Annotated in this window: 51 protein-coding genes (1 of these 51 cut by a window edge); 25 read left to right on the top strand and 26 right to left on the bottom strand. The window is 65.3% G+C overall.

Annotated features, from left to right (window positions below; translation table 11 throughout):
* From IB256_RS06130 to sdhC, 5 genes are all read right to left on the bottom strand, one after another.
* A protein-coding gene (locus tag IB256_RS06130) for a 2-oxoglutarate dehydrogenase E1 component (RefSeq protein ID WP_081516699.1) crosses the window boundary here: on the bottom strand, positions 1-2776 show its 5' portion. The gene continues 56 nt to the left of window position 1, outside the view; the window shows 2776 of its 2832 coding nt (coding positions 1-2776); it begins with the start codon at positions 2774-2776; its stop codon lies off the left edge, out of view.
* Positions 2777-3026: 250 nt separating this feature from the next.
* On the bottom strand, positions 3027-3734 hold the full coding sequence (locus IB256_RS06125; RefSeq protein WP_045208028.1) for a succinate dehydrogenase iron-sulfur subunit: 708 nt from the start codon (positions 3732-3734) through the stop codon (positions 3027-3029).
* An 11-nt stretch (positions 3735-3745) separates the two neighbouring features.
* Positions 3746-5518 carry a succinate dehydrogenase flavoprotein subunit gene (gene sdhA, locus IB256_RS06120; protein ID WP_045208031.1) on the bottom strand — a complete coding sequence of 591 codons (1773 nt, stop codon included), beginning with the start codon at positions 5516-5518 and terminating at the stop codon, positions 3746-3748.
* Positions 5519-5521: 3 nt separating this feature from the next.
* A complete protein-coding gene (gene sdhD / locus IB256_RS06115; protein ID WP_081517058.1) occupies positions 5522-5890 on the bottom strand; it encodes a succinate dehydrogenase, hydrophobic membrane anchor protein in 369 nt (122 codons plus the stop codon).
* The gene (sdhC, locus tag IB256_RS06110; RefSeq protein ID WP_167523168.1) at positions 5884-6270 is read right to left on the bottom strand and encodes a succinate dehydrogenase, cytochrome b556 subunit; all 387 of its coding nucleotides are present in this window, start codon (positions 6268-6270) and stop codon (positions 5884-5886) included. Before sdhC ends, sdhD begins: the two co-directional genes overlap by 7 nt.
* A gap of 354 nt (positions 6271-6624) precedes the next feature.
* Between sdhC and gltA the strand changes: the two genes are divergently transcribed.
* A complete protein-coding gene (gltA, locus tag IB256_RS06105) occupies positions 6625-7908 on the top strand; it encodes a citrate synthase (protein ID WP_045208034.1) in 1284 nt (427 codons plus the stop codon).
* 161 nt (positions 7909-8069) lie between these two features.
* On the opposite strand, the gene IB256_RS06100 is transcribed toward gltA, so the two are convergent.
* From IB256_RS06100 to IB256_RS06090, 3 genes are all read right to left on the bottom strand, one after another.
* Entirely contained in the window at positions 8070-8675 is a 606-nt protein-coding gene (locus IB256_RS06100; protein ID WP_138216627.1) for an START domain-containing protein, read from the bottom strand.
* 124 nt (positions 8676-8799) lie between these two features.
* Complete coding sequence (locus IB256_RS06095; RefSeq protein ID WP_138216628.1) at positions 8800-9054, bottom strand: YkgJ family cysteine cluster protein; 255 nt, start codon at positions 9052-9054, stop codon at positions 8800-8802.
* A 21-nt stretch (positions 9055-9075) separates the two neighbouring features.
* The gene (locus IB256_RS06090; protein ID WP_192401679.1) at positions 9076-11325 is read right to left on the bottom strand and encodes an alpha-glucosidase; all 2250 of its coding nucleotides are present in this window, start codon (positions 11323-11325) and stop codon (positions 9076-9078) included.
* 71 nt (positions 11326-11396) lie between these two features.
* On the opposite strand from IB256_RS06090, the gene IB256_RS06085 reads away from it, so the two are divergent.
* Positions 11397-11738 carry a DMT family protein gene (locus tag IB256_RS06085; RefSeq protein WP_045208042.1) on the top strand — a complete coding sequence of 114 codons (342 nt, stop codon included), beginning with the start codon at positions 11397-11399 and terminating at the stop codon, positions 11736-11738.
* A gap of 65 nt (positions 11739-11803) precedes the next feature.
* Here the strand turns inward: IB256_RS06085 and IB256_RS06080 are convergent, their stop codons facing one another.
* Entirely contained in the window at positions 11804-12682 is an 879-nt protein-coding gene (locus tag IB256_RS06080) for an NAD(P)-dependent oxidoreductase (RefSeq protein ID WP_081516696.1), read from the bottom strand.
* Positions 12683-12785: 103 nt separating this feature from the next.
* Between IB256_RS06080 and IB256_RS06075 the strand changes: the two genes are divergently transcribed.
* A complete protein-coding gene (locus IB256_RS06075; protein ID WP_045208048.1) occupies positions 12786-13337 on the top strand; it encodes an exonuclease domain-containing protein in 552 nt (183 codons plus the stop codon).
* Positions 13338-13470: 133 nt separating this feature from the next.
* The gene (locus IB256_RS06070; RefSeq protein WP_024765480.1) at positions 13471-13752 is read left to right on the top strand and encodes a pyrimidine/purine nucleoside phosphorylase; all 282 of its coding nucleotides are present in this window, start codon (positions 13471-13473) and stop codon (positions 13750-13752) included.
* Positions 13753-13819: 67 nt separating this feature from the next.
* On the opposite strand, the gene IB256_RS06065 is transcribed toward IB256_RS06070, so the two are convergent.
* Together IB256_RS06065 and IB256_RS06060 are read right to left on the bottom strand one after the other, a co-directional pair.
* Positions 13820-14737 carry a CobW family GTP-binding protein gene (locus tag IB256_RS06065; RefSeq protein WP_192401677.1) on the bottom strand — a complete coding sequence of 306 codons (918 nt, stop codon included), beginning with the start codon at positions 14735-14737 and terminating at the stop codon, positions 13820-13822.
* Entirely contained in the window at positions 14734-16482 is a 1749-nt protein-coding gene (locus IB256_RS06060; protein ID WP_192295128.1) for an amidohydrolase, read from the bottom strand. The genes IB256_RS06065 and IB256_RS06060 overlap by 4 nt, the downstream gene beginning before the upstream one ends.
* 112 nt (positions 16483-16594) lie before the next feature.
* Here IB256_RS06060 and IB256_RS06055 point away from each other — a divergent pair, with 112 nt between their 5' ends.
* A complete protein-coding gene (locus IB256_RS06055; RefSeq protein WP_192295127.1) occupies positions 16595-17641 on the top strand; it encodes a helix-turn-helix transcriptional regulator in 1047 nt (348 codons plus the stop codon).
* A 57-nt stretch (positions 17642-17698) separates the two neighbouring features.
* Here the strand turns inward: IB256_RS06055 and IB256_RS06050 are convergent, their stop codons facing one another.
* Positions 17699-18115: a VOC family protein gene (locus IB256_RS06050; RefSeq protein ID WP_192295126.1), complete on the bottom strand. Its 417-nt coding sequence runs from the start codon at positions 18113-18115 to the stop codon at positions 17699-17701.
* A 17-nt stretch (positions 18116-18132) separates the two neighbouring features.
* A complete protein-coding gene (locus IB256_RS06045; protein ID WP_045208059.1) occupies positions 18133-18558 on the bottom strand; it encodes a YciI family protein in 426 nt (141 codons plus the stop codon).
* A gap of 324 nt (positions 18559-18882) precedes the next feature.
* Between IB256_RS06045 and IB256_RS06040 the strand changes: the two genes are divergently transcribed.
* The 14 genes from IB256_RS06040 (at position 18883) to IB256_RS05975 (ending at position 32856) form a co-directional block, all read left to right on the top strand.
* A complete protein-coding gene (locus IB256_RS06040; RefSeq protein ID WP_045208063.1) occupies positions 18883-19350 on the top strand; it encodes a YbaK/EbsC family protein in 468 nt (155 codons plus the stop codon).
* 255 nt (positions 19351-19605) lie between these two features.
* Positions 19606-20829 carry an SfnB family sulfur acquisition oxidoreductase gene (locus IB256_RS06035; RefSeq protein WP_192295125.1) on the top strand — a complete coding sequence of 408 codons (1224 nt, stop codon included), beginning with the start codon at positions 19606-19608 and terminating at the stop codon, positions 20827-20829.
* A gap of 9 nt (positions 20830-20838) precedes the next feature.
* Positions 20839-22212, top strand: coding sequence for an LLM class flavin-dependent oxidoreductase (locus IB256_RS06030; RefSeq protein ID WP_192295124.1), 1374 nt, complete (start codon positions 20839-20841; stop codon positions 22210-22212).
* On the top strand, positions 22212-22877 hold the full coding sequence (locus tag IB256_RS06025; RefSeq protein WP_192295123.1) for a methionine ABC transporter permease: 666 nt from the start codon (positions 22212-22214) through the stop codon (positions 22875-22877). Before IB256_RS06030 ends, IB256_RS06025 begins: the two co-directional genes overlap by 1 nt.
* A 127-nt stretch (positions 22878-23004) precedes the next feature.
* A complete protein-coding gene (locus IB256_RS06020; protein ID WP_192295122.1) occupies positions 23005-23775 on the top strand; it encodes a MetQ/NlpA family ABC transporter substrate-binding protein in 771 nt (256 codons plus the stop codon).
* A 233-nt stretch (positions 23776-24008) separates the two neighbouring features.
* Entirely contained in the window at positions 24009-25244 is a 1236-nt protein-coding gene (locus tag IB256_RS06015; protein WP_192401675.1) for an SfnB family sulfur acquisition oxidoreductase, read from the top strand.
* Between the two features lie 9 nt (positions 25245-25253).
* Positions 25254-26468, top strand: coding sequence for an SfnB family sulfur acquisition oxidoreductase (locus tag IB256_RS06010; protein ID WP_192401673.1), 1215 nt, complete (start codon positions 25254-25256; stop codon positions 26466-26468).
* A complete protein-coding gene (locus IB256_RS06005; protein WP_192401670.1) occupies positions 26465-27862 on the top strand; it encodes an LLM class flavin-dependent oxidoreductase in 1398 nt (465 codons plus the stop codon). Before IB256_RS06010 ends, IB256_RS06005 begins: the two co-directional genes overlap by 4 nt.
* Before the next feature lie 22 nt (positions 27863-27884).
* Complete coding sequence (locus IB256_RS06000; protein WP_192401668.1) at positions 27885-28682, top strand: MetQ/NlpA family ABC transporter substrate-binding protein; 798 nt, start codon at positions 27885-27887, stop codon at positions 28680-28682.
* Positions 28683-28922: 240 nt separating this feature from the next.
* Positions 28923-29984 carry a methionine ABC transporter ATP-binding protein gene (locus tag IB256_RS05995; protein ID WP_192401666.1) on the top strand — a complete coding sequence of 354 codons (1062 nt, stop codon included), beginning with the start codon at positions 28923-28925 and terminating at the stop codon, positions 29982-29984.
* Complete coding sequence (locus tag IB256_RS05990; protein WP_151186659.1) at positions 29977-30621, top strand: methionine ABC transporter permease; 645 nt, start codon at positions 29977-29979, stop codon at positions 30619-30621. The genes IB256_RS05995 and IB256_RS05990 overlap by 8 nt, the downstream gene beginning before the upstream one ends.
* Positions 30622-30756: 135 nt before the next feature.
* Positions 30757-31266, top strand: a complete 510-nt coding sequence (locus tag IB256_RS05985; RefSeq protein ID WP_225601663.1) for a hypothetical protein — start codon at positions 30757-30759, stop codon at positions 31264-31266.
* Between the two features lie 38 nt (positions 31267-31304).
* Positions 31305-31655 carry a VOC family protein gene (locus tag IB256_RS05980; protein WP_192401655.1) on the top strand — a complete coding sequence of 117 codons (351 nt, stop codon included), beginning with the start codon at positions 31305-31307 and terminating at the stop codon, positions 31653-31655.
* A gap of 259 nt (positions 31656-31914) precedes the next feature.
* Positions 31915-32856, top strand: a complete 942-nt coding sequence (locus IB256_RS05975; protein WP_192295113.1) for a hypothetical protein — start codon at positions 31915-31917, stop codon at positions 32854-32856.
* A 45-nt stretch (positions 32857-32901) separates the two neighbouring features.
* Here the strand turns inward: IB256_RS05975 and IB256_RS05970 are convergent, their stop codons facing one another.
* Positions 32902-33723, bottom strand: coding sequence for an alpha/beta fold hydrolase (locus tag IB256_RS05970; protein ID WP_192295112.1), 822 nt, complete (start codon positions 33721-33723; stop codon positions 32902-32904).
* 139 nt (positions 33724-33862) lie between these two features.
* Entirely contained in the window at positions 33863-34762 is a 900-nt protein-coding gene (locus tag IB256_RS05965; RefSeq protein WP_192295111.1) for a LysR family transcriptional regulator, read from the bottom strand.
* A 116-nt stretch (positions 34763-34878) separates the two neighbouring features.
* On the opposite strand from IB256_RS05965, the gene IB256_RS05960 reads away from it, so the two are divergent.
* Together IB256_RS05960 and IB256_RS05955 are read left to right on the top strand one after the other, a co-directional pair.
* Complete coding sequence (locus IB256_RS05960) at positions 34879-35871, top strand: aldo/keto reductase (RefSeq protein ID WP_192401653.1); 993 nt, start codon at positions 34879-34881, stop codon at positions 35869-35871.
* A 67-nt stretch (positions 35872-35938) separates the two neighbouring features.
* A complete protein-coding gene (locus IB256_RS05955) occupies positions 35939-36406 on the top strand; it encodes a thermonuclease family protein (protein ID WP_192295109.1) in 468 nt (155 codons plus the stop codon).
* 12 nt (positions 36407-36418) lie between these two features.
* Here the strand turns inward: IB256_RS05955 and IB256_RS05950 are convergent, their stop codons facing one another.
* A complete protein-coding gene (locus IB256_RS05950; RefSeq protein ID WP_192295108.1) occupies positions 36419-37225 on the bottom strand; it encodes a substrate-binding periplasmic protein in 807 nt (268 codons plus the stop codon).
* 36 nt (positions 37226-37261) lie between these two features.
* Here IB256_RS05950 and IB256_RS05945 point away from each other — a divergent pair, with 36 nt between their 5' ends.
* Together IB256_RS05945 and IB256_RS05940 are read left to right on the top strand one after the other, a co-directional pair.
* Entirely contained in the window at positions 37262-37465 is a 204-nt protein-coding gene (locus IB256_RS05945) for a hypothetical protein (protein ID WP_192401651.1), read from the top strand.
* A 21-nt stretch (positions 37466-37486) separates the two neighbouring features.
* Entirely contained in the window at positions 37487-37906 is a 420-nt protein-coding gene (locus IB256_RS05940) for a nuclear transport factor 2 family protein (protein WP_225601677.1), read from the top strand.
* Positions 37907-37937: 31 nt separating this feature from the next.
* Here the strand turns inward: IB256_RS05940 and mgtA are convergent, their stop codons facing one another.
* From mgtA to IB256_RS05920, 4 genes are all read right to left on the bottom strand, one after another.
* Positions 37938-40655: a magnesium-translocating P-type ATPase gene (gene mgtA, locus IB256_RS05935; RefSeq protein ID WP_192401647.1), complete on the bottom strand. Its 2718-nt coding sequence runs from the start codon at positions 40653-40655 to the stop codon at positions 37938-37940.
* A gap of 112 nt (positions 40656-40767) precedes the next feature.
* The gene (locus IB256_RS05930; RefSeq protein WP_192401645.1) at positions 40768-44433 is read right to left on the bottom strand and encodes a translocation/assembly module TamB domain-containing protein; all 3666 of its coding nucleotides are present in this window, start codon (positions 44431-44433) and stop codon (positions 40768-40770) included.
* A gap of 14 nt (positions 44434-44447) precedes the next feature.
* Positions 44448-46175, bottom strand: coding sequence for an autotransporter assembly complex family protein (locus IB256_RS05925; protein ID WP_405307900.1), 1728 nt, complete (start codon positions 46173-46175; stop codon positions 44448-44450).
* Between the two features lie 80 nt (positions 46176-46255).
* Entirely contained in the window at positions 46256-46903 is a 648-nt protein-coding gene (locus IB256_RS05920) for a GNAT family N-acetyltransferase (protein ID WP_081516669.1), read from the bottom strand.
* Positions 46904-47032: 129 nt separating this feature from the next.
* On the opposite strand from IB256_RS05920, the gene xthA reads away from it, so the two are divergent.
* Positions 47033-47845, top strand: coding sequence for an exodeoxyribonuclease III (gene xthA, locus IB256_RS05915; protein ID WP_192295104.1), 813 nt, complete (start codon positions 47033-47035; stop codon positions 47843-47845).
* A gap of 57 nt (positions 47846-47902) precedes the next feature.
* Here the strand turns inward: xthA and IB256_RS05910 are convergent, their stop codons facing one another.
* The 3 genes from IB256_RS05910 to IB256_RS05900 all read right to left on the bottom strand — a co-directional run bounded on the left by IB256_RS05910 (position 47903) and on the right by IB256_RS05900 (position 51693).
* Positions 47903-48709 (bottom strand): hypothetical protein, encoded by an 807-nt coding sequence (locus IB256_RS05910; RefSeq protein WP_192401643.1) that lies wholly within the window; start codon positions 48707-48709, stop codon positions 47903-47905.
* A gap of 243 nt (positions 48710-48952) precedes the next feature.
* Positions 48953-51319 (bottom strand): hypothetical protein, encoded by a 2367-nt coding sequence (locus IB256_RS05905; protein ID WP_192401641.1) that lies wholly within the window; start codon positions 51317-51319, stop codon positions 48953-48955.
* A gap of 146 nt (positions 51320-51465) precedes the next feature.
* On the bottom strand, positions 51466-51693 hold the full coding sequence (locus IB256_RS05900) for a hypothetical protein (protein WP_192295100.1): 228 nt from the start codon (positions 51691-51693) through the stop codon (positions 51466-51468).
* Positions 51694-51890: 197 nt separating this feature from the next.
* Here IB256_RS05900 and IB256_RS05895 point away from each other — a divergent pair, with 197 nt between their 5' ends.
* Entirely contained in the window at positions 51891-53273 is a 1383-nt protein-coding gene (locus IB256_RS05895) for a substrate-binding domain-containing protein (RefSeq protein WP_192295099.1), read from the top strand.
* A 102-nt stretch (positions 53274-53375) separates the two neighbouring features.
* On the opposite strand, the gene IB256_RS05890 is transcribed toward IB256_RS05895, so the two are convergent.
* The 3 genes from IB256_RS05890 to IB256_RS05880 all read right to left on the bottom strand — a co-directional run.
* Positions 53376-54338, bottom strand: a complete 963-nt coding sequence (locus tag IB256_RS05890) for a hypothetical protein (protein WP_192401639.1) — start codon at positions 54336-54338, stop codon at positions 53376-53378.
* Positions 54339-54456: 118 nt separating this feature from the next.
* Complete coding sequence (locus IB256_RS05885; RefSeq protein ID WP_192401637.1) at positions 54457-55275, bottom strand: OmpA family protein; 819 nt, start codon at positions 55273-55275, stop codon at positions 54457-54459.
* A 71-nt stretch (positions 55276-55346) separates the two neighbouring features.
* The coding region (locus tag IB256_RS05880; RefSeq protein ID WP_192401635.1) for a YadA family autotransporter adhesin at positions 55347-56767 on the bottom strand (1421 nt) is incomplete at its 5' end.

The raw sequence follows: 56767 nt of genomic DNA, 5'->3' as shown, positions 1-56767 counted from the left end.
CGTAGCCGCAAGCCGGAGCTGCCGAGCCTTCGCGGCCCGCGTATTCCAGGTTGAGACCTTTCTTGTGCGCGGCGATGACACGACGCATGTGGTGCTGCGAGCAGAACCAGGCGCCCTGGTTCATCGGCTCTTCCTGGCACCAGACGATGTGCTTGAGGTTCTTGTACTGCGACAGCACCTCGGTCAGATCGTCTTCCGGGAAGGGATACAGCTGCTCGATACGAACGATCGCGATGTTCTCGAGACCTTCGGCACGACGCTTCTCCAGCAGGTCGTAGTAGACCTTGCCGCTGCACAGCACGATGCGGTCGACTTTCTTCGGATCCAGGCTGTCGATCTCGTTGATCACAGTCTGGAACGAACCGTCGGCCAGATCTTCCAGGGTCGAGATGGCCAGCTTGTGACGCAGCAGCGACTTCGGAGTCATCACGATCAGCGGCTTGCGCAGCGGACGGATCACCTGACGACGCAGCATGTGGTAGACCTGAGCCGGAGTAGTCGGCACGCAGACCTGGATGTTCTGCTCGGCGCACAGCTGCAGGTAACGCTCCAGACGCGCGGAGGAGTGCTCCGGACCCTGGCCCTCGTAACCGTGCGGCAGCAGCATGGTCAGACCACACAGACGTTGCCACTTGGTTTCGCCGCTGGTGATGAACTGGTCGATCACGACCTGTGCACCGTTGGCGAAGTCACCGAACTGCGCTTCCCACACCACGAGTGCATCCGGGGTGGTGGTGGCGTAGCCGTATTCGAACGCCAGTACAGCTTCTTCCGAGAGGTAGGAGTCGTACAGGCTGACGCGCGGCTGGCCGTCGAACAGGTTGGCCAGCGGGATGTAGACCGAGTCGTCCTTCTGGTTGTGCAGCGCCGCGTGGCGGTGCGAGAAGGTGCCGCGGCCGACGTCCTGACCGGTCATGCGGACCGGGTGACCTTCGAACAGCAGGGTGGCGTAGGCCAGGTTCTCGGCGAAGCCCCAGTTGATCGGGAAGCCACCGGCAGCCATCTTGGCGCGGTCTTCGTAGATCTTCTGTACCTGACGCTGCATGACGAAGCCGTCCGGGGTTTCCAGCAGCTTGTTGGACAGGTCCTGCAGGGTCTTCAGGTCGCAACGGGTGTCGTGACGGGCGGTCCAGGCATGGCCGATGTACGGACGCCAGTCGACGAAGAGCTCCTTGTTGGGCTCCTTCACCAGGCTCTTCACCACGTGCAGGCCGTTGTCGAGAGCGTCGCGGTATTCGTCGACCTTCTCCTGGGCCTGCTCGGTGGTCTGCACGCCAGCGGCGATCAGCGCGTCGGCATACAGGTCACGGGTGGTGCGCTGCTTGGCGATCTGCTGATACATCATCGGCTGGGTGCCGCTCGGCTCGTCGGCCTCGTTGTGGCCGCGACGACGGTAGCAGACCAGGTCGATGACCACGTCACGCTTGAACTGCATGCGGTAATCGATGGCCAGCTGGGTCACGAACAGGACCGCTTCCGGATCGTCGCCATTCACATGGAAGATCGGCGCCTGGATCATCTTCGCCACGTCGGTCGCGTACTCGGTGGAACGAGCATCGTCCTGACGGCTGGTGGTGAAGCCGACCTGGTTGTTGATCACGATGTGGATGGTGCCGCCCGTCTTGTAAGCACGGGTCTGCGACATCTGGAAGGTTTCCATGACCACGCCCTGCCCCGCGAAGGCGGCATCGCCGTGGATGGAGATCGGCACGACCTTGTCGCCGCTGCCGTCTTTACGACGGTCCTGACGAGCGCGTACCGAGCCCTCGACCACCGGGGAAACGATTTCCAGGTGCGAGGGGTTGAACGCCAGGGCCAGGTGGACTTCGCCGCCGGTGGTCATGACGTTGGAGGAGAAGCCCTGGTGGTACTTCACGTCACCCGAGCCCAGTTCGACCAGTTTCTTGCCTTCGAACTCGTCGAAGAGGTCGCGCGGGTTCTTGCCCAGGGTGTTGACCAGGACGTTCAGACGGCCACGGTGGGCCATGCCGATGACGATTTCCTTGACGCCGTAGGAGCCGGAGCGCTGGATGATCTCGTCGATCATCGGGATCAGGCTCTCGCCGCCTTCCAGGCCGAAGCGCTTGGTGCCCGGGTACTTGGTGCCCAGGTACTTTTCCAGGCCTTCGGCAGCGGTCAGGCGCTCGAGCAGGTGGGAACGGGCGTCGGCGGAATACGTCGGACGGCCGCGCACGCTTTCAAGGCGCTGGGCGAACCAGTGGCGCTGCTCGGAATCGACGATGTGCATGAACTCGGCGCCGATGGTGCTGCAGTAGGTCTGCTTCAGCGCATCGATGATTTCACGCAGGGTCGCTTCTTCCTTGCCGATGTAGAGCTCACCGGTACGGAAAGTAGTGTCGAGGTCTGCAGCGGTGAGCCCGTAGTGTTCGAGCGACAGATCGGAGGGAGCGGTACGCACCCAGAGACCCAGCGGATCGAGCGATGCTGCCTGATGTCCACGCAGACGGTATGCCAGGATCAGACGCAGGACTTCAACCTGCTTTTTCTCGTGCTCGGTGCTTACGCTGCCAGCGGAAACAGGCGCAGCGCGGCGCTGGTTCTTGGCCAGGAGTACGAAATGATCACGGATAGAGGAATGCGAGACGTCGGGGGCAGGATTGCCGTCGGCGGGGAGCTTCTGGAAGTACGTGCGCCACTCTTCTGGCACAGCGTTCGGGTCGTGCAGGTAGAGCTCGTAGAGCTCTTCGACGTAGGCAGCGTTTCCACCGGATAGATGGGCACTGTTCCACATCCGCTGCATTACGCTTTCGTGCATGCTTGGTCACCCTCGGTAAGGGGACTCCACCTGTGGAATCTCTGGCGCGAAGTCATACACAGCGACTTCAAGCCACCGATCCCCGCAGATAGTCCGGGTACCAGCCCGGATGCCCCTGCTGGTCATATATACGTTTTCAAAACAGGACCCCCGCTTTGTGGGCTTGGGTCCTAGGGACTGTACCGCCGGAAAATGTTCCGGCGGCACAGGTGTCGCTCTTGCAATGATCTTTGGGCGCGAGGCCCTCGGATCAAGTGCCGCTCTGCAGCAGCATGTTACGGATGTGACCGATTGCCTTGGTGGGGTTCAGACCCTTCGGGCAGACGTTCACGCAGTTCATGATCCCGCGGCAGCGGAAGACGCTGAACGGGTCATCCAGGCTCGCCAGGCGCGCCTGAGTTTCGGTGTCACGGCTGTCGGCCAGGAAGCGATAGGCTTGCAGCAGTGCGGCGGGACCCAGGAACTTGTCGGGGTTCCACCAGAACGACGGGCAGGAGGTCGAGCAGCAGGCGCACAGGATGCACTCGTACAGACCGTCCAGCTTCTCGCGCTCTTCCGGGCTTTGCAGACGTTCGATGGCCGGCGCTGCATATTTGTTCTGCAGGAACGGCTTCACGCTCTCGTACTGCTTGTAGAAGATGCGCATGTCGACGACCAGGTCACGGATGACCGGCAGGCCGGGCAGCGGGCGAATGACCAGCTTGCCGCCCTTCAGGCCAACGGCCGACAGGGGGGTGATGCAGGCCAGGCCGTTCTTGCCATTCATGTTCATACCGTCGGAACCGCACACGCCTTCACGGCAGGAACGACGGTAGGAGAAGCCCTCGTCCTGTTCCTTGATCAGCGCCAGCACGTCCAGGACCATGATGTCCTTGCCGTCGGTATCGACCTGGAAGTCCTGCATGTAAGGTGCAGCGTCCTTCTCAGGGTTGTAGCGGTAAACACTCACTTGCAACATGGCGGGCACCCTTAGTAAGTACGAACCTTGGGTTCGAATGCCGGAACAGTTTTCGGCGCGAAGTTGACGGCACGCTTGGCTACACGCTTCTCACCCGGGAAGTACAGGGTGTGGCACAGCCAGTTCTCGTCATCGCGCTCCTCGAAGTCTTCACGGGCATGCGCGCCGCGGGACTCTTTGCGGGCTTCTGCCGCAATCGCAGTGGCTTCGGCCACTTCGAGGAGGTTCTGCAGTTCCAGCGCTTCGATACGCGCCGTGTTGAATGCCTGGCTCTTGTCGTTGATCTTGACCGCAGCGATACGCTCACGCAGATCAGCCAGCTGAGCGATACCTTTCTGCATGTATTCGCCGGTACGGAACACACCGAAGTAGTTCTGCATGCAGGATTGCAGCTCGCGCTTGAGCGGAGCGACTTCTTCGCCGCTGGTGCGCTCGTTCACGCCGTTCAGGCGCTTGAAAGCGGACTCCAGGTCGGACTCGGAAGCCTGGCGGTGCTCGATACCATCCTTGAGCGCCTTCTCCAGGTGCAGACCGGTGGCACGACCGAACACAACCAGGTCGAGCAGCGAGTTGCCGCCCAGGCGGTTGGCGCCGTGTACCGATACGCAAGCCACTTCGCCTACGGCGAACAGGCCTTCGATGATCTGCTCGTTGCCGTTGGCGTCCATGGTCAGGGCCTGGCCATGGATGTTGGTGGCAACGCCGCCCATCATGTAGTGGCAGGTCGGGATAACCGGGATCGGAGCGACAACCGGGTCAACGTGGGCGAAGGTCTTGGACAGTTCGCAGATGCCAGGCAGGCGGCTGTGCAGAACTTCTTCGCCGAGGTGGTCGAGCTTCAGCAGTACGTGGTCCTTGTTCGGGCCCACGCCGTTGCCGGCGATCACTTCTTTAACCATGGAGCGGGCAACCACGTCGCGGCCGGCCAGGTCTTTCGCGTTCGGAGCGTAACGCTCCATGAAACGCTCGCCATGGGCGTTGATCAGGTAGCCACCTTCACCGCGGCAACCTTCGGTGACCAGTACACCAGCGCCGGCGATGCCGGTCGGGTGGAACTGCCACATCTCGATGTCCTGCACCGGCACGCCAGCGCGCAGGGCCATACCGATGCCGTCACCGGTGTTGATCAGGGCGTTGGTGGTGGAGGCGTAGATACGGCCGGCACCGCCAGTGGCCAGGACCACGGCTTTGGAGCGGATATAAACGGTGTCGCCGGTTTCGATGTCGATGGCGATGACGCCAACCACATGACCGTCCTGGTTCTTCACCAGGTCAACCGCGTACCACTCATTAAGGAAGGAAGTACCGCTCTTCAGGTTGGCCTGATAGAGAGTGTGCAGCAGGGCGTGACCGGTACGGTCAGCCGCGGCGCAGGTACGGGCAGCCTGGCCACCCTTGCCGAAGTCCTTGGACTGGCCACCGAACGGACGCTGGTAGATGCGACCCTGCTCGGTACGGGAGAACGGCAGACCCATGTGTTCCAGTTCGAACACGGCTTCCGGGCCGACGGAGCACATGTATTCGATAGCGTCCTGGTCACCGATGTAGTCGGAGCCCTTGACGGTGTCGTACATGTGCCAGCGCCAATCGTCGTTCGGGTCGGCCGAAGCGATGGCGCAGGTGATGCCGCCCTGGGCGGATACGGTGTGCGAACGGGTCGGGAAGACCTTGGTCACCACGGCAGTCTTGTGACCGCCCTGGGCCAGTTGCAGCGCAGCGCGCATGCCGGCGCCGCCACCACCAACGATGATGGCGTCGAAGGAAAGAGTACGAATGCTAGCCATGGATCAGTTACCCCAGAGAATCTGCACACCCCAGACGAAGAATGCGAACATGGCCATGCCGCATACCGCCTGGACGAGGAAACGCACGACGGTCGCGGACTTGCCCAGCGCCATCGGAGTCAGGTAGTCGGTAGTGATGGTCCACATACCAACCCACGCGTGCACGCTCAGGGAAACCAGCGTCAACAGGCTGAAAATCTTCATCAGGCTGTGGGAGAACAGACCATGCCACTCGGTGTAGGTGATACCCGGGTGGGCGATCAGGAAGCCCAGCAGGAAGAGAACATAAGCCGCGAGAACGACCGCGGAGACGCGCTGGACCATCCAGTCATAGAGACCCGAACGCGACAAGTTAGTGACGTTAGTTACCATACCCATACCCCCGCCAGAACGATCAGCACCACTGCGACAGCGATGACGATTTTCGAACCACGCTTACCGCCTTCCAGCGTTTCGCCAATACCTGCGTCCATGACGAGGTGACGAATACCGGCTACCAGGTGGTACAGGAGCGCAGACAGCAGGCCCCAGATCACAAGCTTGACCAACGGATGGGTCAGACACGCCTTCACCTGCTCGAAGCTTTCTTCCGAAGCGAGGGAACGATCCAGTGCGAACAGCAGCACTGCGATGCCCACGAACAGAATGACGCCAGAGATGCGGTGGAGAATCGACGTGTAAGCAGTGATAGGGAGTTGGATGGTCCTTAGGTCTAGGTTTACGGGTCGTTTGCTATTCACGGCTTTTTTCACACTGAGAGCCCTTCTATGAATCAGGGCTAGTTGTCGGGAGGTGCACTTGTCAGGTACCCATCACCTTCGGGAGTGACAACCACCAATCAAGCGAGGCCGGACGGCCCTTGGCGGCTGGTCGCCGAGTATAGACAGTTAGGCTCCTAATGACAACGGAAAGACCTTCACCTAAGGACTAATTGCCGCACCCCCCGAAAAGGCGTAAACAGGCAAATTTTTCCGGCAAAACAGGGGCTTGGAGGAGCCAAACTTCTCCGATTGTGCAAATTGACATTCGGATTTATCTCTCTATAGTGGTGCGGGCCCTGCGTGGGGGGTCGTACAGATGATTTCAAGCATAAATAGGAGGCCATCATGGCTGACAAAAAAGCGCAGTTGATCATCGAGGGCGCTGCCCCCGTCGAACTGCCTGTCCTCTCCGGCACGCTGGGTCCCGATGTTGTCGACGTGCGGGGCCTGACCTCCACGGGTCACTTCACTTTCGACCCCGGCTTCATGTCCACCGCCTCCTGCGAGTCGAAGATCACCTACATCGATGGTGATAAAGGTGTACTGCTGCACCGCGGCTACCCGATCGAGCAACTCGCCGAGAAGTCCGACTACCTGGAAACCTGCTACCTGCTGCTCAACGGCGAACTGCCCACTGCCGAGCAGAAAGAGAAGTTCGTCGGCACCATCAAGAACCACACCATGGTTCATGAACAGCTGAAGACCTTCTTCAACGGTTTCCGCCGTGATGCGCACCCGATGGCCGTGATGTGCGGCGTGATCGGCGCCCTCTCCGCCTTCTATCACGACTCCCTGGACATCAATAATCCGAAGCACCGGGAAGTCTCGGCGCATCGTCTGATCGCAAAGATGCCGACCATTGCTGCCATGGTGTACAAGTACTCCAAGGGCGAGCCGATGATGTACCCGCGCAACGACCTGAACTATGCAGAAAACTTCCTGCATATGATGTTCAACACCCCTTGCGAGACCAAGCCGATCAGCCCCGTGCTGGCCAAGGCCATGGACCGCATCTTCATCCTGCACGCCGATCACGAGCAGAACGCTTCCACCTCCACCGTGCGCCTGGCGGGCTCCTCGGGCGCCAACCCGTTCGCCTGTATCGCCTCGGGCATCGCTGCCCTGTGGGGACCGGCTCACGGCGGTGCCAACGAAGCCGTTCTGCGCATGCTGGACGAGATCGGTGACGTGTCGAACATCGAGAAGTTCGTGGCCAAGGCCAAGGACAAGAACGATCCGTTCAAGCTGATGGGCTTCGGCCACCGCGTGTACAAGAACTTCGACCCGCGCGCCAAGGTCATGAAACAGACCTGCGACGAGGTTCTCCAGGAGCTGGGCATCAACGACCCGCAACTGGAACTGGCCATGAAGCTGGAAGAAATCGCCCGCCACGATCCCTACTTCGTGGAGCGCAACCTCTACCCGAACGTGGACTTCTACTCCGGCATCATCCTGAAGGCCATCGGCATTCCGACCAGCATGTTCACCGTGATCTTCGCCCTGGCACGTACCGTGGGCTGGATCTCGCACTGGCAGGAAATGCTCTCCGGTCCGTACAAGATCGGCCGTCCGCGTCAGCTGTACACCGGCGCCACCCAGCGCGACTTCGTGGACCTCAAGGCCCGCTAAGCGCTTCGGCGTACGAGGAAAGGCCGCCTTCGGGCGGCCTTTTTTATTGCCACGGGCAAGGTTTCGCCTTCCTGCAGGAGCGAGCCCCGCCGACGCGCCACGACAGGAACGAAAAAGCCGCCCGAAGGCGGCTTTTTCATGAAGGGGAACGTCAGCGTCTGTTACTTCTCGGCAGCGCTGCGCAGGCCCTTCAGGGTGTTCATCGGCGCATCGACCACGAAGCTGTTGGCCAGCCAGGACGGGATGCTGCCACCCGGCTCGGTCTGCACCTGGTAGGTCACTTCGGTCACGCCGGCGCCCTTGGGGACCAGCTTCCACTCGCCGATCAACTTCGGCACGCGGATTTCGCCCTTCTCTTCGGGGATATAGGTCGGTTCGGCTTTCAGATGACGGATCAGGCCGCCGTCGGCAGTCTTCTCGGTGGTCACATGGATCACCACGTCGCGGCCGGTCACCGGCCAGGGCATGTCGATCTTCGAGTAGGTCCAGGAATTGTCGCCTTCGGTTTTCAGCAGGCGCATTTCGGCGCAGGCGTGGATCCACTTGCAGGAACCGGCCACGTCTTCCTGCAGGGCGTTGATCTTGGCCACATCGGCCTTGATGTCGACGACGCCACGGTAGGCCTTGTACTTGGAGCCGGCCACAGGGCTGAGGAAGACCTTCACGCCGTCTTCTTCCTTCTCCAGCTTCCAGTCTTCCGCCAGGGCAGTGCCGGCAAAGCCCATCACGGCAGTGGCCAGCAGGGTCATACGCAATACACCACGCATCGTCTTACCTCTCTTTATTCTTGATCTTGTGGGGGCAGCAAACGCCGCCGCCCCGTCGCAATCCGCGGTCTTGAGCGGGTCGGGGCATCAGTATGGACCGCGAAAACGTGACTTCCAAGTCACATCAGGCAGCGGTAATGCGTTCCCACTCGGTGAGGATCTGCAGGGCCTGCTCGTTGCTGCTGCCGCAGGCGTCGGCGTCCGCCTCGAAGGCCGCACAGACCTTTGGACGCCGAGAGTCGCCGAATAGTTTGCACAGATTGCGCTCATCCAGTTGCACGCAGCGCACGCCAGCCGGCTTGCCGTCAGGCATGCCGGGGATGGGCGAGGAAATCGACGGCGCTATGCAGCAGGCGCCACAGCCGATACGGCATTGCATGGATGAACTCTCTACTCGACTTCAAGGATTGGAGCGCAGCAGCCTCTGCTCGCGCAGTGCCGCCACCAGATGCTCGCCCTCGGCGGAGCCAGCACGGTAGAACACCGCCGGCTCGCCAATGGGCGCGGGGACTTCGACAGAACCGCCAGAAGCCACCGCGAAGGTGCTGCCACTCCACAGATGCACCCAGCGGCCCTCGGGCAACGCCACGTTCAGACGCTGCACACCGGGCTCCAGTACCGGGGCCACCAGAAATTGGTCGCCGAGCATATAGCTCGTCGGCGTTTCCGCCAAGCTGGCCGGATCAGCGGGGAACTCCAGCCAGAGCGGGCGCACCAGCGGCCAGCCATGCTGCGCCGCCTCGTCCATCAGGCGCTGACGGTACGGCGCCAGCTCACGAAACACCGTGGCGAAGCGCTGCAACTGCGCCACAGTGGCCGGCGTGCTGTAGGCCTGCACGTTGTCGTCCGGGCGATTGCCCTCGTGGGTGCGCAGCAGGCTGGTGAAGGCGGAGAACTCCATCCAGCGCAGCAGCAGCTCCTCGCTTCGGTGGTAGTTCCTGATCGGGCTGCTGATGGTGGTGTAGCCCCCGGTATCGCTGTGGTTCAGGCTGAATCCGGATACACCGCCCGACAGCAGTCCCAGCAGCGCGCTGTGCAGACCGTCGTCGGCATCCCAGGTCACCAACTGGTCGCCCAGCCACATGCTGGTGGTCAGGCCGGGGCTGTGACTGTAAGCGGAGCGCATGAAGAACAGCAGGTCGCCGGCGCCCTCCTCGTCCACCAGTTGCCGGTTCAGCTTCGCCCACAGCTCCGGATAGCGATTGTGCAGAGCCGCAGCCGGCTCGCCGGATGCCAGCTTCGCCTCGTAAGGCAGCGCTTCGCCGAAGTCCGCCATCCAGCCGGAGAAGCCCGCGCCAAGCATTTCGTCGTGCATCACCCCGCGCAGCCAATCAGCCGCCTGCGGGTTGGTGAGATCAACCAGGCCGGCGCTGAAACTGGTGTTCTGCAACAGCAGCGGCTGCCCTTGTTGATCCAGGGTCAGATAGCCGTGTTCCAGCGCCTCGCGATAGAGGTTGCGGGTCGCCCCGCCCTTCTCCGCCGTATCCACCAGGAAGGGATTCACATAGGCCAGACTGCGAATGCCCTTGGCCCGCAGTTCAGTGTTGAACGCCAACCAGCCCGGATAGCGTTCGCCATCCAGCACCCAGTTCCACCACAGCTGCTTGCCGAAACTGGTGGTGCGCTGGCCGACCCAGTCCTGCACCCAGACGCCGGCCAGCGGCACCTTCGCCTGCTCGAATTGCCGGACGATGCCGCGCACACGCTCGGTGCCGCCCTGCAGCCCGAGGATCGCGCCCTGCTGGGTCCAGGCCGGCAACGGCGGCATGCGCCCGACCACCGAGGTGTGCGCCTCGATCAACGCCTTGGGGCTGCTGCCTTTATAGATGTGCGCCTGGAGCTTGCCAGCATGCACCTCCAGCGCCACGCGCTGCTCGTCGCGCAGGTCGAAGACCTGGTACTCCGACGCCTCGCTGAAGAAGCCATGCAGCCGTGAGGTGAGATAGAAAGGCACCGGCGCGTAGGTGGTCCACCAGTCGCCACCGGCGCGGGCACTGAGGTCCGCGGCCAGGGTGATCGGTTGCAGACCGCGCCCGACGCCCTGCTCCTGCACCAGGATCGGCAGGCGGCGCCCGCTCAGGTCGAAGCGGGTGAACTGCTCGCCGAAACCGTGGAACTGTTCGCCTGCCTCCCGCGCCCACGCCAGGTAAAGACGGTTCAACGCCGGATCATTCAGGCTCACGTCCATCACCACGCCGCGCTCGCCGTCGGCGCGCAACGAGAAGGTATAAGGAGCCTGCCGGCCATCGGCACAACTGAGCGTACCGGCGATCAGCAGCGTGTCCGCTTCAGCGCGCACGGAGTCCAACTGCTGCTGGCGACACAGCAGCTCGCGGTGTTCATGGACGAACATCGCGCCGCGATGCTCTTCGGCGTCCACACGACCGATACCCGCGGCCAGGAATCCGCCACGGGTCTGCCACAGCGTCTGCGCGGGATGTTCGCCCGCGCGCAGGGCGAAGGACGCACCGTCCCACTCCAGGCGATAGTCACCCAGCGACCAGTTCTGCCCGGCAGCCATGGCCGGAGCCACCGTCAGCTGCGCCCAGACCGGCCGCTGCTGCCACCACTGCCAACCTTTCCAGCCGCCGAACGCCAATACCCCCAGCACCAGCAGCGCCGCCGTTCCCCGCAATACGAACCTGATCAATATCCCGCCCCTTGGCTGTCGCGTCGCGCATCCACTAGGCTCAGGCGCAGTCCCCTTCTGGAGCCGCTGCCATGCCGGTCTGGCTGCAAACCGCGTTTCTTCTGTCACTCTCCAACCTGTTCATGACCTTCGCCTGGTACGGCCACCTGAAAACCCTGAGCAGCAAGCCGTGGATCATCGCGGCGCTGGTCAGCTGGGGCATCGCACTGTTCGAATATCTGCTGCAGGTGCCGGCCAACCGCATAGGCTACACGGTGATGTCGGTGGGGCAGCTGAAGATCATGCAGGAGGTCATCACGCTGGCGGTCTTCGTGCCGTTCAGCGTGTACTTCATGCAGCAGCCACTGAAGCTCGACTATCTATGGGCCGGCTTGTGCCTGCTGGGCGCGGTGTACTTTATCTTCCGCGCCTGAGGCGATCAGGAGCGGCGCACGACGATCTCTGCGACCGATGGCGCCACCTGAGGGGGAGAAACGGATCAGGCCTCGGGCGAGTCCTGAAGGCGGGTGATCAGGCTGGAAGTGTCCCAGCGCCCGCCGCCGGCGGCCTGCACCTCGGCGTAGAACTGGTCGACCAGCGCCGTCACCGGCAACTGCGCGCCGTTGCGGCGAGCCTCATCCAGGACGATACCCAGGTCCTTGCGCATCCAGTCCACCGCAAAGCCGAAGTCGAAGCGACCTTCCAGCATGCTCTGGTGGCGATTTTCCAGTTGCCAGGACTGCGCGGCGCCCTTACTGATCACTTCCATCGCCGCCATACCGTCGAGGCCGGCGCTCTGGGCGAAGTGCAGCGCCTCGGACAACCCCTGCAGCAGGCCGCCGACGCAGATCTGGTTGACCATCTTGGTCAACTGGCCGCTGCCCACCGGGCCCATGCGCCGCACCATGCGCGAATAGGTGGCGATCACCGGCTCGGCGCGGGCGTAGAGGTCAGCGTCGCCGCCGACCATCACCGTCAGCGCACCGTTCTCGGCGCCGGCCTGGCCACCGGAAACCGGCGCATCGAGGAAGCCCAGCTCGCGCTCGGCCGCCGCCACCGCCAGCTCGCGGGCCACTTCGGCCGAGGCGGTGGTGTGGTCCACCAGCACGGAGCCGGGCTGCATGCCGGCCAGCGCGCCATCCTCACCCAGCACCACACTGCGCAGGTCGTCATCGTTGCCCACGCAGCACATCACGAAGTCGGCCCACTGCGCGGCCTCGCGCGGGGTCTGCGCCGAGCTGCCGCCGAACTGCTTGACCCACTGGGCGGCGCGGCTCGCGGTGCGGTTGTAGACGCACACCTCGTGCCCTTCGCGCGCCAGATGCCCGGCCATGGGGTAACCCATCACGCCCAGGCCGATGAAAGCCACTTTCGCCATCGCAGTCCCCTTGTCCGATCAAGTCGCTCAGCCTAGCACAGCGGTTTGCCGGTCCCGCAAACGCCTTCCATACTCGATTCGAACCCAACCACGAGCACCGACTATGCCCCACTGGCTGGTGATCGACCTGGAAGCCACCACCGAGGAAGGCGGCTGGCCGGTCGAGGAAATGGAGATCATCGAGATCGGCGCGAGCCTGGTTGCCGAGGCCGACGGCCGCGAGCTGGACCATTTCCAGCGTTTCGTCCGCCCGCAGCGACGCCCGCTGCTGACGACCTTCTGTCGCGAACTCACCCACATCACCCAGGCCAACGTCGATGCCGCCGCCCCGCTGCGCGAGGTCTGGCCGCAGTTCGAGCGCTGGCTCGCCCAGCACAGCCCGCGCCTGGCCGGCTGGACCAGTTGGGGCGACTACGACCGCCACCAGCTGGAACTGGAATGGCGCCGCCAGCACCTGGACAGCCACCTGTCCCGCGTCCCTCACGTCAACCTCAAGCAGCGCTTCGCCCAGGCCCGTCAGCTCAAGCGCCAGGTCGGCCTGAACGCCGCGCTGCACCTGGCCGGCCTGCATTTCCAGGGTCAGCCGCACCGTGCCCTGGAAGACGCCCGCAATACCGCCCGCCTGCTGCCGCTGACCCTGCCCGTCGCCGGCTGAAACCGCCGATCCATCGTCGATTCAGCGCCGACCTTGCACTGACCGCACGGTCGCCTGCGCCGCTCTAGTGACGGGGCCTGCGGCCTTGGGCATACTGGCGGGCCCTTTTTCACCCCTCTAGCAGGAGAAGCCCATGTTCAAGGTCAACGAGTACTTCGACGGCACCGTCAAATCCATCGCCTTCGACATGACCGCAGGCCCCGCCACCATTGGCGTGATGGCTCCCGGCGAATACGAATTCGGCACCAGCCAGCTGGAGGTGATGCACGTCGTCGCCGGCGCGCTGACCGTCAAGCTGCCGGGCAGCGACAGCTGGGAAACCTTCGAAGGCGGCAGCAACTTCACCGTGCCGGCCAACAGCAAGTTCCAGCTGAAAGTCGCCCAGGACACCGCCTACCTCTGCGAATACCGCTGAGTTCGGCGCGTCGTGAGAAACCGGCCCTGGTGGCCGGTTTTTTGTTGTCTGCGCTTTGGCAATGCTCCTACGAAAAGCAGTTGTGCAGACCGCCTTCAATATCCGCCCGCAACCCCGCATCCTTCTCGGCAATGAACACCAGCCGCGAGCCCTGCGCCGCCTCGATCGCAGTGGCCGGGCGGAGCTGATAGCGCCCGCCGACATATTGCAGCCACACCGTATCGCCCTGTCCCGCCAGGCGAATCAGCCCCTTGAGGCGCAACAGACCGCGTGGCAGTGCCTCCAGCCATTGTTTCAACCGCGCGCCGTCGAAGGCCGTATCGCCCTGCCAGCTCCAGCTGTCGAACAGGTCGCCATGGTCGATGCCTTCCTGCCCATGGGGCCGCAGCTTGCGCGACGGCTCACCTAGCAGCAGCTCATCGGGAATCTGCGCCTGGATAGTTTCCAGCACCCGCGCGCCCCGGCCGAAGCGCTCGCGCTGGCTGGCGCGCTCGTCGGCGTCCAGCAGGTCGCATTTATTCAGCAGCAGCAGGTCGGCGGCGGCGGCCTGCATGCGTTCCAGTCGCGCATACTCACCTTCCAGCGGTTCCCGGCGGGCAGCATCGACCACGGTGAGCACCGCATCCAGATGCAGGCGCCTGCGCAGTTTCGGGTAACCCAGCGTCTGCACGATGCGCTGCGGGTCGGACACCCCGCTGCACTCGATCACCACCTGTTCCAGCGGCGGGTGCATGGTCGCCAGGCGCTCCAGCTGCGCCAGCAGGTCGTCCTGCACGCTGCAGCAGATGCAGCCGTTCTCCAGGCTGTACACGGCCTCGGTCTGCTCGGCGATCATGCCGGCGTCGATGTTCAGCTCGCCGAAATCATTGACGATCACCGCCAGGCGCCGGCCTTCGCAGCGTTCCAGCAGGTTGCGCAGCAGCGTGGTCTTGCCCGCGCCGAGAAAGCCGGCAACCACCGTCACCGGGATGCTCGCGGCGTTCATGCGTTGACGCCTTCGATGCGCGGCGGCTCGCCCTGCCACACCGCCGCCAGGGCCGTATCGCTGAACTGGCCGAGACGGTCGTACACCGGGCGGCCTTCGACGAAGGTCAGTTGCACCTCGGTGCGGTGGATGAAGTTGCGCGCCGGCTGCTCGAACAGGTTGCGGTCGAGCACGATGAAGTCTGCCGACTTGCCCGCTTCCAGGCTGCCGGTGAGCTTCTCCAGGCCCATGGCATAGGCACCATTGAGGGTCGCCACGCGGATCGCCTGCTCCAGGCTGATCGGCTCGCCGAAGCAGGCCGGGTCGTCGTTCCACGGGTTTTGCCGGGTGACCAGGGTTTCCAGCGCCAGCCAGGGGTCGATGGACGCCACCGGCCAGTCGGTGCCGAACACTGCGATGCCGCCGGCGGCCAGCACGCCCTTGAAGTCGTAGATGCGCTTCAGCCGATCCGTGCCGTAGCCCGAACGCGCGCCGCTGGCGAAGGGCGTTGGGTACCAGGCTGCCGGGGAGAACTCGGCGATCACTTCCAGCTCGCGGAAGCGCTTGAGGTTGCTCGGATGCAGGATGGTGCTGTGCGCACACTGGTGGCGCACGCCGCTGAAGCCATTGCGCCGGCGCGCCTCGGCCACTGCGTCGAGGAACACGTCGGACGCCGCATCGCCAGTACAGTGGGCGATGACGCGAATGCCGCGGCTATCCATGTCCACCACCATATCGGTGATGTGCTCGGGCGTCAGGTTGAGCTTGCCGCGCCAGGCGTCTTCGCCCGGCCAGGGTGTAATAAGGAAGGAGGAGCGCGGCTCGACGGTACCGTCGAAGTGGAACTTCACAGCGTTCGCCGACAACCGTGCGCTGCGATAGTAGTGACGCTCGCCGCTGAGCAGCTCCCAGCGGCGACGCACCGGGAAGATGTCGTCCTGCCAGCTGATCGCCGCTTCCACACGCAGGGTCAGTTGGCCGGCATCGTCGAGGTACTTGAGGGCGTCCAGGCGGTTCTCGCAGACGTGCAGGTACTTGGCCGCCGTGACGCCGCGCGAGCTCTGGAAGTGCACACCCTCGCGGTAGGACTGGCGCAGTACCTTGGCCGGGGTCGGCGGCATGGCGGCGTGGATCAGCGCATAGGCGCCGTCGATCATCAGGCCGTTGGGCTCGCCGGTCAGCTCGTCGCGCTCCAGGTAGCCGTTGCGCGGGTCGGCGGTGCTGGCGTCGATGCCGGCCAGTTCCAGCGCGCGGGAATTGACCATCATGGTGCCCCACATGCGGTCGAGCAGCGCCACGGGGCGATCCGGCAGGATGCTGTCGAGCCACTCGCGGCCCGGCTTCAGCCCGGCTTCGCGGAAGGTGTAGCGCACCCAGTACTGGCCGTAGACCCAACCGTCACCGGGGTGGCTGGCGGCGTAATCGAGGATGGCTTTTGCAAGCTGCTCCGGGGTCGGGTCCTCGATGCCGACGTCGAGGTCGTCGGCGTAGCGCGGGTTCAGCGCCAGGTCCGGGTGGGTGTGCATGTCGTGCAGGCCGGGCATGCAGAACGCGCCTTCGAGGTCGCGCACCAGGGTATCCGGGCCGATCAGGTGCTCCATATCCTCCCGGCAGCCCACCGCCAGCAGCCGGCCATCGCGGATGGCCATGGCCTCGGCCCAGGGCTGGGCGGGGTCGAGCGTATAGACGCGGCCGTTGTGCAGCAGCAGTTCGGCGAAGCGGTCGGTGGGGGAATTGGAGGAGCGGAAGCGGTCCGGAGCGGTCATGGGAAGCCCTTGTTGTTCTTGTCCGTGGAGGCAGTATAGGGCTCGGCTTTCGATCACCGACTAGCATAAGATGACAACTCACTAGCACCAGACAACAGCTTGAGCCTACCTGATGCCCACCGCGTCCTTCGACATCGATTACGCCGCCCGGCAGCTGTTCCGCCACTTCCTCGACGAGTGGCGCGCACGCCCCTCCCTGCCGGCGCTGGCCCCCCTGCTGGGTGGCCTCGGCCTGCCCAGCAACAGCGAAGCGGCGGCTGCCGAGATGAACTTCGCCCGCTATTACCGGCTGCTGCAGCAGGCCGCCGGGCTGCTTGGCCCGAGTGACTTCTTCCTGCGCCTGGGCCAGCGCTACAACCTCTATGACCTGGGGGTGATCGGCTACGCGTTGATCAGCGCGGCCAACCTGCGGCGCTCCTGGGACATTTCCCTAGGCCAGCCGTCGAGCCTGATGCCACACCCGATCCACACCCACCGCGAGGAAGTCGGCGAGCACATCCGCCTGACGCTGCAGCTACCGCCCTTCAGCGAGGTGGAGCGCATCGCCCTCTGCGAGGAGTGGCTGAGCAGCACCTGGCGCTGGCTGTGCCAGCGCCTGCCGGACCTGGAGGCCTGCGCCGGCATGCAACTGCACCTGCCCTACCCGCCGCCGGCCCACGCGGCCCTGTACGGCGAACTCTTCCCCGGCCCCTGCCAGTTCAATGCCGGGCAGGCCGAACTGTGGATGCCGAAGGCCTTCCATGACCAGCCCTTCTCCACCGCCAACCCGTCGGTGAGCAGGCTGTGCCAGGCGCAGGGTGCGGCGACTTTGGCCAGCTTCGAGCGCGGCTCCGCGCTGCCGGACGATGTGCGCTACTACCTGCTGCAAAACGCGCGTATCCCGCTGCCGGACCTGGAGCAGACCGCCGCCTGGCTGCGTCTGCCGCCGCATACGTTGCAACGCCGGCTGCGCGAGCACGGGCTGACCTTCAAGGGAATAGTGCTGGAGGTGCGGATGGCGCTGGCCCAGCGTTATCTGCTGGCCAGCCGGATGGCGCTGCAGGAAATTGCCTTCCTGCTCGGCTATGAGCACGTCACCAGCTTTCACCGGGCCTTCCAGCGGTTCACCGGGACGACGCCGGAGCGGTTCCGCGCCGACGCCGGGAAGGACTCCCTGTAGGAGCGGGCCATGCCCGCGATCGCGCCCATGGGGCGCTCCTACAGGGAAATGCCGGCGTCAGCCTTCCTTCTCGCAATTGATCATCCACGGCACCCCGAAGCGATCTTCCACGGCGCCGAACAGCTCCGCCCAGAAGGTCTGTTCCAGCGGCATGGTGACCTTACCGCCCTTGCCGAGAGCTTCGAAGAGGCGCCGCGCCTCGGCCTTGGTATCGACGTTGAGGGTGATCGATACGCCCTTCACGCCCTCGTACTGGCCGCATTGCGGCGAGGCGTCCGAGCCCATCAGTACGTGGCCGTCCACCTCCAGGCGAACGTGAATAACACGGTTCTTCAGTGCCTCGGGCATGTCTTCGCAGCCCGGCGCGTCGGAGAAGCGCATCAGTGCCGGCAATTCGGCGCGCAATACTTCGGCGTAGTAACGGAAGGCTTCTTCACAGTTGCCGTCGAAGACCAGGTAGGCATTCATCAACATGGCGGTGTGCTCCAGGCTCAGGATTTACTGGCGATTTCGGCGCGCAGGCGTTCTTCCTGTTCGCGCAGTTCCGGGGTGAATTCGGCGCCGAAGTCCTCGGCCTCGAAAATCTGCCGGATCTCGATCTCGGACTCGCCGTCGAAGGGATTGGGCGAGCGTCTGACCCAGTCGATGCACTCCTGCAGCGACGCGGTCTGCATGATCCAGAAGCCGGCGATCAGCTCCTTGGTCTCGGCGAACGGACCGTCGATCACCTGCCGCGACGCGCCATCGAAGCGCACCCGCGCCCCCTTCACGCTGGGGTGCAGGCCTTCACCGGCCAGCATCACGCCGGCCTTCACCAGTTCCTCGTTGTAGGCCCCCATGGCGGCGAGCAGCTCTTCCTTGGGCATCACACCGGCTTCGGAGTCGGCGGTGGCTTTGACGATCACCATGAAACGCATGGTCTTTCTCCTCTTGTTGTCATTTTCAGCGTGGCGGCCGGTTGCTTCCGGTTCCTGACGAGTAGTCGAAGGGCGTGAAGGCAGATCGACAGGCCGCGCGAATTTTTTTCGTGCGGGGCGACGGGGGCTCTGAGCATAGGCCGGCGATCGCCATGGCGCTGCGAGCGGGCCGTGGATTCACGGCCGGCCATCAGGGCCGGGAGCGAGTTCAAGCTTCGCGCGGACCTGCCGCCCTGCCGGCACTGACAGACGAATGGCTGACTGGACAGCCTCCGCCGCGCTCCCTAGATTCAGTCCTTTTCGCACGACACGGAGCATCGCCCCATGAGCCTGGAATCGGTTCGCGCCTTCTTCGCCGAAAAGGCCCCCGACATCGCCATCATCGAGCTGGAAACCAGCACCGCCACCGTCGCCCTGGCCGCCGAGGCCCACGGCGTCGAGCCGGGCCGCATTGCCAAGACGCTGTCCCTGCGCGTCGGCGAGCGCACCGTGCTGGTGGTGGCCCGCGGCGATGCGCGGCTGGACAACCGCAAGCTCAAGGAAGCCTTCGGCGGCAAGGCCAAGATGCTTGGCGCCGAGGATGTGGTGGCGCTGACCGGGCATCCGGTGGGCGGCGTCTGCCCGTTCGGCCTGGCGACACCCTTGCCGGTGTATTGCGATGTGTCGCTGCAGGCGTTCGACGAAGTGCTGCCGGCGGCCGGCGCGGTACACAGTGCCGTGAGGATCGAGCCGCAGCGCATGGCGCAGCTGGTGGCGGCGGATTGGATCGATGTTTGTCAGGAATTGGCCTGATCGTCGCGCCCCAATGGAATCGCCGGCCCTGCCGGCGGATCGCGGGCAGGGCCCGCTCCTGCACCCTGTTCCTGAAGTGTTGCTCCAGCAACACACGCCCAACACTTTGCTGTTCACCCAGCGCCGCAACTGTTGGGAATAACCAACAAAACATTGATTTAAAAGGACTTTATTTTACGGCACAGCTTGTGCAGTGACTCAGTCAGACAGACCCGAACGCCGGGTCGATTCATCTGCCGAGGTCGCTGTACTGCCATGCCACAACTCCCCGAATCCGCCCATTACGACATCCGCGAGCCCAACGCGCAGCGGATCGGCTCCGATGCGCAAGCCATCGAAGTCGCCCATAAGGTCGCCGCGTTCCTGCTCGAAGGTGCCGCCGAGCGCGACCGCAACCGCGTCGTCCCGCCCGAGGTCGTCGAGGTCTACTCCAACAGCGGCCTTTGGGGCATCACCGTGCCCCGCGAGTTCGGTGGCGCCGAGGTGTCCTACGCGACCCTCGCCGAAGTCATCGCCATCGTCTCCGCCGCCGATCCGTCGCTGGGTCAGATTCCGCAGAACCACTACTGCCTGCTGGAAGACATCCGCCTGCAGGGTAGCGACGAGCAGAAGCGCTTCTTCTTCGACCTCGCGCTCAAGGGCAACCGCTTCGCCAACGCGCTGTCGGAAACCGGCGGCAAGAACGTCCAGGACATCCAGACCCGCCTGCGCCACGACGGCGACAGCGTGCTGATCGAAGGCCGCAAGGGCTACTGCACCGGCTCGCTCTACGCCCATTGGATCGGCGTGCTCGGCCTCGACGAGCAGAACAACGCCCAACTCGCCTTCGTCCCGCGCGGCACGCCGGGGCTGGTGATCGTCGACGACTGGGCCAGCATCGGCCAGCGCACCACCTCCAGCGGCACCGTGCTGGTGGAAGGCCTGCGCGTTCCGGCGTTCAACGTCTTCCCCACTCACCGCTCGTACGACGTGCCGACCCTGGCCGGCCCGTTCGCGCAGATCACCACCGCCGCCATCGACGCCGGTATCGCCCGCGCCGCGCTGCGCGACACCATCGCCTTCGTCCGCGAGCAGGCGCGCCCGTGGATCGACGCCGGCGTGGAAAAGGCCAGCGAAGACCCGCTGACCATCATCCAGGTCGGCGAACTGGGCATCCGCATCGAAGCCGCCGACGCCCTGCTGGAACGTGCCGGAAAGGTGATGGACGTCGCCCGCCCGGCGCCGGACGAAGACAGCGTGGCCCGCGCCTCGGTCGCCGTGGCCAAGGCCAAGGTGCTGACGACCGAGGTCGCCATCGAGGCCTCGAACAAGCTGTTCGAACTCGGCGGGACCCGCTCCACCCTCGCCCGCCACGGCTTCGACCGCCACTGGCGCAACGCCCGCGTGCACACCCTGCACGACCCGGTTCGCTGGAAGTACCACCTGGTCGGCAACTGGCTGCTCAACGACAAGCGCCCGCCGCGCCACGACTGGAACTGAGGACGCGCGATGAGCAAGCAGATCCGCCTCAACGCCTTCGCCATGAACTGCGTCGGCCACCTGTCACCCGGCCTCTGGCGCCACCCGCGCGACCAGCAGGCCGCGCGCTACACCGACATCCACTACTGGATCGAGCTGGCGAAAACCCTCGAACGGGGCAAGATCGACGGCCTGTTCCTCGCCGACGTGCTGGGCGTCTATGACGTCTACCACGGCAACGCCGACGCGGCACTGCGCGCCGGCGCGCAGGTGCCGGCCAACGATCCGCTGCAGATCGTCCCGGCCATGGCCGCGGCCACCGAGCACCTGGGTTTCGGCATCACCGCCTCGGTGTCCTTCGAGCACCCGTTCCCCTTCGCCCGGCGTATCTCCACGCTGGACCACCTGACCCGTGGCCGCGCCGGCTGGAACATCGTCACCTCTTACTTGAACAGCGGCGCGCGCAACCTGGGGCTGAAGCAACAGCTCAACCACCAGCAGCGCTACGCCCTGGCCGAGGAGTACCTGGAAGTCTGCTACAAGCTCTGGGAAGCCAGCTGGGACGACGACGCAGTGGTGGCCGACCGCGCAAGCGGCGTCTACGCCGACCCGCGCAAGGTGTACCCCATCGAGCACAAGGGCGAGCACTTCGAAGTACCCGGCTTCCACCTGAGCCAGCCGTCGCCGCAGCGCACTCCGGTGCTCTATCAGGCGGGCGCATCGAGCCGGGGCAAGGCGTTCGCCGCCGGCAATGCCGAGTGCGTGTTCGTTGCTGCGCCGACCAAGCGCATCCTCCGCGACCAGGTGGCTGACCTGCGCCGCCTCGCCGTCGAAGCCGGCCGCGAACCGAACGACGTGCTGGTGCTGAACCAGCTCACCGTGATCGTCGCACCGACCGACGTGGAGGCCCTGGCCAAGCTGGAAGACTACCGCCACTACAGCGACCGCGAGGGCGCCCTGGCGCTGGTCTCCGGCTGGACCGGCATCGACTTCGGCCAGTACGCACCAGACCAGGTGTTGCGCCATGTACAGAGCGACGCGATCCAGTCCGCAGTGGATGCCTTCAGCGCCGCCGACCCGGAGCGCCAGTGGACCGCCGCCGAGATCGCCGACTACTGCGCCCTGGGTGGCGATGGCCCGCTGCTGGTGGGTTCGCCGCAGACCGTGGCGGATCAGTTGCAGGCCTGGGTCGAGGAAACCGACGTCGACGGTTTCAACCTCTCCAGCCTGGTGGCGCCGGAAACCTTCGTCGACATCGTCGACCTGCTGGTGCCCGAGCTGCAGGCGCGTGGGCTGTTCAAGCGCGAGTACGAACAAGGCACCCTGCGCCACAAGCTGTTCGGCCAGGGCGACCGCCTGCGCACGCCGCACCGTGCGGCGAAACTCAGACGAGGTAGCGCCTGATGGACGGCTGGTTCCGCAACCTCGACTGGCACGATCTCACCCAGGCCTGCCTGGATACTCTCGCCATGCTCGGCGGCGCGCTGGCCTTCACCGTCCTGCTGGGCCTGCCGCTGGGTGTGCTGCTGTACCTCACCGGCAAGCGCCAGCTGCATGCCAGGCCCGGCCTGTACCGCGCGCTCTCGGTGGTGGTGAACATGCTGCGCTCGCTGCCATTCATCATCCTGCTGATCGTGCTGATCCCGGTCACCACGCTGATCACCGGCACCTCGCTGGGCGTCGCCGGCGCGATTCCGCCGCTGGTGGTGGGTTGCACGCCGTTCTTCGCGCGGCTGGTGGAAACCGCCCTGCGCGAAGTCGACCGCGGCCTGGTGGAAGCCACCCAGGCGATGGGCGCCAGCACCTGGCAGATCATCTGGCACACCCTGTTGCCGGAAGCGCGCACCGGGCTGATCGCCGCCGTGACCGTCACCGCCATCGTGCTGGTGGACTACACCGCGATGTCCGGCGTGATCGGCGGCGGCGGCCTCGGCGACCTGGCCATCCGCTTCGGTTACCAGCGCTTCCAGACCGACGTGATGATCATCACCGTCTCCCTGCTGATCCTGCTGGTGCAGGCCCTGCAGATGAGCGGCGACCGTCTCGTCGTGCGCTACACCCGGCGCTGAATTCCCCGCCCACTCCCCGCCCGGGAGCGGCACCTGTGATCCACCCGCCGGCAGCCGGGCCCCGCTGCCATCAAGGCCCACGTCCACACCACGACGGCCCACCCACTACTGCCAAGGAGCAACACCCATGAAAAAGGCCATCGCCATTCTGGCGGCCGTCGTCGCCTTCTCCGCCCAAGCGGGGGAGAAGCTAGTGGTCGGCGCCACCCCGGTGCCCCACGCCGAGATCCTCGAGTTCGTCAAACCGGAGCTGGCCAAGGAAGGCGTCGACCTCGATATCAAGGTCTTCACCGACTTCATCCAGCCCAACCTGCAGCTCGCGCAGAAGAACCTCGACGCCAACTACTACCAGTACCGTCCCTTTCTCGATGACTTCAACAAGACCCGCCACACCGACCTGGTGCCGGTGGTAGGTATCCACATCGAGCCCTTCGGTGCCTACTCCACCAGGTACAAGTCCCTTGCCGAGCTGCCCGACGGCGCCAGCGTGGCCATCCCCAATGACCCGGTGAACACCGGCCGCGCGCTGGTGCTGCTGGCCGAGAGCGGCCTGATCAAGCTCAAGGACCCCAGCAACCCGCAGTCCACCGAGCGCGACATCACCGACAACCCCAAACACCTGAAGATCCGTGAGCTGGAAGGCGCCCTGCTAGCCCGTGCGGTGAAGCAGGTGGACCTGGCGTTCATCTTCGCCAACTACGCACTGGAAGCCGGCATCGACACCAAGAGCGCGCTGATCGTGGAGAAAGGCAAGGACCTCTACGCCGAGTTCCTCGTCGCCCGCCCGGACAACATCCAGGACCCGGGCATCCAGAAGCTGGCCAAGGTGCTGAATTCGCCGGAAGTCCGCCAGTTCATTCTCACCCGCTACAAGGGCGAGATTGCTCCCGCCTTCTGATGGGGGTTCGGGCGCGGGGGCGAATCACCCTCTCCCCCCGCCCTCTCCCGCAAGCGGGAGAGGGCGCTATCCGAGTCGCCTGCGAACACTGCTCTCACCGGTAACTTCAAGCGCGCGCCGCCATGAACGGCTGATGTCGCGCTGGCAACGCGCTCCGAACAGCCCCCCTCTCCCTTCAGGGAGAGGGTTGGGGAGAGGGAACCTCCCGCACTGCAACAACCACAGGAAACCGCATGACCAACGAATCCGCACCCAAGGACCTTCGTGACCAGGCGCCCCGGCAACTCCCGGCGCGCCGCATCGACAACGACGCCCAGGCCATCGACGCCGCCCACGAAGTGGCCCGCCTGGCGAAACCCGGCGCTGCCGCCCGCGATCGCGAGCGCGCACTGCCCTGGCGCGAGCTGGAGCACTTCACCGCCCTGGGCCTGGGCGGCATCAGCATTCCCCGCGAGTACGGCGGCGCGCAGGTCTCCTACGCCACCCTGGCCGAAGTCTTCCGCGTGATCTGCGCCGCCGACCCGGCGCTGGGGCAGATTCCGCAGAACCAGTTCGGCCTGCTCAACGTGATCGACAACGTCGCCAGCGACGTGCAGAAGCGCGTGCTGTTCGGCGGCGTACTCAACGGCCGGCGCATCGGCAATGCCGGCCCCGAACGCAACACCCGCAACACCCTCGAACTCAAGGCGCGGCTGCTGCGCGACGGCGAGCACTTCCGCGTCAGCGGCGAGAAGTTCTACTCCACCGGCGCGCTGTTCGCCCACTGGGTCGCGGTGAAGGCCATCGACGAGGAAGGCCGCGCAGTGATGGGCTTCGTCGAGCGTGGCGTGGAAGGCCTGCGCATCGTCGACGACTGGTCCGGCTTCGGCCAGCGCACCACTGCCAGTGGCACCGTGCTGCTGGACAATGCCCCCGTTGCCGGTTCGCTGGTGATCCATAACGGCCGCCTCGCTGACGTGCCGAACATCCAGGGCGCCGTCTCGCAACTGATTCAGGCCGCCATCGATGCCGGCATCGCGGCGAACGCCCTGGAAGACGCCATCGACTTCATCCGCACGCGCACCCGCCCCTTCATCGATGCCAACGTCGAGCAGGCCAGCGAAGAGCCCTTCACCATCGCCGAGATCGGCCGCCTGAAGGTTGAACTGCACGCCGCCGAGGCGCTGCTGGAGCGCGCCGGCCATGTGCTCGACGAAGTCAGCGCGCGCCCCATCGACGACGAGTCCGCTGCCCGTGCCTCCATCGCCGTGGCCGAGGCCAAGGTGCTGACCACCGAGGTCAGCCTGGCCGCGAGCGAAAAGCTCTTCGAGCTGGCCGGCAGCCGCGCCACCCTTGCCGAATTCAACCTCGACCGTCACTGGCGCAACGCCCGCGTGCACACCCTGCACGACCCGGTGCGCTGGAAGGTCCAGGCGGTCGGCGCCTACCACCTCAACGGCGCCCGCCCCGCGCGTCATTCCTGGATCTGAGGAACGCCGATGAACAGCCTCGTACAATCTCCCGCACAGATCGCACCCATCCACATCATCCGCAGCGACGACGAAGCCCTCGACGTCGCCCGCACCCTGGCCGCCGACTTTCGCGAGGGCGCCATCGTCCGTGACCGCGAGCGGCGCTTGCCCATCGACGAACTGGAGCGTTTCAGCCGCTCCGGCCTGTGGGGTATCACCGTGCCGCGCGAGCATGGCGGCGCCGGGGTTTCCCGCGTCACGGTGGCCCGTGTGATCGCGATCATCTCCGCCGCCGACGGCTCGCTGGGGCAGATTCCGCAGAACCATTTCTACGCCGTCGAGCTGCTGCGGGTGAACGGCAGCGAAGAGCAGAAAGCCCGCCTGTTCGCCGAAGTGCTGGCCGGCGTGCGCTTCGGCAACGCGCTGGCGGAAATCGGCACGCGCACCGCCCACGAGCGCATCACCCGCCTCAAGCGCGAAGGTGGCCAGCTGCGCATCCATGGCCGCAAGTTCTACTGCACCGGTGCGCTCTACGCGCAGCGCATTCCGACCCTGGTGATCGATGACGACGGCGTCCAGCAGTTCGCCTTCATCGCGCGCGACAGCCAGGGCGTGGAGGTGATAGATGACTGGTCCGGCTTCGGCCAGCGCACCACCGGCAGCGGCAGCGTGGTGTTCGATGGCGCGCCGGTGGGCGAGGACGACATCGTGCCGTTCCAGAGCGCCTTCGAGCGTCCGACCACGGTCGGCCCGTTCGCGCAGATTCTGCATGCCGCCATCGATGTCGGCATCGCCCGTGGCGCCTACGAAGACGCGCTGGTGTTCCTGCGCGAAAAGGCGCGGCCGTGGATCGACGCGGGCGTGGACAAGGCCAGCGACGACCTACTGGCGATCAATGAAGTCGGCCGCCTGGCGATCCGCCTGCACGCCGCCGAAGCGTTGCTGGATCGCTCCGGCCGCGTGCTCGATGCCGCCACTGTCGAGCCCAGCGCCGAGAGCGTCGCCGCCGCCTCCATCGCCGTGGCCGAGGCGCGGGCGATCACCACCGAAGTCTCGCTGCTGGCCGGCTCCAAGCTGATCGAACTGGGCGGCAGCCGCGCCAGCCTCGCCGAGCTGGGCCTGGACCGCCACTGGCGCAACGCCCGCGTGCACACCCTGCACGACCCGGCGCGCTGGAAGTACTTCGCGGTGGGCAACTACTACCTCAACGACCAGCTGCCGCCGCGCCGGGGGACCCTATGAGCCAGAAGCAGATCCTCCTCAACGCCTTCAGCATGAATTGCGTCGGCCACATCAACCACGGCCTGTGGACCCACCCCCGCGACCGTTCCAGCGACTTCAACAAGCTCCGCCACTGGACCGACCTCGCCCGCCTGCTGGAGAAGGGCCTGTTCGACGGCCTGTTCCTGGCCGACATCCTCGGCGTCTACGACGTCTACCAGAACGGCATCGAGCTCACCGCGAAAGAGGCCATCCAGCTGCCGGTGAACGACCCGCTGATGCTGGTCTCGGCCATGGCCGGCGCGACCGAGCACCTGGGCTTCGGCGTCACCGCCAACCTCACTTACGAGGCGCCCTACCCGTTCGCCCGGCGGCTCTCCACGCTGGATCACCTGAGCGACGGACGGGTCGGCTGGAACATCGTCACCGGCTACCTGGAAAGCACCGCTCACGCCATGGGCCAGGAACGGCAGATCGACCACGACCGCCGCTACGACCGCGCCGACGAATACCTGGAGGTGCTCTACAAGCTCTGGGAAGGCAGCTGGGAAGACGACGCGGTGATTGCCGACCGCCAGCGCCGCATCTACGCGCAGCCGGGCAAGGTGCACAAGGTCCGCCACCACGGCGAGTTCTTCGACGTCGAGGGTTACCACCTCAGCCAGCCGTCGCCGCAGCGCACGCCGCTGCTGTTCCAGGCCGGTGCGTCGAATCGCGGGCTGGCCTTCGCCGCGCGCCACGCCGAGTGCGTGTTCGTCTCGGCGCAGACTCGCGAGGCCACCCGCGTGCTGGTGGACCGCATCCGTCAGGCGGCGGTCGAGGCCGGCCGCCGGGCGGACGACATCAAGGTGTTCATGGGCATCAACGTCATCGTCGCGCCGACCGAGGCCGAGGCCCGCGACAAGCTCGCCGAGTACCGTCGCTTCGCCAGCGCAGAGGCGGGTCTTGCGCACTTCGCCAGCACCACCGGCATCGACTTCTCGCGCTACGCGCTGGACGAGCCGATCCGCTATGAGAAGACCAACGCCATCGAGTCCGCCACCAAAGCGCTGACCGTCGCCCGCACCGATGCCACCGTGCGCCAGCTGCTGGAACAACTCGCCCTCGGCGGCCGCTACACGACGCTGGTGGGCAACCCGCTGCAGGTGGCCGATGAGCTGCTGGGCTGGATCAACGAGGCCGGCCTCGACGGCTTCAACCTCACCCGCACCGTGGAGCCGGAAAGCTACGCCGACTTCATCGACCTCGTGGTGCCCGAACTGCAGAACCGCGGCGCCTACAAGAGCGCCTACGCGGACGGCACTCTGCGGGAAAAACTCTTCGGCGCCAACCGCGCCCGACTGCCCGCGCGGCACGTCGGCGCAAGCTTCCGCCAGGCAACCGCCACTGGAGCGACTCCGGCCCTCACTGTTTAAAAATCAAAAAGGATTCGTTGCCATGCATGCACGCTTCAAACTGGCCCTCGGGCTCTCCTTCAGCCTCCTCGCCGCCGGCCTCGCCCAGGCCGCCGATAGCCTGCGCCTGGGCACCACCGCCGCCTTCGCCCCGCCGTTGGAAGTGGCGGTGAAAGAAGCCGCCGAGCAGGGCCTGAAGGTCGAGCTGGTGGAGTTCACCGACTGGAACGCACCGAACATCACCCTCGACCACGGCGACATCGACGCCAACTACTTCCAGCACACGCCCTTCCTGGAAAACGCCAACCGCGAGGGCGGCCTGCACCTGAAGGCGTTCGCGCCAGGAATCATCAACAACGTCGGCCTGTACTCGACCCGATACAAGGCCATCGCCGACCTGCCGGAGGGCGCCAAGGTCGCCATCGCCAACGACCCGATCAATGGCGGCCGCGGCCTGCAGCTGCTGCAGAAGGCCGGGTTGCTCAAGCTCAAGGACGGCGTCGGCTACAAGGCAACGCTGGACGACATCGTGGCCAACCCGAAGCACATCCAGATCATCGAACTGGAAGCCGTGCAACTGGTGCGCGCCCTGGACGACGTCGACCTCGCCCAGGGCTACCCGCACTACATCCGCCTGGCCGGGACCATCGATCCGAGCAGCGCGCTGCTGTTCGATGGCATCGAGAACCGCGAGTACGTCATCCAGTTCGTGACCCGCGATGACTACAAGGACCCGGACGGCAAGCTGAGGAAGTTCGTCGATCTCTACCAGCACTCGCCGCAGGTCCGCGCCGCACTGGACAAGGCCCACGGCTCGCTCTACCAGCCGGGCTGGCAGTAAACGCGCCAGCATCACCGCTGGCGCGCTATTTCGTAGGGCGCATAACGCGTCAGCGTTATCCGCCGCGCAGGCGCCGGCGGATAACCTGTTCCAGGTTATGCGCCCTACGTTCCGGCCGCGCCGAAATCTCCGGCAAGAACCGCAATTGCCGAACACACCGAACCAGTCCCCTCTTCCTTCAGGGAGAGGGTTAGGGAGAGGGCAAGGCGCCCGCTCCGAACTACCGAACAGGCCCCCACCATGGTCAGCTTCAACCGCAATCTCGAACTCGCCACCCAGCACATCGCCCTGCGCGGGCTGGGCAAGACCTACGCCGGCCACCACGGCCCGGTGGAAGCACTGAGCGACATCGAACTCTCCGTCCGCCGTGGCGAAGTGTTCGGCATCATCGGCCGCAGCGGCGCCGGCAAAAGCTCGCTGATCCGCACCCTCAACCGCCTGGAGCAACCCAGCATCGGCCAGGTGCTGATCGACGGCGAGGACATCGGCGCTTTCGACTCCCAGCAACTGGTCGGCCTGCGCCGCCGCGTTGGCATGATCTTCCAGCACTTCAACCTGATGTCGGCCAAGACCGTCGCGCAGAACATCGCCCTGCCCCTGCGCGTGGCCGGCGTGCCCAAGGCGCGCATCGCCGAGCGGGTGGACGAACTGCTGCAACTCGTGGGGCTGGAAGACAAGCGCCACGCCTACCCGGCGCAGCTCTCCGGCGGGCAGAAGCAGCGCGTCGGCATCGCCCGCGCACTGGTGCACCAGCCGGAAATACTGCTCTGCGACGAGGCCACCTCGGCGCTCGACCCGGAGAGCACCCAGGCCATCCTCGCGCTGCTGCGCGACATCAACCGCCGCCTGGGCCTGACCATCGTGCTGATTACCCACGAGATGGCGGTGATCCGCGAAATCTGCGACCGCGTGGTGGTGCTCGAACGCGGGCGCATCGTCGAGCAGGGCGAGGTCTGGGAAGTCTTCGGCAACCCGCAGCACGAGGTCAGCCGCACCCTGCTCGGCTCGCTGCAACAGCACCTGCCGCCGGACCTGCTGGCACGGCTGGAGCACCCCTCGGACCACGAAGTCATCCTCGACCTGCACTACACCGGCGTGCGCGAACAGGAGCCGGACCTGCTGGCCATCGCCCAGGCCCTGGGCAGCCGCATCAGCCTGCTGCACGGCGGCATCGAGCGCATCCAGGGTCGCGCCCTTGGCCGCCTTCTGCTGAGCGTCGCCGCACCCGCCGCCAGTGCCCCGCAACTGCTCGAACGTGCCCGCGATGTCGCCGACAGGCTAGAGGTGCTCACCCATGCCTGATCGCCTGCTGCAAGGCCTGCTCGACACCCTGCTGATGATCGGCGCGTCCTCGGCCATCGTCCTGCTGGTGGGCATCCCACTGGCCCTGGTGCTGGTCACCACCGGCCCCGGCGGGATCTTCCAGGCGCGCCTGGTCAACCAGGGCCTGGGCAGCGTGGTCAACGTGCTGCGCTCGATCCCGTTCCTGATTCTGATGGTCGCGCTGATCCCCTTCACCCGACTGATCGTCGGCACCAGCTATGGCGTGTGGGCAGCGGTGGTGCCACTGACCATTGCCGCCACACCGTTCTTCGCGCGCATTGCCGAGGTCAGCCTGCGTGAGGTCGACCACGGCCTGATCGAAGCGGCCCAGGCCATGGGCTGCCAGCCCCGACACATCATCTGGAACGTGCTGCTGCCCGAGGCGCGGCCGGGCATCGTCGCCGGCTTCACCATCACCCTGGTAACCATGATCAACTCCTCGGCCATGGCCGGTGCCATCGGTGCCGGCGGCCTCGGCGACCTCGCCTACCGATACGGCTACCAGCGCTTCGACACCCAGGTGATGCTCACCGTGATCATCCTGCTGGTCGCCCTGGTGACCCTGATCCAGTTCGGCGGAGATCGCCTCGCGCGCTGGCTCAACAAGCGGGTGTGACGTTCGTCGGCTGAGCTCGGCGCAGCCCTGCCCCCACTCGGGTTGCGTCTAACCTGACAACACACCCGCCCCTCCGTGCCCCGGCACAGCTCGTGGATGCGTGGCGTCCCTGTGCTTACTGCGGAGGCGTTCGTCATGGCCAATCCCCTTTCCACCCTGGGCATCGTGCATACCGCCATCAGCCTGGTGCCACTGGTCGCCGGGCTGTGGGCGTTCTACCAGGCCGGGCGCATCGATCCACGCAGCCCGGTCGGGCGCTGGTACGTCTACGGGATGATCCTCGGTGTGCTGACGGCCTTCGGCCTGTCCAGCACCGTCGGCTTCAACGCCGGTCACGCCATCGGCATCCTCTGCCTGATTGCCATCGCGGCAGGCAGCTACGCGCAGCGGATCGGTGCGCTCGGCGGGCTGCGCGAATATGTGGAAACCGGCGCGATGAGCTTCAGCTTCTTCCTGATGATGATCCCCACGCTCAACGAATCCCTGTCGCGCCTGCCGCCGTCCAATCCCATCGGCCAGGGCCCGGATTCGCCGCCGGTGCAGACGGCGGTGCTGGTCGCGCTGCTGGTGCTGGTGGTCGGCGTGCTCTACCAGTTCTACCGCATCCACCGCCGCCGCATGCCACCGGCACGCCCGGCACACTGAACGTCTATGCTGGCGGCGTCCCTTCACGGAGCGCCGCCATGACCGTCCGCCGCATCGTCGCCAACCTCGCCACCGGCAAGCCTGCCGAGGTCGCCCGTTTCTACCGCGAGCTGTTCGACCTCGACGTGGTGATGGACCACGGCTGGCTGATCACCCTCGCCAGCGGCGACAGCTCGCTGGCGCAGATGAGCCTGGCGAGCGAAGGCGGCTCCGGTGCGCCGGTGCCGGACCTGTCCATCGAGGTGGACAATCTCGACGAGGTGTACGAACGCGCCCTCGCGGCCGGCCACGAGATCACCTACGCACTGACCGTCGAGCCCTGGGGCGTGCGGCGCTTCTTCCTGCGTGACCCGTTGGGGAAGCTGCTGAATGTGCTGGAGCACTGCTAGGCCCTGACCGTTCGTCACCGTCTCTGCAGCCCTCCGCTCAATCGTCCGGGGCAACCTAAACTGCATCTGGGCGCCGCCGAGCAAGGCCGCCCAGCGCCGGATGGAATCGGTTCCCGCCCGCCAGGCAGAAGCCCGCAACGCACCATGCATCCCGACGCCCGAGACAGCCCCTGCCCAGAGCCCCGCCCAGCCAGAGCCTGGTACCGGCCCCGCTCCAGGTGCTTGCCGCATTATCCAGGAACAGCTTCGGGAGACCCGCATGAGCATTCGCAATTCCAAGGAGCCGGCCGACGGAGCCGGCCAGCCCAAGCCGCAGCGCCCCTTCGCCCACCCGCAGGACCACCTGGCGCAGCTCTATGACCTGCCGCCCGGCCAGCTACCGGATGCGCTGGGTAGCGCGCCGAGCCAGGCGTCCGCCTATTCCAGCGGCGCCACGGACTACGCCCTGAAACAGCAGCAGAGCGCGCAGCACACTCTCGACCAGCTCGACGAACTGGATGAAACCCTGCAGCGCGAAGCGGGCCGGCCAATCACCAATGCCATCGGCACGCCGAACTTCTCGCCCGACGTCCCGCTCAGTCAGGCCGATCAGTTGCTGCAAGCTGTTGTCTCGCAAGACGCCAGTGACACAGAGAACGTGCTGCAGGACGTGCAGAGCACCCTCGATTCCCTCGCCGGCATGGCCCAGGGGCTGTCACAGCAACGCCTGGACTCCATCAAGGAACGCGAGACGCTGGACGCGCGCCAGGAGCAGGCCGATGAACGCGAACGCCTGCTCAACGAACGCGAAGACGCCTTGCGCCAATGGGAGCAGCGGTTACAGCAGGAGAAGGCGGCGCTGGCCCGCCTCGGCGAGCAGCAGGCCGCCACCCTTGCCGAGCGCAGCGCCACCCTGCAGACGTTGGCGGAAACCGTCGACAGCCGCGACCGCGCCACCAGCAAGCGTTGCGAAGTACTGCAGACGGAGCAGGATCAGCTGGAGCGCAAGCTGGCGCAGATGCGCATTCGCCATGCCGACCTGGACGGCCGCGAGACGCTGCTGCAGCAAAAGGACAACGAGCTGACCGAACGCTTCAAGCAACTGGTGGATGCCAAGGAGCGCTTCGGCGCCATCGTCCGCAGCTTCAACGAAACGGTACGCTTCAACACCGCGCTGAGCGCCATCAACCGCACCGTGAACGGGCGCCCGGACGGCCACTGATTCACTCGTGGAGTGCCGGGGCCCAGCGGCCCCGGCAGCGGCGTCTCAGCGATTGAGGAAGCCCAGCAGGTCCTCGTTCACCTGGTCGGCCAGGGTGGTGCACATGCCGTGCGGGCCGCCCTTATAGACTTTCAGCTCGCCCTTCTGCACCAGCTCCACCGAACGCTGGCCGGCGGCGCCGATGGGCACGATCTGGTCATCGTCGCCGTGGAGGATCAGCGCTGGCACGTCGATCTTCTTCAGGTCCTCGGTGTAGTCCACTTCGGAGAACTCGTGGATGCACAGGTACTGGCCCAGGTGCCCGCCGGTCATGCCCTGCAGCCAGAAGTTGTCGATCACGCCCTGGGACTGCTTCGCGCCCGGCCGGTTGTAGCCGTAGAACGGCACCGCCAGGTCCTTGAAGAATTGCGAGCGGTCTTCCTTCACGCCCTTGCGGATGCCGTCGAACACGTCGATCGGCAGGCCGCCGGGGTTGGCAGTCGTCTTGAGCATCAGCGGCGGCACCGCACCGATCAGCACCGCCCCGGAAAGACGCTTGGTGCCATGCCGGCCGATGTAGCGCGTCACCTCACCGCCACCGGTGGAGTGGCCGACCAGCGTGGCGGACTTGAGGTCCAGCGCATCGATCACCGCCGCAAGGTCGTCGGCGTAGGTGTCCATGTCATTGCCGTTGGCCGGCTGGCCCGAGCGGCCGTGGCCGCGCCGGTCGTGGGCGATGACCCGGTAGCCCTTCTGCACCAGGAACAGCATCTGCGCGTCCCAGGCGTCGGCATTCAGCGGCCAGCCGTGGGAGAACACCACCGGCTGCCCGCTGCCCCAATCCTTGTAGAAGATCTCAGTGCCATCTTTCGCTTTGACGAAGCTCATTTAGGTCGTTTCCTTCAGGGAGTGGTTGAAAAGAAACGCCGCAACTCCAGCGACCACGGACCGCTCTACGGCGGCCTTGAGCATAGCCAGCGCGGTGACGCCGGCGGCTGCGCCCGGTGGCTTTCCGACGAGCGACAACTCAACCGATGCCGGCCGCGAACAGGCTGCCGAGCCAGTCGGAGAACACCCGCAGGCGCCGCGACATCTGCCGGCGCACCGGGTGCAGCACGCTGACCGGCAGCGGCGGCGGCTGCCAGGGGCGCAAAACCTCCACCAGCTCGCCGCTGGCCAGGCCTTCGCGCAGGTGATAGCGCGGCGCCTGGATCATGCCGAAGCCGGCGCGGCAGGCGGCAATGTAGGCGTCGGCGTTGTTCACCGCGATCCGGCTGGGCAGCCGCTGGGTGCGAAGCTGACCGTCGAAACGGAACTCCAGGTCGAAGATGCGCCCGCTGGAGGCCGACTGGTAATTGACCGCGAGATGCCCTTCGAGCCGCTCCGGATGCTCGGGCAGGCCGAATTCCTGCACATAGGTGCGGCTCACGCAGGTCAGTTGCTCCAGCTCGGCGATGCGCCGGCCGACCAGGCTGGAGTCGGGCAGTTCGCCAGCGCGCAGCACGCAGTCCACGCCTTCGCGCACCAGGTCCACCTGACGGTCATTCAGGCTCAGTTCGAGTTCGATCTGCGGGTAGCGCCGGCAGAACTCCGGCAGCGCCGGGATCACCACCAGCCGCCCCAGCGAGCTCGGCAGGTCGATACGCAGCTTGCCGCGCGGATTGTCGGGCGAGTCGGAGAAGCAGTTCTCCGCCTCCTCCAGGTCCTCCAGCAGGCGCACGCAGCGCTCGTAGTAGGCCTGGCCATCGGCAGTGACGCTGACCTGCCGCGTGGTGCGGCGCAGCAGTTGCACGCCCAGATGCGTCTCCAGTTGCTGGATCAGCTGGGTCACGCTGGCGCGCGGCATCTGCAGGCTGTCCGCCGCCTTGCCGAAGGCCTTGAGTTCGACGATGCGGGTGTAGACCTGCATGGCCTGCAAGCGGTCCATGGCGCACTCCGATTATTCATCCAGACCAAATAGTTAAACCGCAATCTGCCGGTTTATCCATGCCTGGCAAACAACAAGAATGGTCCTGCCCTTTTATCCCCCGGAGAATCCCCCGCATGAAGACCCGCCGCCTGGGCTCGCAAGGCCCCCTCGTCTCCGCCATCGGCCTCGGCTGCATGGGCATGTCCGATTTCTACACCACCGGTAGCGATGAGGCCGAATCCATCGCCACCCTGCACCGCGCGCTGGAGCTGGGCGTTACCCTGCTCGACACCGCCGACATCTACGGCCCGCACACCAACGAGGAACTGCTCGGCCGCGCCCTGAAGGGCAAGCGCGAGCAGGTGTTCCTCGCCACCAAGTTCGGCATCGTGCGCACTCCCGACCAGCCCCAGGTGCGCGGCGCCAATGGCAGCCCGGAATACATCCGCCAGGCGGTGGAAGGCAGCCTGAAGCGCCTGGGCACCGACCACATCGACCTCTACTACCAGCATCGCGTCGACCCCAAGGTGCCCATCGAGGACACCGTCGGCGCTCTCGCGGAGCTGGTGAAGGCCGGCAAGGTGCGCTATCTCGGCCTGAGCGAAGCTTCGGCAGAAACCCTGGAGCGCGCGCACAAGGTCCACCCGATTACCGCGCTGCAGAGCGAGTACTCGCTGTGGACCCGCGATCCGGAAGAGAACGGCGTGCTGGCCGCCTGCGAGCGCCTGGGGGTCGGTTTCGTGCCCTACAGCCCACTGGGCCGCGGCTTCCTCACCGGCGCGCTGAAGAGCCCGGATGACTTCGCCGAGGACGACTACCGGCGCTCCAGCCCGCGCTTCACCGGCGACAACTTCGCGAAGAACCTCCTGCTGGTGGACAAGGTCGCCGAACTGGCCGCCGCCCGCGGGGTGAAGCCTTCGCAACTGGCGCTGGCCTGGGTGCTGGCCCAGGGCGAGCACCTGGTGCCGATCCCCGGCACCAAACAGCGCAAGTACCTGGAAGAGAACGTCGCCGCCGTAGAGCTGGCGCTGACGCGGGCGGAACTGCTGGAGCTGGACGCGATCTTCCCGGCCGGTGCGGCCGCTGGCGGGCGCTACAGCGAACAGGTGATGGCGCTGATCCAGTAAAAGCTCTGCATCGGGGCTCCGGTGGATGCTCGCAGCGGTTATGCTGACGGGGTCCACCGGAGGCTCCATGCGATTCGTTCCCGCCGCACTGCTCGTACTTTCCTTCTTTCCCCTCGCCGCCCACGCGGATGAGGAATGCCAGGTGACGGCCGTGTTCAGCGGCGACCAGCTGACCTGCCAGCGCGCGGACGGCGGCGATACCACCATCCACCTGCGCGGCATCACTGCTCCGGAACTGGAACAACCCTTCGGTCAGCGTTCCCGCGCGGCCCTGGTGCAGCTTGCCCTGGGCAAGAGCGCCACGCTCAAGCACGCAGAGCCACTACCCGACGGCAGCCTGCGCGCGGCTGTCTGGGTCACTCCGGCGGAGTGCCCGAACTGCGGTCATACCCTGGATATTGGTCGCGCCCAGCTGAGCATCGGCCTCGCGCGCTGGCGGCAGAGCGATGCGCAGACGCCCGAGGAAGTCGGCCAGTACCAGTTCGAGGAACACGAGGCCAAGGCGCGGCGCACCAATCTCTGGCGCAAGCCCTGAAGCGGGAATCCGTCAGTTGCTCACGTAGTGCTGCAGGATGCGCCGGTCCTCGCCCTCTTCCACCAGCGTCTTCAATGTCTGCGCGTAGCGACGGACGAAGTCCTCGTCCTGGGTACGCTTGCTGAAGGCGACTTCCGCCGACTCCGCTGAAACCACCACGCCGGTAGGCTCGATACGCTTGACCAGGCCCAGTTGCTGCAGCTCGTACTGGCCGCTGTGCTCGTCGGCGATGATGCCGTCGATACGGCCCTTGTCGACCATGTGCCAGAGGTTGCTGCGGCTGGGATTGAAGAACACCCGCGCGGCGTAGTCCGGGTCGGCCATCAGCTGGCGATAGGGTTCGCCGTAGGACACGTCAATCTGTGCGCCGAGGCGGAAATCGCTGCCGGGCAGATCGGACAGCTGTTGCAGACTGTCGCGCTGAGGCAGCCCGCGGCGGACGAAGAGGATGTTGCGCGAAGGTGGCAGCACGGTGCCGGAGAACCAGGCGTAGACCTCCCGCTCGGGCTTGCGGAAGGCACCGGGCAGCACGTCGAGGCGACCGAGTTCGAGTTCCTTGAGCGCCCGTGCCCAGGGCAGCTTGACCATCCGCACCTCGCACCCCAGGCGCTCCAGCACGGTGCGATTCAGCTCGACGTAGAGCCCGCCGACGCTGCCGTCGGGCAATTGCATGCTGAAGGGCGGGTCGTCATCCCAGCGCAGGGTCTTCTCGCAGGCGGCCAGCGGCACGCTGGCCAGCGCCAGGCCCAGCAGGGCCAGGCACTTCAGGCGCACGCTCGACGGTAAGGGCAGGCGAAGGGCTTGCGATGGCAAGATCACGACTCACGACAGGAGAAGACGGATCACCGGAGTGTATTGAACACAGCCCCCGTGTTGCCAGCGGCAAGTGAATCGCGCCGGCCCTGCCAGGAGGCCGGCAGGGCTGATCCCGACTTCGGGCAATGGCAGAAAACGATGCAGGAAAAACAGGATTTATCCTACATCCATGAAGCAACAGCCCGCCTAGAGTGCCGCGAACTCACCGCCGAAGGCAGTGATATTGCCACCGACTCCGACTGATCAAGGAGACTGACAGTGAAAATGCTTCGATCCATCGGCCTTGCCCTGCTCGTGGCGGGCAGCCTGGCGACCACGGCCAGGGCCAGCAGCGACGAGGAACAGATCCTGACCCTGGAACAACAATGGGTGGATGCCAGCGCCCAGGGCGACAGCGCGTTCATCCGCCAGTTGCTCGACGATGGCTTCGTCAACATCAATGTCCAGGGCCTGGTCCGCGACAAGAACACCGTGCTGAGCGCGCGCCCCCTGCCTCCCGGCGCCAGCCAGAGACTGTCCGGGCTCACCGTCCGGCTGCACGGCGACACTGCCGTGGTGACCGGTACCAACACGGTCCGTATGGACCTCACGGCCAGTCCCGTGGCCGTGGCGTACACCGATGTCTACCGCAAACGCCGCGGGCAATGGCACGCGATTTCGGCACAGGAAACCTTCCGCCACTGAGTCGTGCCTGTCCTCATGACGGCCGGCCCGCTCACTGCCAGCCGTAGCGCCGGGCGAACCAGCCTTTCACCGTCTGCGTCAGCGCCATGTAGCCCAGCAGTATTGCCACCAACCACGGCCAGTAGCCCAGCGGCAGTGCCTCCATGCGGAAGGAGTGCGCCAGCGGCCCCATGGGCAGGAAGATCGCCACCGCGACGATCACCAGGGTCATGCCCAGCAGCGGCCAGGCGGCGCGGCTCTGCAGGAAGGGAATCCGCCGGGTGCGGATCATGTGCACCACCAGCAGTTGCGAGATCAGCCCCTCGACGAACCAGCCGGACTGGAACAGCGTCTGGTGCGCCGGTGAATCTGCACCGAACACGTGCCAGAGCACGAGGAAGGTGGCGATGTCGAAGATCGAGCTGATCGGCCCGAAGAACACCATGAAGCGCCCCAGCCCGTCCGGATTCCACTGTTGCGGCTTGCGCAGCAGTTCATCGTCGACATGATCGAAGGGAATGGCGATCTGCGACAGGTCGTAGAGCAGGTTCTGCACCAGCAGTTGAAGTGGCAGCATCGGCAGGAAGGGAATGAAGGCGCTGGCCACCAGCACGCTGAACACGTTGCCGAAGTTGGAGCTGGCGGTCATGCGGATGTACTTGAGCATGTTGGCGAAGGTGCGGCGCCCTTCGATCACGCCCTCCTCCAGGACCATCAGGCTCTTTTCCAGGAGGATCAGGTCGGCGGCTTCCTTGGCGATGTCCACTGCCGAATCCACTGAAATGCCGATGTCCGCCGTGCGCAGCGCCGGGGCATCGTTGATGCCGTCGCCGAGGAAGCCGACCACGTGGCCGCGCTCGCGCAGCACACGCACCAGGCGCTCCTTGTGGCTGGGAGTGAGCTTGGCGAACAGCGTGGTGCGCTCGGCCAGTTCGCCCAGCTCGGCGTCGTCGAGCTCGTCCAGCTGTGGGCCGAGCAGCACGCCCTCGACTATCAGGCCCACGTCACGGCAGACCTTCAGGCTCACCCGGTCGTTGTCGCCGGTCAGCACCTTCACCGCCACACCGTTCTCCGCCAGCGCGCGCAGCGCCGTAGCGGTGGTTTCCTTGGGCGGGTCGAGGAAGGCGATGTAGCCGGCCAGGCACAATTCGCTCTCGTCCGCCACGCCGTAGATATCGCGGGTGGGCGGCAGCTCGCGGGTGGCCACGGCGACCACCCGCAGGCCTTCCTGGTTGAGCCCGTCAGCCACCGCACGGATGTTCTCCAGGCGCGCCCCGGTCAGTTGCTCGACGCCATCGGCCGTTTCCACTGTGGTGCAAACCGACAACACCTCTTCCAGCGCGCCCTTGCAGATCAGCAGGTGGTTGTCCTCGCGTTCACTGACCACCACCGACATGCGCCGGCGGGCGAAGTCGAAGGGAATCTCGTCGAGCTTGCGGAAGCGGCTGTCCACCTTCAGCGCATGGCGCAGTTCGACGTGTTCGAGCACGGCGACGTCCAGCAGGTTCTTCAGCCCGGTCTGGTAGTGGCTGTTGAGGAAGGCCAGTTGCAGCACGCGGTCCTGCACCTGGCCGAAGGCGTCGGTGTGGCGCTCGAGGACGATGCGGTCCTGGGTCAGGGTGCCGGTCTTGTCGGTGCAGAGGATGTCCATGGCGCCGAAGTTCTGGATGGCGTCCAGGCGCTTGACGATCACCTTGCGCCGGCTGAGCACCACCGCGCCCTTGGCCAGGGTCGAGGTGACGATCATCGGGAGCATTTCCGGGGTCAGGCCGACGGCGATGGACAGCGCGAACAGCGCGGCCTCCAGCCAGTCACCCTTGGTGAAACCGTTGATCAGCAGGACCACCGGCGCCATCACCAGCATGAAGCGGATCAGCAGCCAGCTGACCCGGTTGACCCCGGTCTGGAAGGCCGTCGGCGTCGGGTCGCTGGCGATCACCCGCTCGGCGAGGGAGCCGAAATAGGTGCGCGTGCCGGTGCCGATCACCACCGCCAGGGCGGAGCCACTGACCACCGTGGTGCCCATGAAGCACAGGCTGTCACGCTCCAGCGGGTTGCCCTGGCGGGCGTCACGCAGCTGGGCGAACTTCTCCACCGGCAGGGACTCTCCGGTCAGGGCGGCCTGGCCGACGAAGAGGTCCTTGGCGCTGAGCAGGCGCACGTCCGCCGGGACCATGTCGCCCGCCGACAGCCACAGCACATCACCGACCACCAGTTCGCGGATCGGCACTTCGGCACGACACGCCGGACCGATGCCCTGCGCGCTACGGAACACGGTGGCGGTGTTGCTCACCATCGCCTTGAGCTTCTCGGCGGCGCGGTTGGAGCGCTTCTCCTGGATAAAGCGCAGCAGCGTGGAAACGCCCACCATGCTGCCGATCACCACCGCGGCCTCCACGTCCTCGGTAAACCAGGAGATGGTCGCCAGCACGGTGAGCAGCAGGTTGAAGGGGTTGCAGTAGCAGTACCAGAGGTGCATCCACGCGCCGATGGGCCGGTCCTGGTCCACTTCGTTCTGCCCGTCGCGCTGGCGGCGCTCGTCCGCCTCCCCGCCACTCAGGCCTTCGCGCCGACTCTCCAGTCGCTCCAGCACCGTGGCCGACTCCAGCGCGGACCACTCCAGCAGGGCCGCGGTCAGCGCATTGGGCGCCTGCCTCCCTGCCGCCGAACCGCGCAGCAGGTCGCGCGCAGCCAGCCGGCGCAGTTGACGGGCCGGGAAGCCCTTGTTGATGAATTCGAGCAGGTGGGTCCTGATGAGGTCCAGGCGCATGATGACTTTCCCCTTGTGCGCACATCGTCCGGCGGCGGTGGGGAGTCTGTGCCGGGTACCTTAAGGGGCCATGAAGACCGGCGGCGCCGAACGACGGCGCCGCCGAGCGCACTCAGAAGTCGCGCTTGTAGAAGATATCCAGGGAGCTGGCCAGGCCGCTGGCGGCCTCCAGGTAGACCTTCTTGCTCAGCAGGTAGCGCAGCGCGATGGTGTTGGCCGGCTCGAACACGCCCACGCCGTAACGCAGGCTGAGACGGTCGGAAAGCTGCCCGCTGGCGACCACGCTGGTGCTGTTGCCGGTGCCTTCGGTGTCCAGCTGGAAGTCCTGGATGCCCAGGCGCTGGGCGACTTCGCCGGTCAGCGGCGCGCTGCCGGCCAGGCCGAGCGCCAGGGCCGCTTCGCCGAGCATGTTGCTGTCCTCGCCGCTGGACATCGGCCGGCCCAGCACCAGGTAGGACAGCGCCTGCTGCTGACTCATGGCGGGCTCGGAGAACACCTCGCTGCGCGGCTGCTCGGCATTGCCAGTCAGGCGCAGGCCAGCAACCACGTCGTCGACCTTGCGGATCGCCTCGACATCGAGGAACGGCTGGTCGATGGGCCCGGCGAACAGCAGGCGCGCGCGGCGGATGGTCAGCTTCTGGCCGTAGGCGCGGTAGCGGCCGTTGTTCAGGCGCAGTTCGCCGCGGGTGTCCATGTTGTCGCCGATGTGCACCTGGCCCGCCAGCTCCGCGTTCAGGCCGAAGCCGCTGAAGGTCAGCTTGTCGCTGCCGACCCTGACGTCGATGTCCATGTTCAGCGCAAGGGCGCTTTTCGGCTCCTGCTTCGCGCCGACAATCACGCTGTCGTCGGACACCTTGACCGTGGACGGCGGCAACTGGCGAATGGTGATGGCGCCGCGCGGGACCTGCACCGAGCCGGACACGGCAAGCCGTTCGCCCGCCATCTGCACCGTGAGATCGGGCTCCACTTCGAGGTTGGCGTAGGGCTCCACGGTCACCGGCAGTCGACTGCCGCGCAGCTTCACGTCGACGTCCAGACCACTGAACCAGGCGATGCGCCCGGACAGGCTGCCGTTGCCATGTTCTCCGGCCTTCCAGTCGCCGCTCAGGTCGACCTGCTCGCCAGCAATCCGGGCGGTGACCTGCAACTGCTCGAAACGGGTCGGCAGGTCGCCGCCGGAGATTTCCCCGTCGTTCAGGCGCAGCTCGCCATCCACCCGGGGTGCCAGCAGGCCGCCGGAAATCTGCCCGCTGCCGTTGAGGTGGCCTTTCAGGGTTTCCACCATGGGCGCAAAGGGCCGCGCCACGGCGATGTCCAGGCCACTGAGGCTGAAGGTGCCGCTCACCGGCTTGGCTTTCGGCCGCGGGTCGAGCTGGACCTGGGCCTGCAGACTGCCGAGCTTGTCGCCCTGGAACTGCAGGGTGGAGTCGATGCGCCGGGGCGTCAGGCGGCTCTCCAGTTGCAGCCTCTGGTAGGGGAAATCGACCCACTCCTCCTGCTCCTTGATGCGCAGGGTGCCGTTGTTGGCATTGATCAGGATGGAGCCGTTGGGGCCGCTGGCGGGCAGGTCGAGCTGCACGTCGCCGTCGAGCTTGCCCTTCCAGGCGAAGTCCTCGGGCAGCCAGCGCGCCAGGCTGTCCAGCGGGAACTCGCGCAGGTGCATGCGCAGGCGTGGGTCGGGCATCAGCCGCTGGTCTTCCATGCACAGGCTGGCGGGGCCGGAAGCCCAGCAATGGGCGCCGAGGTTGATCCGACCGTCCGCCAGGCGTTCCAGGCGTGCCGGCTGTTGCAGGCGCCAATCCTGGCCGCCGCTCTGGATGTCGCCTTTTGCCAGTCGCCCGCGCCAGTCCTTGCCGTTCCAGTTACCGTCCAGGCCAAGGTCGAGCACTACCGGCTTGCCCTGCAGGTTCAGGGCGAGTTGCTGGCGTTTGATATCGCCGCTGCCCTCGAGCTTGAGCACGCCGAAATCCGTTTCGCCGCTGTGCAGGCCCTGGGCGGTCAGGTTGAGACGACCACGCTGGCCGGCGTCGAGGGCAGCCGTCAGGTCCAGCGTGCGCAGCCCCTGGTCGGCGTAGGCGACGCGCTGGCCATCGAGTTTCAATTGCCCTTGCGGCGCCTGCAGCGTGCCGGCCAGGTCGAGCTGGCCGTTGAGACGGCCGAACAGCTGCGGCCACAGCTGACCGAGGCGATTCAAGGCGATGTCCAGGCGACCGGACAGCCGCTGGTCCAGCGCGGCTTGTCCGCTGATGCGGTTGTCGCCCAGCTGCAACGCCAGGCCATCGACCTTCCACGCCTGCCCTGCCGCCGTGGCATTCGCCTTGAAGGTGGCCGGCTGGCCACGCAGGCGGCCCTGCAGGTCGAGGTTGGCGTCAAGGTTCAGCGCCTCGCCCTTGAGCGAGCCCTTGCTGCGCAACGGTCCACCGAGGCGGCCGGGCATTTGTTCGAGCCAGTAGGCCGGGTCGAGATCGGACAGGTCGAGCGCCGCGTCCCAGGTCACCGCATCGGCGAAACCGACCTTCAGGTGCCCTTCGGCCTTGCCCTGCCCGGCCACCAGTTTCAGCGACGGCAGGAAGACTTCCGCAAGGTTGCCCGACACCGGGCTGGCCAGGGTGAAGTCACCGGCCGGCCCCTTGAAGGCGCCGTCAAAATTACCCAGGTAGGCACCCTCGCTGTAGCTCACCTCGGCCTTGAAGGTGTGTACGCTCACCGGAGGCTCGTCGATCTCCGGGTACAAGCGGCGCCAGGGGAAGTCCAGCCAGTCGAGCTGGGCGTTGGCGGCGAAGGCATCCTTCCAGTCGAGGCGGCCGGTCAGCGCCACGCGCTGGTCCTTGGCGGCGCTCAGGTCGAGGGCGGCGATGTCCGCGCCCTCGGCGTCGACGCGCCCGCGCAGGGTCAGCACCACCGGACTTTCCTCGGCGGGCAGCACGGCGGCGCCAGCCAGCTGGTAGCCATCCTTGAGGTTGCCGCTGGCATTCAGACGCAGCTGGTTCAGCGTCAGGGTATCGGGTAGCGAGGCATCGGCCTTGAAGCCGTCAGCAGTCACCAGCGCGGTGGCCGGCAGGTTCTCCGCCAGCGGTTGCAGGTCTCCTTCCAGGTTGCCGTTCAGGTAGCCACTGCTCTGCGCCTGCAATTTGAGGTGCCCCATCAGTTCGCCCTTGGCCTGCAGCTGCAGGGTCCAGGGGTTCTCGCCCGGCGCGGGCAGGCCAAGCGTCCCCTCGGCCTCCAGCGGCCAGCCCTGAGTCGGCTTCAGCAGGCCCTTGAGCGACAGGCTCAGGCCATCACGGGCAAGCTTCACCGAGTCGATGTGCAGGCCTTCGCGATCCCAGTGCGCGGCCAGTTCGGCGTCGCGCAGCTGTTCCTGGCCATCGAGCAGGAAGCGGCCGATACGGATGTCACCCAGTTCCAGTGACAGCGGCAGGCTCAGGTCGGGCAGCTCGATGGGGCCGGACGATTCGCTCGGCTCGCTCGGCGGCAGGGTCAGCAGCACTTCGTTGGCCACGACCTTGTGCAGGCAGAGGGTCATGCGCAGCAGGCAGGCCGGCGACCAGTCGATCTGTGGCTGGTCCAGTACCAGGTGGGTGGCACCGTCGGTCCATTCCAGGCGTTTGGCGCTGAAACCACCGGCAAGGCGGCCGTCGAATTCATCGACGCTCAGGCCCGGCACCCAGCTCAGCACCGCCCTGCTGCCCGCAGGCGTGCCGAGCAAGGCGGCCACCACAATGACCAGCAGCAGGATCAGCCCGAGCAGGCCGCCCAGGCTCCAGCGCAGAGCGCGCATCCAGCCCGCACGGGTCACAGCTCAGGCCCCATGGAGAAGTGCAGGCGGATGCCGCCGTCCTCGTCCAGGCCATCGGCGAGGTCCAGGCGCAGCGGGCCGACCGGGGAAATCCAGCGGATACCGATGCCGACGCCGGTCTTGATCGAGGGGAAGTCCAGCGAGTTGAACGAGTTGCCCTGGTCGACGAAGGCTGCAATACGCCAGCGCTCTGCGATGGGGTACTGGTATTCGACGCTGCCGGCGACCATGTAGCGGCCACCGATGCGATCGCCGTCGGAGTTCTTCGGCGACAGTGTCTGGTAGTCGTAGCCGCGCACGCTCTGGTCGCCGCCAGCGAAGAAGCGCAGCGACGGCGGGATCGCGCTGTAGTCATTGGTGGCGATGCCGCCGACCTGGATGCGTCCGAGCAACCGCTGTCCTCCCCAGAAACTGGTCACGCCCTTGGCCATGGCGTTGATATGGGCGACGTCGGCGTCCGCCAGCAGCCCTTCCTTGGCGCCCTTCACCTCGAATTGCAGGCGATAGCCCTTGCCGGGGTCGATCTTGTTGTCGGCCTCGAGGATCGAGTAACCGATGCCCGGCATCAGGAAACTGCTCAGGCCCGAATCGTCGCCCAGTTTGTACTCCTCGCGCTGCCAGTTCAGCGAGACGACCCGCTGCCAGCCGCTGTCGAGCTTGTGGTGCCACTCGCCGCCGAGGGTCAGCAGCTTGCTCTCGGTGTCCACCAGGTCTTCGTACTGGTAGCCGCTGGTGAAACGCAGCTTGTCGGTGAGCGGCGGGTCCAGCGGAATTTCGTACCAGGCGCCGACGTTCTGCCGTGGCGCGGAAACTTCCGCCTCGAATCCCAGACTATGGCCCTGCGGGTTGACCCAGTGGCGGGTCCAGGTGGCCCGTGCACGGGGCCCGACGTCGGTCGAGAAGCCCAGGCCAAGGCCCATGGTGCGTGGCTTGCGCGCCTCCAGATGAACGTTCACCGGCACCACTTCGCCATCGGCGTTGGTCGGCGCGGCATCCACCCGCACGCCATCGAAGTAGCCGCTGGACTGCAGGGCCTGGTTGAGGTCGGCGATCTGTTCGGAATCGTAGTCGGCGCCTTCCTTGAACGGCACCATGCGCTGCAGCAGGTCCTCGTCGAAGGGGAAATCGCCAGCGAATTCGACCTTGCCCAGGCGATAACGCGGCCCGCTGGCGTACACCAGTTCGATGTCCGCCACGCCGGCTTCGGGGTCGATGCGCAACTGCTGCTGGGTGAACTGGCCGCGGAAGAAACCGAAGCGCGAGGCCTGGTTCTGGATCAGCCGCTTGGCGTCTTCGTAGGCGCCGTGGTTGAGCTGTGCGCCGGGCTTCAGGGCGTCGCCGCCGGGCACCCGGAAGCTTTTGAGCTGGGCTGCCGGGCCTTCGACGCGCACAGTGACGTTGCGCAGGTGGATAGGCTCGCCGGGCCGCACATTGATGCGCAGGGTCGGCACCTTGTCATCGGTCACCCGGCCACGGATGCGCGCCTGGTAGTACCCCAAAGCCTGGGCGGCCTTCTGCGCCTGCTCCACGGCATTGCGCCGGAATCTTTGCAGGGCCGCCTGATCACGCTCGCCAAGGCTGCCCACATAGGCCTCGATATTGGCCTTGAGCGCAGCGTTGGCGGGGGTGACACGAACGTCGAGATGGGCTTCGGCCGCCAGGGCCCTCTGCAAGCAGAAGGCCATCACCAGCAGCAGCCCAAGCAATCCTTGGACAACTCTCATGGCGCGAAATGCTAGCACGGGTTTTCCCCGTATTGCCTTCCTTCAGGCCGTAGGAAGCGTCTGAGGATTCAAAGCCCCGGCTATCCCGCGGACACTTTCACCGCCTCGCGCCCATGGGTGGGATGGAACAACACGTGCTCGCGGATCGGGCCCAGCGCCACCTCTCCCAGTTCCTCGTAACCGTGGCGCCGGTAGAACTCCAGGTAGCGAGCATTGCCCGTATCCAGCACCAGCCCCTGGGAGCCGCCGTCCTCGGCGCACCAGGCATGCAGCGCATCAAGCAACTGCTCGCCCAGGTGCTTGCCCTGGAACTCCGGGTGCACGCCGATCAGAGGAAGGATGTGATAAGGCCCCGGCGGCAGGCAGCCGAGCACGGCGGCGTGATAGTCCAGGTAGCGCCGGGTGCAACCCAGGCCAGTGGTAAGCAGCATGCGCATGCGCCAGAACCAGCTCTCGGTGACATCCAGGCGACGTTGCGGTGGGACCACCAGCGCAACGCCCACCAAGCGGTCCTCGATCAGCAGGCCGATGGCGGGCAGCTCCTCGAGGAAGTGCTGGTTGACCAGCTCGCGGACGGTCGCACGCACGCGCTGGTCGAAACCGGCACGGTCGGACTCGAACAGATAGGCGAAGGTGGGTTCGTGGCGGTAGGCGTGATAAAGCAGCGAGCGGACTTCACGGCTGTAGTTGCCGTCCAGCAGACGGACTTCGGCGAGGGTATCAGGCATGCGGACGCCTCTTCGTGTGAGTTCTTCTTATGGTTATGAGCCCAGCCACAAAACCCTAGCAGCGCCTCGCCGGGGTCGCCAGGGTCGGCCTACCTGGGCTAGCATCGTGCTTTTGCCAGGGCGCCCAGGATGAAAATCGTCTCCTTCAATATCAACGGTTTGCGCGCACGTCCCCACCAACTCCAGGCGATCATCGAACGCCACCAGCCGGACGTGATCGGCCTGCAGGAAACCAAGGTTGCCGACGAGCAGTTCCCCCGCGAGGAGATCGAGGCCCTTGGCTACCACGTGCATTACCACGGGCAGAAAGGCCACTACGGCGTCGCCCTGCTCTCCCGCCAGGAGCCGCTGGAGCTGCAGCGCGGCTTCCCCAACGACGGCGAGGAGTCCCAGCGCCGCTTCATCTGGGGCACCTTCAAGGACGCCGATGGCCAGCCGATCACTGTGATGAACGGCTACTTCCCCCAGGGCGAGAGCCGCGATCATCCGGTGAAGTTCCCGGCCAAGCAGCGCTTCTACGCCGATCTGCAGGACCTGCTGGAAACCCGCTTCCAGCCCGACCAGCCGCTGGTGGTGATGGGCGACATCAACATCTCGCCGGAAGACTGCGACATCGGCATTGGCGAGGAGAACCGCAAGCGTTGGCTGAAGACCGGCAAGTGCAGCTTCCTGCCGGAAGAGCGAGAATGGCTGGCGCGCCTGAAGGGCTGGGGCCTGGTGGACAGCTTCCGCCTGCAGAACCCGAGCGTGGACGACCGCTTCAGCTGGTTCGACTACCGCAGCCGTGGTTTCGAGGACACTCCCAAGCGCGGCCTGCGCATCGACGTGATCCTCGCCTCCGAAGCCCTGCGCGGCCGCATCGCCGAGACCGGCGTGGACTACGACATCCGCGGCATGGAAAAGCCCTCGGACCACGCGCCGATCTGGATGCAGCTGAAGTAATCGCCTTGAACGAAAAAGCCCGGGCAATGCCGGGCCTTTTCATCTTCCGGTGAGAACTCAGGCTTCTTCCGCACCGGTTCCGACCGTCTTGCTGATGGCGCTGTAGGTCGTGTTGAAGCGCACGGTCTCGTTGAAACCCCTGACGATGGCGCCAAAGCGCTCCTTGGCATCGAGCAGTTGCTTGAAACGGTCCGCCAGCTCGCCGCTCTGGCGCTGCAGGCCGGCCTCGCGATCATCCAGCTCCTGAACCCGCGCACGTAGCTGGTTCTGCTGACGGTCGATGCTCTGCTGCTCCTGACCCAGGACCTCAGCGCGCTTGGTCGTCGCACGATCACGGCTATCGACGGTCTCGGCCAGGGCCTGCAAGGCCGTGCTGCGTTCGGCAAGAACGGTGGCATTGTGTTCAGCGATACGTTCGATGCCTTGTTTTTCTTCCTGCAGACGTTGCTCCTGCTGAGTCAGGCGTTCTTCCCGCTCGGTCAACTGGCGCTCGCGCTCCAGCGTCGCCAGACGGCGCTCCTCGAGCGCCTCGCGCATCTTCACGATTTCCAGCTTCTGCTGCGACAGACCGTGCGCCATGCCGGCCAGCGAATCGAGAGTGGACTGTACATCGTGCAGAACGCCATCGGTCTCAAGGGCCGAAGATTGGCGCGCTGTCACGGCGGATTCCGCGGACGCCCGAGCATTCGTGGCTTCGGTGGTGGAGTGTTGGGCTTGAGCGTTCATGGTGGGGGGTTCCTCGTGGGAAAAGGCCTGGCGTGCATACTTGAAATGCACGTCGCACTGATGGCCATGCTCCTGCAGAAACCGGCGGAGCGTGAGGAAGTCACGCCGAGACGGCTCGATGAGTACTATACGGGCCATGTTCCTCCTTGCTGCAACGGCCCCGCAGGCCGCGTGCGACATGGCATACAGAAAGAATCCACTGCAGTAATCGTTCCCACAGAAATCTCATTGAACAGCTAAGCCAACGGAACACGGCGCTGGCGCAACTGACAAAGCCGGACAACTCCTTGTCTCGGCATCCCCTGTTTCGCCAGCCCCCACTGCGGCAGATAAACCCGACCGGAACGCCCGATGGCGTGCCGGTCGCTCCAGTCGCTCCGGTCACTCGTTGACGGTTTTGGAAATGGCCGACAGGGTGCTGTTGAACTGCACCGTCTCATTGAAGCTCTTCACGATAGTGCTGAACTTGTCCTTGGCACTCTGCAGCTGCTTGAGCCGAACGCCCAGTTCCTCGCTCCTGCGCTTGAGGGCACTCTCCCGCTCGTCCAACTCGCCGGCGCGGGTACGCAGGCTGGCAGTCTGTTCATCGATACGTTGCTGTTCCAGCTGGATCGACTCGGCACGTTTGACAGTGGTCTTGTCGCGCAAATCGACGGTCTGGGCCAGTTCCTTGAGCGCTTCGCTGCGTTCGGCGAGTAGACGATTGTTCTCTGCGGCCATGCGATCCAGGTTGGTCTTGGCCTGCTTGAGATGATTTTCCAATTGCAGCAGGCGCTCTTCCTTGTCGCCCGCCAAGCGCTCGCGCTCCTGCAACTGGATGTTCCACTCCTCCAGCTCTTCCTGCAGACGGCCCGCCGCCTGTTTCTGCTGAGTCAGCCCTTGAGCCATGCCGGCGAGCGAGTTCAAGGTGCTCTGCACATCGGACAGCACGTCATCCGGATCGGCCTCAAGCTGCGGAACACTCAGCGTGGCCGCTACTTCCTGCAATTCCGCCGAGGAGATGGGGGCATTGGCCGGAGCCTCGACCTCGATTGACTCATCGTGCATTTCGGTCATTTCAGTTTCCTTCTGGATAAAGATTCCCTGAAGCGTCATCGCTTCAGGACGGTTGTCGACTGTCTGCATGACCTCAGCAGCTAAGGAGGCGGACGAGGTGTTCGCGACGTTCAGCCGGGTCTTTGCTTCCGGGGCTGTATCGCGAACGACATGGGCGACCGTCAGCACAGCCAGGGCGTCCTCCAGACTTGCGATCATCGGTTCAAAACCGAAATCATCCGCGACAGTGCCTTCCGGGGGTGTCAGGTGATCCGTTCTGGGCTGATCGACGGCAGCAGCGATCGGGGACTGCTCGGGCATGGCAGCCTCTGCGCCGATGTTTTCGGTGGTACACACGCTCGCTTCCGGCGTATCGACTGCCGCCGCCGGCAGGGCGTGCTGGAGCGCAGCCTCGACCTCGGGGGCGCTCTCATCAGCCGACAGCGATACACCGAGACTTGGAGCTGCAGACGTCCGCTCCACGGTCGGCTGTGGCCGCGCAACAACGCTTCTGGCGAGACACACGCCACTAACGGCGATGCCCGGACCTGCCGCTTCTGGCGCTTCCACCACGGACTCGGGTTCTTGCTCGTGGACGGCTTTGCTGTCTACCTCTACCCCGAGCGCTTCCAATGCCGGTACAAGGGCAGTGCTCATCGCTGACAACTGCCGATGCTCGACAGGCTCCTCGATCATCGGCGCCTGCACGATGAACTCCGGGACAGCCACGACCGTCGCCTCGATGACAGCCCCGGTGTCGGAAGGACCTTCAACTTCAGGCTCAGTCGCTGCCATGTGCACTGACGCCTCCACTTCTGGAGGTTCGCTGACAATTGCTTCCAGCCGGGACGGCTCGCCAACAGGCTCAACAAACGACATTGGCACAGGTGCGGCCACTGGCTGCAGTACTACCTCCTCGACCAGGGGCAAAGTCCGCCTTGCCGAAGCGGCCGTTTCCGGCGTCGAGACCTGCGGTAGCTCGACGCGCTCCTGAACTTTCTGCCTTGGCTCCACTAACGCAGATTCGCCCCGCTCGACCACGACCGGAACGTCCTGCGTTTCCATGATCCACTCGACCCGAGGTTCGTCCAGAGAAAGTGGCGTCTCCGACATCGGGGCAAGCTCAGCAATCTGTTCTTGTAGTACCGGCGCAGCCTCGCCACAGCCCTGCGCGGCAGACAATTCCCGTCCCAGGGAGTCCTGGCCCAGGGCTTCCGACGCCACGCTGCCTGGCAGACCGAGCCCATGCGACTGGTCAATACCGGCAGTGGAGCCGAGAGCGGACGACTCACCTGTACTGGAAGCTGCAACCTCGGCCTCGGGTTCCGCCTCCTCGGCGGAGCTGCTGTGCCTCGACTGACGGGCGAAACCAGCGAAATCCAGGATCATCTCGGTAGCCATTTCGAATCCAAGGTCTTCGATCCTGGTCGGTGCATCCTCTTCGCCCTCGTCAGCCTGTCGCAGGACACCGACCGCAGGCGGGCGCACACCGAGCATTCCGGCTCTGGACAACAGATGCAGCCACGAATGCAACGGTTGTATCGGCAGTCGGGCCCCCTTGAAGGTCAATGCCTGAGGAGAAGGCAGGCTAAGTGCGCGATGCCGCCAGGGCCGTCCCCAGTAAGCGGCGGATGCGACATGCAGGGCCAGAGCGGTGGATTTGACGCGATGCTCGGAGCCAGCCGAGGCTGGCGCGCTTTGGAATTGGGTCATGATCACTTTCCGGCGGAGACGTTGAAACGACGCAAGTTTCGCTTGGCCGGAAAACAGGTGTTATCAGGCTTTCCTGATGAGCCAGGAGATTTTTCCTATCACTTCGTCAGCGCCCTTTTGTCAGCCGTCCCGGCTCAGTCGCGGCGTCAATGAGGCAAGCGCTTTCTGGCCCCCTTGTCGGAAAAGCGCTGAACGAGCCCCGCGAGATCCAACAGCATCACCAGGAAGAAAAGCGGAGCCACCAGCAAGAGCGTCGGAGGCGCCAAGGCCAGCGCCCTTTCCGGTGCGATGACCAGGGTGCCGGCCATCAGCACCACCAGAAGAATGAGCACCAGCTTCATCAGGACCGACGCAAAATCGAGGGTCTCGTGCATGTCGTTCTCCAGCAGGGTCGATTCGAGTGACCTGTATAGCCGTGGGCCAAGTACGTCGAAATCGGAAACTTCCTGCAATCCGCCAGTCATGTCTGAAGGCATCTGGAACTGCTCTGCCCTGCTGTGAAGCGTCATATCGATGCAATGATTCCGACTTAATCTGCCGCGCCAACGATGCCTCAAATGGAAGTTGACCCATGCAGTACAAGTCGAGCCCCAGCGATGCCCAACCCTGGCCCGTCACCATCGCCTGGCTCACCATCGCATTCATCTGCTACGCGTTTCCCTGGTCGGCCTTTGCCGCCCTGCCCTCGTCCCAGGGCGGCGAACCGGTGCTGCGTATCCAGGGTTCCAACACCATCGGTGCGCACCTGCTGCCGGAGCTGGTGAAGGGTCTGCTGGTCAGCGAGGGCTACACGGAGGTCAGCGCCAAGCCGGGCAAAGCAGAGAACGAACAGCGCCTCATCGGCCGCAGTAAGGAAGGCAAGGAGGCCGTCATCGACCTCGCCGCCCACGGCTCCAGCACCGGCTTCGTCGCCCTGAAGGACAACACCGCCGAGCTGGCCGCCGCCTCGCGCCCGATCAAGGACGCCGAAGTGGCGGGCCTGTCGGCGTCGGGCAACCTGCGCAGCGCCAAGGCCGAACAGGTAATCGGCATCGACGGCCTGGCGATCATCGTCAACACGGCCAACCCGCTGGACGAACTGACTACCGATACGCTGGCGAAAATCTTCTCCGGCGAGGTGAAGACCTGGGAAGAAATCGGCGGGCGCGGCGGCGCCATCCGCCTGTATTCCCGCGACGACAACTCCGGCACTTTCGATACCTTCAAGGAGCTGGTGCTGGCCAGCCACGGCAAGGCGCTGGCCAGTGGCGTGCAGCGGTTCGAGTCCAGCGACCTGCTGTCGACCGAAGTGAGCAAGGACCCGCAGGGCATTGGTTTCGTCGGCCTGTCGTCGATCCAGAAGTCCAAGGCCCTGCGCATCGCCGATGGCGACTCCCAGGCCATGCCGCCATCGACCACCCTGATCGCCACCGAGGACTACCCGCTGTCGCGCCGCCTGTTCCTCTACATGAAGCCCGAGGAACCGAACCGCTGGGCCCGCGCCCTGCTGCAGTTCGCCCAGGGCGACAAGGGCCAGGCCCTGGTCAGCGCCAGCGGCTTCGTCGGCCAGCGCGTGCAGGCGGTGAAGATGGCCCCGCGCGCCAGCATGCCGGAGAACTACCAGGCCCTCGCGCGCGACGCCGAGCGGCTGTCGGTGAACTTTCGCTTCCGCGAAGGCAGCGCCACCCTGGACAACAAGGCCCAGCGTGACATCGACCGCCTGCTGGCCTACCTGCAGCAGCACGGCAAGATGAACAAGCAAGCCGTGCTGGTTGGCTTCGGCGATCCCAAGCAGGATCCGGCGCGCGCCGAGCTGCTCTCCAAGTTGCGCGCGATGGCCGTACGCCGCGAGCTGGCAAAGGAAGGCGTGATGTTCCGCGAGATCAGCGGCATGGGCGATGCCCTGCCGGTGGCGGCCAACAGTGACAACGACGGCCGGGTAAAGAACCGCCGTGTTGAGGTCTGGGTGTACTGATTGGCAGGGCGCAGCTCTCGGCCTGGCGACCTTGACTCGTCTGGAGTTCTGATAAAAAGCCCGACTCATGGCCGGGCTTTTGTATGCATCAATCGCCTCTCATCAGGGCTTAGTCGGTGCCACGAGCGCCTTCACCGACGCATCGAAATAGGCCACTGGCAGTACGTAATCCTGTCCCATCAGCTTGCCTTCGCCAAACCACAGTACATCGTTCTGAACCAGCCGCAGATTCGCGCCGTCGAACTCGAAGCGGCTGCCGTCGCTGCCGTTGAAGATCAGGGCACCGCCGTCCAGTCGAACGACATCAAAACGTACGGTCTGACCTGGCATCTGCATTCTGATGCGCTGCAGGTACACCGGTGCCAGGCGCGCGAACAGTTGCATGGCCTCGTTGCGGTATCCGCCCAGGCTAAGGCCAGGCCTGGTTTGCAGCTCGCTGGCGATCAGAGCGAACACATCGGCGTTGGCGCGGGCCTGCGCCAGTTTCATCGGCAGTACTCGGGCCAGGGCAGCCGGGTCGACCTGACTGATCTGAGTCGCGGGATTGGCCACCACTTTGGCTTTGCTCTTCGGATCCGCTGGTTTGACCGGCACGGTCACGCTTTTTGTGTATTCGCTGGCATCAGGGGCGAGCAATACGCTGCTGGCCAGGTAAGCGGCGCAAGCAGTGGTCTGGCTGGCCTTGTCACCATTGACCAGCATCGACAATGGGCTGCCGGTCCTAGGCAGCTTGGCCGGATCGACACCTCGCTGGGCGAGAACGGTATTGACCTGCCCCTGGGTCAGCTCACCACGGGCCAGGCCGCAGGCCTGGGCCATGATCTGTCCGTCGCGCTGGCCATTGATCGTGGGTACCAGGCTGAATACCGCGTTGCGGATAATCGGCAGCGCCGGCAGGTTCAGGCGTACGCCCTCGCCCGCTATGTCGGAGCGTTCCACTGAGTTGGTCGCGGCACTTGGCTGCGGCTGTACGATCTGCGCGGTGGTTGCATTGTGCTCCTGCTTGCAGCCAGCCAGGGAGGCGGTGCCAATCAGGAGTGTTGCGATCAGGGGTTTGAGTTGCATGGAGTCTTACCTCGGGACGTGAGTAGTCCACCGACAGCGCTATGCGCAGTCCGTCCGGGATCCCGTGGGCGGTGCGGTGGAAAGCTGCGGCGACCGCTCGATCGGTCGCCGCAGCGGGTTATTGCTGGGTCTGGATGGTGATGGTGGTGCGGCGATTGGGGGCCAGGCATTCGATGACCGCAGCGGTCTTTGCACCCGGGCAGCTCACCAGCGGATCGTCGCTGCCACGGCCGGCGACGGTGATGGTCGAGGCGGGAACGCCGCGCGATACCAGATAGTTGCGAACCGACTGAGCACGTCGCAGCGACAGGGCTTCGTTGCCGGCGGCGTTGCCGATGCGATCGGTGTAGCCAACGATATCGATGCCGTTGACTCTGGCCTGCTGCATCTTCGACACCACGTCGTCCAGGGCGGCGATGCCCAGCGGACGCAGGGTCGAGCTACCGAAACCGAAGGTGGCGTCAGCCGAAAGGGTGATGTGCTGGATCTGCTTGTGCTGCTCAGGCGCCGGTCCGGGTACCTGCTCGACCACGGCTGGAGCCATGCAATCGGTGGGCAAGAAATGGAAGGACTGAGCGATCATGTCTTTGTCGAACAGGACCTTGTACTGGCAAACCTTGTCCGGCTGGCCGTGGGGTTGGCGGAACTTGAGGATGTAATCCCATTCGCGAACGAAGAACATGCCTTCGCTGAACTGCGGATGGCCGATCAGTTCCATGACCTGGTTCTTGGTCATGCCCGGGTCGATCTTGCCCAGGTTTTCCAGATTGACGTAGTAGCCTTCGGGCATGGAGGCGCTGTTCATGGCCGGGAAGATCGGTTCGGCGGTCTTGCCGGCGCTGTCGACGTTGCTGACGGTGCCGCAGGCGCTGAGCAGAGCAGCCGCGGCGGCGGCCATTGCCAGGCGCAGGCCCGTGCGGAGTTGTTGCTTGTACATGAAGAAGAGTCTCTGAATTCTGTCTGGAAAGGGCCAGGCCGCAGCCGGGCCCCTGCTCATTGTTTAATGGCTTACCACTGGTAGCCCACGCCGACCGATACGCCGAACTCACCCTGCGTATCCGTGTTGGCGGATAGCTTGGTGACCCACTTGCCGTTGTCGGAGATGCGCGACACACCCACCGCCAGGGCTTGCTGGCCGCGGTAGTTGCCGGCACCGACCGAGGCCATGCTGGCCCCCGGCTGGTAGGGTTGCGGCAGGGTGGCCGCCGCCAGGGCACCGGCGATACCGGCGCTGAGGGTGTCGTCCTGCTTGTTCAGGTCGTGCTTCAGGTCGCTGTAGACGTTGTTGATGCTGTTGTTAATGTCGCCAGTCGCCTTAGTCAGCTGACGCAGGTTGACCGCGTCTGTATCGGCTGTGCCATCGGCCACGTGGGTGATCTGGCGCTCGTTGCCGACGCTGCCCACGGAGACGGTATTGGCGCGATCAGCGACCGAGTTGGAACCCAGCGCCACCGAGTTGCTCGCCGTTGCCTGGGCATTGCTGCCAATGGCGGTACTGTTGTCGCCCGAGGCCACCGAGCCTGCGCCACCAGCGGTGGAGTCCTTGCCGGTCGGCTTGGGCTTGGGCAAGTTGCTGGTGTTGTTCACCTGGAACATGCCGTCGGTGCCGTTCTTGATGTTGGTGACATCGTTGGTGACGTTGGCGATGTTGGCGTTGACCTCCTTCACCGAGTTGTCGGTATAGCTGTTGGCACCGGCAATCGCGCCGTCGAGCTGGCGCAGGTTGACCGCGTCGGTGTCCAGCTTGCCATCGGCCACGTTGGTGATAGTGCGGGTTTCGCCAGTAGCCGCGTTGCCCACGGAAACCACACCAGCGGTGTCGTTCTGCGCTCCGGAGTACTTGCCGACGTAGGAGTCCTTACCACGACCGTCGTCACTGGTACCCGCACCCAGGGCCACGTTGCCTTCCTGAGTGGTGCTAGCACCGCTGCCCATGGCCACCGAGTTGGCAGCATTGGCGCCGGTACTGGCACCGTCACCCATGGCGATGGAGCTGGTGCCACTGGAGACGGCCTTCGGGCCCACGGCGATAGAGTCAGCGCCCTCTGCGTGGGAGTCATCCTTCACCGAGTTGGTGTGGAAGTACTTCACGCCGGTGTTGTAGATATTGGTGGTGGCGCTGCTGACCGTTTCGTTGAGCTGCTGCAGGTTCACCGCACTGCTGTCGTCGGTTGCCCAGGCGACGTTGTTGATGGTGGTGCCACCCTTCTTGGTCGTGCTGTTGTAGGTGTCGCCACCCAGGGTGATGCTGTTGTAGTTGACGGTGCCGTCGGTATTTGTGTCGTACTTGACCGTGCCCTTATCCAGGACGTCGATGTTGGTGTTGATGCCATCAATTGCCTGGTTGGTGGCAAACAGCTGCGAACCGTTAATGGCGTCGGTGCTGTCCGCGCTCAGGCGGCCAGCGGCAACGTTGGTGATGGTGCGCT

Source organism: Pseudomonas sp. PDM17, from assembly GCF_014851985.1.
Classification (GTDB): domain Bacteria; phylum Pseudomonadota; class Gammaproteobacteria; order Pseudomonadales; family Pseudomonadaceae; genus Pseudomonas.
Note: the sequence above shows the minus strand (reverse complement) of the source record. Positions and strands in the feature narration are given on the sequence as shown.

Excerpts from the sequence above, each read along its gene's own strand:
- IB256_RS05940 (WP_225601677.1), top strand. The coding sequence starts at position 37,487 with ATGCTTCGATCCATCGGCCTTGCCCTGCTCGTGGCGGGCAGCCTGGCG.
- IB256_RS06040 (WP_045208063.1), top strand. The coding sequence starts at position 18,883 with ATGAGCCTGGAATCGGTTCGCGCCTTCTTCGCCGAAAAGGCCCCCGAC.
- IB256_RS06020 (WP_192295122.1), top strand. The coding sequence starts at position 23,005 with ATGAAAAAGGCCATCGCCATTCTGGCGGCCGTCGTCGCCTTCTCCGCC.
- IB256_RS05895 (WP_192295099.1), top strand. The coding sequence starts at position 51,891 with ATGCAGTACAAGTCGAGCCCCAGCGATGCCCAACCCTGGCCCGTCACC.
- IB256_RS06060 (WP_192295128.1), bottom strand. The coding sequence starts at position 16,482 with ATGACCGCTCCGGACCGCTTCCGCTCCTCCAATTCCCCCACCGACCGC.
- IB256_RS06010 (WP_192401673.1), top strand. The coding sequence starts at position 25,254 with ATGAACAGCCTCGTACAATCTCCCGCACAGATCGCACCCATCCACATC.
- IB256_RS06065 (WP_192401677.1), bottom strand. The coding sequence starts at position 14,737 with ATGAACGCCGCGAGCATCCCGGTGACGGTGGTTGCCGGCTTTCTCGGC.
- IB256_RS05965 (WP_192295111.1), bottom strand. The coding sequence starts at position 34,762 with ATGGACCGCTTGCAGGCCATGCAGGTCTACACCCGCATCGTCGAACTC.
- IB256_RS06080 (WP_081516696.1), bottom strand. The coding sequence starts at position 12,682 with ATGGCGAAAGTGGCTTTCATCGGCCTGGGCGTGATGGGTTACCCCATG.
- IB256_RS06000 (WP_192401668.1), top strand. The coding sequence starts at position 27,885 with ATGCATGCACGCTTCAAACTGGCCCTCGGGCTCTCCTTCAGCCTCCTC.
- IB256_RS05990 (WP_151186659.1), top strand. The coding sequence starts at position 29,977 with ATGCCTGATCGCCTGCTGCAAGGCCTGCTCGACACCCTGCTGATGATC.
- IB256_RS06005 (WP_192401670.1), top strand. The coding sequence starts at position 26,465 with ATGAGCCAGAAGCAGATCCTCCTCAACGCCTTCAGCATGAATTGCGTC.
- IB256_RS06055 (WP_192295127.1), top strand. The coding sequence starts at position 16,595 with ATGCCCACCGCGTCCTTCGACATCGATTACGCCGCCCGGCAGCTGTTC.
- IB256_RS06050 (WP_192295126.1), bottom strand. The coding sequence starts at position 18,115 with ATGTTGATGAATGCCTACCTGGTCTTCGACGGCAACTGTGAAGAAGCC.
- IB256_RS05885 (WP_192401637.1), bottom strand. The coding sequence starts at position 55,275 with ATGTACAAGCAACAACTCCGCACGGGCCTGCGCCTGGCAATGGCCGCC.
- IB256_RS05910 (WP_192401643.1), bottom strand. The coding sequence starts at position 48,709 with ATGGCCCGTATAGTACTCATCGAGCCGTCTCGGCGTGACTTCCTCACG.
- IB256_RS05975 (WP_192295113.1), top strand. The coding sequence starts at position 31,915 with ATGAGCATTCGCAATTCCAAGGAGCCGGCCGACGGAGCCGGCCAGCCC.
- IB256_RS06095 (WP_138216628.1), bottom strand. The coding sequence starts at position 9,054 with ATGCAATGCCGTATCGGCTGTGGCGCCTGCTGCATAGCGCCGTCGATT.
- IB256_RS06125 (WP_045208028.1), bottom strand. The coding sequence starts at position 3,734 with ATGTTGCAAGTGAGTGTTTACCGCTACAACCCTGAGAAGGACGCTGCA.
- IB256_RS05995 (WP_192401666.1), top strand. The coding sequence starts at position 28,923 with ATGGTCAGCTTCAACCGCAATCTCGAACTCGCCACCCAGCACATCGCC.
- IB256_RS05920 (WP_081516669.1), bottom strand. The coding sequence starts at position 46,903 with ATGCCTGATACCCTCGCCGAAGTCCGTCTGCTGGACGGCAACTACAGC.
- gltA (WP_045208034.1), top strand. The coding sequence starts at position 6,625 with ATGGCTGACAAAAAAGCGCAGTTGATCATCGAGGGCGCTGCCCCCGTC.
- sdhD (WP_081517058.1), bottom strand. The coding sequence starts at position 5,890 with ATGGTAACTAACGTCACTAACTTGTCGCGTTCGGGTCTCTATGACTGG.
- IB256_RS05905 (WP_192401641.1), bottom strand. The coding sequence starts at position 51,319 with ATGACCCAATTCCAAAGCGCGCCAGCCTCGGCTGGCTCCGAGCATCGC.
- xthA (WP_192295104.1), top strand. The coding sequence starts at position 47,033 with ATGAAAATCGTCTCCTTCAATATCAACGGTTTGCGCGCACGTCCCCAC.
- IB256_RS05955 (WP_192295109.1), top strand. The coding sequence starts at position 35,939 with ATGCGATTCGTTCCCGCCGCACTGCTCGTACTTTCCTTCTTTCCCCTC.
- IB256_RS06085 (WP_045208042.1), top strand. The coding sequence starts at position 11,397 with ATGCCGGTCTGGCTGCAAACCGCGTTTCTTCTGTCACTCTCCAACCTG.
- IB256_RS05960 (WP_192401653.1), top strand. The coding sequence starts at position 34,879 with ATGAAGACCCGCCGCCTGGGCTCGCAAGGCCCCCTCGTCTCCGCCATC.
- IB256_RS05970 (WP_192295112.1), bottom strand. The coding sequence starts at position 33,723 with ATGAGCTTCGTCAAAGCGAAAGATGGCACTGAGATCTTCTACAAGGAT.
- IB256_RS06100 (WP_138216627.1), bottom strand. The coding sequence starts at position 8,675 with ATGCGTGGTGTATTGCGTATGACCCTGCTGGCCACTGCCGTGATGGGC.
- IB256_RS05900 (WP_192295100.1), bottom strand. The coding sequence starts at position 51,693 with ATGCACGAGACCCTCGATTTTGCGTCGGTCCTGATGAAGCTGGTGCTC.
- IB256_RS06070 (WP_024765480.1), top strand. The coding sequence starts at position 13,471 with ATGTTCAAGGTCAACGAGTACTTCGACGGCACCGTCAAATCCATCGCC.
- IB256_RS05925 (WP_405307900.1), bottom strand. The coding sequence starts at position 46,175 with ATGAGAGTTGTCCAAGGATTGCTTGGGCTGCTGCTGGTGATGGCCTTC.
- IB256_RS06035 (WP_192295125.1), top strand. The coding sequence starts at position 19,606 with ATGCCACAACTCCCCGAATCCGCCCATTACGACATCCGCGAGCCCAAC.
- IB256_RS05980 (WP_192401655.1), top strand. The coding sequence starts at position 31,305 with ATGACCGTCCGCCGCATCGTCGCCAACCTCGCCACCGGCAAGCCTGCC.
- IB256_RS06025 (WP_192295123.1), top strand. The coding sequence starts at position 22,212 with ATGGACGGCTGGTTCCGCAACCTCGACTGGCACGATCTCACCCAGGCC.
- IB256_RS06075 (WP_045208048.1), top strand. The coding sequence starts at position 12,786 with ATGCCCCACTGGCTGGTGATCGACCTGGAAGCCACCACCGAGGAAGGC.
- IB256_RS05985 (WP_225601663.1), top strand. The coding sequence starts at position 30,757 with ATGGCCAATCCCCTTTCCACCCTGGGCATCGTGCATACCGCCATCAGC.
- sdhA (WP_045208031.1), bottom strand. The coding sequence starts at position 5,518 with ATGGCTAGCATTCGTACTCTTTCCTTCGACGCCATCATCGTTGGTGGT.
- IB256_RS06045 (WP_045208059.1), bottom strand. The coding sequence starts at position 18,558 with ATGCGTTTCATGGTGATCGTCAAAGCCACCGCCGACTCCGAAGCCGGT.
- IB256_RS05890 (WP_192401639.1), bottom strand. The coding sequence starts at position 54,338 with ATGCAACTCAAACCCCTGATCGCAACACTCCTGATTGGCACCGCCTCC.
- IB256_RS06030 (WP_192295124.1), top strand. The coding sequence starts at position 20,839 with ATGAGCAAGCAGATCCGCCTCAACGCCTTCGCCATGAACTGCGTCGGC.
- mgtA (WP_192401647.1), bottom strand. The coding sequence starts at position 40,655 with ATGCGCCTGGACCTCATCAGGACCCACCTGCTCGAATTCATCAACAAG.
- IB256_RS05930 (WP_192401645.1), bottom strand. The coding sequence starts at position 44,433 with ATGCGCGCTCTGCGCTGGAGCCTGGGCGGCCTGCTCGGGCTGATCCTG.
- IB256_RS06015 (WP_192401675.1), top strand. The coding sequence starts at position 24,009 with ATGACCAACGAATCCGCACCCAAGGACCTTCGTGACCAGGCGCCCCGG.